Source organism: Aquisalimonas lutea (assembly GCF_030409225.1).
Lineage (GTDB): Bacteria > Pseudomonadota > Gammaproteobacteria > Nitrococcales > Aquisalimonadaceae > Aquisalimonas > Aquisalimonas lutea.
This window is the reverse complement of record NZ_JAUFPK010000001.1, coordinates 151772-205628: the sequence shown is the minus strand read 5'-3', so window position 1 is coordinate 205628 and position 53857 is coordinate 151772. Positions and strand designations below refer to the sequence as shown.

60 protein-coding genes and 1 tRNA gene (2 of these 61 cut by a window edge) are annotated in these 53857 nt (G+C 69.6%); 32 read left to right on the top strand and 29 right to left on the bottom strand.

Annotated features, from left to right (window positions below; translation table 11 throughout):
* Together QWY84_RS01005 and QWY84_RS01000 are read right to left on the bottom strand one after the other, a co-directional pair.
* Positions 1–475 carry the 5' end (the start) of an HDOD domain-containing protein gene (locus QWY84_RS01005; RefSeq protein ID WP_290200562.1) on the bottom strand. The gene continues 1676 nt to the left of window position 1, outside the view, so 475 of the gene's 2151 nt are visible here — the first part of the coding sequence; the start codon lies at positions 473–475; its stop codon lies off the left edge, out of view.
* 26 nt (positions 476–501) lie between these two features.
* Positions 502–1008, bottom strand: a complete 507-nt coding sequence (locus tag QWY84_RS01000) for a shikimate kinase (RefSeq protein WP_290200561.1) — start codon at positions 1006–1008, stop codon at positions 502–504.
* Positions 1009–1149: 141 nt separating this feature from the next.
* Here QWY84_RS01000 and QWY84_RS00995 point away from each other — a divergent pair, with 141 nt between their 5' ends.
* Positions 1150–1737: a YajG family lipoprotein gene (locus QWY84_RS00995; protein WP_290200560.1), complete on the top strand. Its 588-nt coding sequence runs from the start codon at positions 1150–1152 to the stop codon at positions 1735–1737.
* A complete protein-coding gene (locus QWY84_RS00990) occupies positions 1737–2552 on the top strand; it encodes a DUF3108 domain-containing protein (RefSeq protein ID WP_290200559.1) in 816 nt (271 codons plus the stop codon). The genes QWY84_RS00995 and QWY84_RS00990 overlap by 1 nt, the downstream gene beginning before the upstream one ends.
* A 38-nt stretch (positions 2553–2590) precedes the next feature.
* Here QWY84_RS00990 and QWY84_RS00985 read toward each other — a convergent pair whose 3' ends face one another.
* Complete coding sequence (locus QWY84_RS00985; protein WP_290200558.1) at positions 2591–3388, bottom strand: metallophosphoesterase; 798 nt, start codon at positions 3386–3388, stop codon at positions 2591–2593.
* A gap of 162 nt (positions 3389–3550) precedes the next feature.
* On the opposite strand from QWY84_RS00985, the gene QWY84_RS00980 reads away from it, so the two are divergent.
* The gene (locus QWY84_RS00980; protein ID WP_290200557.1) at positions 3551–4135 is read left to right on the top strand and encodes a chalcone isomerase family protein; all 585 of its coding nucleotides are present in this window, start codon (positions 3551–3553) and stop codon (positions 4133–4135) included.
* 73 nt (positions 4136–4208) lie between these two features.
* Entirely contained in the window at positions 4209–5603 is a 1395-nt protein-coding gene (locus QWY84_RS00975; RefSeq protein WP_290200556.1) for a PhoH family protein, read from the top strand.
* Positions 5604–5879: 276 nt separating this feature from the next.
* On the opposite strand, the gene lipA is transcribed toward QWY84_RS00975, so the two are convergent.
* The 3 genes from lipA to QWY84_RS00960 form a co-directional block, all read right to left on the bottom strand.
* On the bottom strand, positions 5880–6887 hold the full coding sequence (gene lipA / locus QWY84_RS00970; RefSeq protein WP_290200555.1) for a lipoyl synthase: 1008 nt from the start codon (positions 6885–6887) through the stop codon (positions 5880–5882).
* Between the two features lie 147 nt (positions 6888–7034).
* Positions 7035–7364 (bottom strand): hypothetical protein, encoded by a 330-nt coding sequence (locus QWY84_RS00965; RefSeq protein ID WP_290200553.1) that lies wholly within the window; start codon positions 7362–7364, stop codon positions 7035–7037.
* Positions 7361–8047 carry a J domain-containing protein gene (locus tag QWY84_RS00960; RefSeq protein ID WP_290200552.1) on the bottom strand — a complete coding sequence of 229 codons (687 nt, stop codon included), beginning with the start codon at positions 8045–8047 and terminating at the stop codon, positions 7361–7363. The genes QWY84_RS00965 and QWY84_RS00960 overlap by 4 nt, the downstream gene beginning before the upstream one ends.
* A gap of 144 nt (positions 8048–8191) precedes the next feature.
* On the opposite strand from QWY84_RS00960, the gene QWY84_RS00955 reads away from it, so the two are divergent.
* On the top strand, positions 8192–9088 hold the full coding sequence (locus tag QWY84_RS00955; protein WP_290200551.1) for a DMT family transporter: 897 nt from the start codon (positions 8192–8194) through the stop codon (positions 9086–9088).
* Positions 9089–9122: 34 nt separating this feature from the next.
* On the opposite strand, the gene QWY84_RS00950 is transcribed toward QWY84_RS00955, so the two are convergent.
* Entirely contained in the window at positions 9123–9491 is a 369-nt protein-coding gene (locus QWY84_RS00950; protein WP_290200550.1) for a DnaJ domain-containing protein, read from the bottom strand.
* Complete coding sequence (gene dusB / locus QWY84_RS00945; RefSeq protein ID WP_290200547.1) at positions 9488–10468, bottom strand: tRNA dihydrouridine synthase DusB; 981 nt, start codon at positions 10466–10468, stop codon at positions 9488–9490. Before dusB ends, QWY84_RS00950 begins: the two co-directional genes overlap by 4 nt.
* A gap of 110 nt (positions 10469–10578) precedes the next feature.
* Here dusB and QWY84_RS00940 point away from each other — a divergent pair, with 110 nt between their 5' ends.
* The gene (locus QWY84_RS00940) at positions 10579–11532 is read left to right on the top strand and encodes a 2-hydroxyacid dehydrogenase (RefSeq protein WP_290200546.1); all 954 of its coding nucleotides are present in this window, start codon (positions 10579–10581) and stop codon (positions 11530–11532) included.
* Between the two features lie 12 nt (positions 11533–11544).
* Here the strand turns inward: QWY84_RS00940 and QWY84_RS00935 are convergent, their stop codons facing one another.
* The 4 genes from QWY84_RS00935 to QWY84_RS00920 all read right to left on the bottom strand — a co-directional run bounded on the left by QWY84_RS00935 (position 11545) and on the right by QWY84_RS00920 (position 18609).
* On the bottom strand, positions 11545–12114 hold the full coding sequence (locus QWY84_RS00935; protein WP_290200544.1) for a DUF2726 domain-containing protein: 570 nt from the start codon (positions 12112–12114) through the stop codon (positions 11545–11547).
* Between the two features lie 149 nt (positions 12115–12263).
* On the bottom strand, positions 12264–13817 hold the full coding sequence (locus QWY84_RS00930) for a methyl-accepting chemotaxis protein (protein ID WP_290200542.1): 1554 nt from the start codon (positions 13815–13817) through the stop codon (positions 12264–12266).
* A gap of 125 nt (positions 13818–13942) precedes the next feature.
* Positions 13943–16606: a bifunctional acetate--CoA ligase family protein/GNAT family N-acetyltransferase gene (locus QWY84_RS00925; RefSeq protein WP_290200541.1), complete on the bottom strand. Its 2664-nt coding sequence runs from the start codon at positions 16604–16606 to the stop codon at positions 13943–13945.
* Positions 16607–16707: 101 nt separating this feature from the next.
* Positions 16708–18609 (bottom strand): propionyl-CoA synthetase, encoded by a 1902-nt coding sequence (locus QWY84_RS00920; protein WP_290200540.1) that lies wholly within the window; start codon positions 18607–18609, stop codon positions 16708–16710.
* A 242-nt stretch (positions 18610–18851) separates the two neighbouring features.
* Between QWY84_RS00920 and QWY84_RS00915 the strand changes: the two genes are divergently transcribed.
* Together QWY84_RS00915 and QWY84_RS00910 are read left to right on the top strand one after the other, a co-directional pair.
* The gene (locus QWY84_RS00915; RefSeq protein ID WP_290200539.1) at positions 18852–19598 is read left to right on the top strand and encodes an SDR family NAD(P)-dependent oxidoreductase; all 747 of its coding nucleotides are present in this window, start codon (positions 18852–18854) and stop codon (positions 19596–19598) included.
* Positions 19591–20475 (top strand): alpha/beta fold hydrolase, encoded by an 885-nt coding sequence (locus QWY84_RS00910; protein ID WP_290200538.1) that lies wholly within the window; start codon positions 19591–19593, stop codon positions 20473–20475. Before QWY84_RS00915 ends, QWY84_RS00910 begins: the two co-directional genes overlap by 8 nt.
* A 16-nt stretch (positions 20476–20491) precedes the next feature.
* On the opposite strand, the gene QWY84_RS00905 is transcribed toward QWY84_RS00910, so the two are convergent.
* On the bottom strand, positions 20492–20662 hold the full coding sequence (locus tag QWY84_RS00905; RefSeq protein WP_290200537.1) for a hypothetical protein: 171 nt from the start codon (positions 20660–20662) through the stop codon (positions 20492–20494).
* 98 nt (positions 20663–20760) lie between these two features.
* Here QWY84_RS00905 and QWY84_RS00900 point away from each other — a divergent pair, with 98 nt between their 5' ends.
* Positions 20761–20991, top strand: a complete 231-nt coding sequence (locus tag QWY84_RS00900) for a sulfurtransferase TusA family protein (RefSeq protein ID WP_290200536.1) — start codon at positions 20761–20763, stop codon at positions 20989–20991.
* Between the two features lie 486 nt (positions 20992–21477).
* On the opposite strand, the gene sohB is transcribed toward QWY84_RS00900, so the two are convergent.
* Genes sohB through QWY84_RS00875 form a run of 5 tightly spaced genes read right to left on the bottom strand, consistent with a single transcriptional unit; the run spans position 21478 to position 27195 of the window.
* The gene (gene sohB, locus QWY84_RS00895; protein ID WP_290200535.1) at positions 21478–22482 is read right to left on the bottom strand and encodes a protease SohB; all 1005 of its coding nucleotides are present in this window, start codon (positions 22480–22482) and stop codon (positions 21478–21480) included.
* 57 nt (positions 22483–22539) lie between these two features.
* Positions 22540–23859: an MFS transporter gene (locus QWY84_RS00890; protein ID WP_290200534.1), complete on the bottom strand. Its 1320-nt coding sequence runs from the start codon at positions 23857–23859 to the stop codon at positions 22540–22542.
* Entirely contained in the window at positions 23856–25094 is a 1239-nt protein-coding gene (locus QWY84_RS00885; RefSeq protein ID WP_290200533.1) for an SAM-dependent methyltransferase, read from the bottom strand. The genes QWY84_RS00890 and QWY84_RS00885 overlap by 4 nt, the downstream gene beginning before the upstream one ends.
* Positions 25094–25867 (bottom strand): DUF1365 domain-containing protein, encoded by a 774-nt coding sequence (locus QWY84_RS00880; protein WP_290200532.1) that lies wholly within the window; start codon positions 25865–25867, stop codon positions 25094–25096. The genes QWY84_RS00885 and QWY84_RS00880 overlap by 1 nt, the downstream gene beginning before the upstream one ends.
* A complete protein-coding gene (locus QWY84_RS00875) occupies positions 25864–27195 on the bottom strand; it encodes an NAD(P)/FAD-dependent oxidoreductase (RefSeq protein ID WP_290200531.1) in 1332 nt (443 codons plus the stop codon). Before QWY84_RS00875 ends, QWY84_RS00880 begins: the two co-directional genes overlap by 4 nt.
* 206 nt (positions 27196–27401) lie before the next feature.
* Here QWY84_RS00875 and QWY84_RS00870 point away from each other — a divergent pair, with 206 nt between their 5' ends.
* From QWY84_RS00870 to djlA, 3 genes are read left to right on the top strand one after another with little or no spacing between them, the layout of a single operon-like run.
* Entirely contained in the window at positions 27402–28010 is a 609-nt protein-coding gene (locus QWY84_RS00870; protein ID WP_290200530.1) for a TetR/AcrR family transcriptional regulator, read from the top strand.
* 20 nt (positions 28011–28030) lie between these two features.
* A complete protein-coding gene (locus QWY84_RS00865) occupies positions 28031–28780 on the top strand; it encodes a LuxR family transcriptional regulator (RefSeq protein ID WP_290200529.1) in 750 nt (249 codons plus the stop codon).
* Positions 28780–29589: a co-chaperone DjlA gene (gene djlA / locus QWY84_RS00860; protein WP_290200527.1), complete on the top strand. Its 810-nt coding sequence runs from the start codon at positions 28780–28782 to the stop codon at positions 29587–29589. Before QWY84_RS00865 ends, djlA begins: the two co-directional genes overlap by 1 nt.
* A gap of 283 nt (positions 29590–29872) precedes the next feature.
* Here the strand turns inward: djlA and QWY84_RS00855 are convergent, their stop codons facing one another.
* Positions 29873–30340: a CopD family protein gene (locus QWY84_RS00855; RefSeq protein ID WP_290200525.1), complete on the bottom strand. Its 468-nt coding sequence runs from the start codon at positions 30338–30340 to the stop codon at positions 29873–29875.
* Between the two features lie 132 nt (positions 30341–30472).
* Here QWY84_RS00855 and rpe point away from each other — a divergent pair, with 132 nt between their 5' ends.
* From rpe to trpC, 6 genes are all read left to right on the top strand, one after another.
* Positions 30473–31162 carry a ribulose-phosphate 3-epimerase gene (gene rpe, locus QWY84_RS00850; RefSeq protein WP_290202658.1) on the top strand — a complete coding sequence of 230 codons (690 nt, stop codon included), beginning with the start codon at positions 30473–30475 and terminating at the stop codon, positions 31160–31162.
* Entirely contained in the window at positions 31159–31848 is a 690-nt protein-coding gene (locus tag QWY84_RS00845) for a phosphoglycolate phosphatase (protein WP_435372969.1), read from the top strand. The genes rpe and QWY84_RS00845 overlap by 4 nt, the downstream gene beginning before the upstream one ends.
* Before the next feature lie 161 nt (positions 31849–32009).
* Positions 32010–33497 (top strand): anthranilate synthase component I, encoded by a 1488-nt coding sequence (trpE, locus tag QWY84_RS00840; protein ID WP_290200524.1) that lies wholly within the window; start codon positions 32010–32012, stop codon positions 33495–33497.
* A gap of 11 nt (positions 33498–33508) precedes the next feature.
* On the top strand, positions 33509–34111 hold the full coding sequence (locus QWY84_RS00835) for an anthranilate synthase component II (RefSeq protein ID WP_290200506.1): 603 nt from the start codon (positions 33509–33511) through the stop codon (positions 34109–34111).
* Between the two features lie 19 nt (positions 34112–34130).
* Positions 34131–35159, top strand: coding sequence for an anthranilate phosphoribosyltransferase (gene trpD, locus QWY84_RS00830; RefSeq protein WP_290200504.1), 1029 nt, complete (start codon positions 34131–34133; stop codon positions 35157–35159).
* Positions 35156–35953 carry an indole-3-glycerol phosphate synthase TrpC gene (gene trpC, locus QWY84_RS00825; protein ID WP_290200503.1) on the top strand — a complete coding sequence of 266 codons (798 nt, stop codon included), beginning with the start codon at positions 35156–35158 and terminating at the stop codon, positions 35951–35953. Before trpD ends, trpC begins: the two co-directional genes overlap by 4 nt.
* On the opposite strand, the gene crp is transcribed toward trpC, so the two are convergent.
* Positions 35950–36588 carry a cAMP-activated global transcriptional regulator CRP gene (crp, locus tag QWY84_RS00820; RefSeq protein ID WP_290200502.1) on the bottom strand — a complete coding sequence of 213 codons (639 nt, stop codon included), beginning with the start codon at positions 36586–36588 and terminating at the stop codon, positions 35950–35952. The genes trpC and crp overlap by 4 nt on opposite strands.
* A 255-nt stretch (positions 36589–36843) precedes the next feature.
* On the opposite strand from crp, the gene QWY84_RS00815 reads away from it, so the two are divergent.
* The 7 genes from QWY84_RS00815 (at position 36844) to QWY84_RS00785 (ending at position 40250) form a co-directional block, all read left to right on the top strand.
* Positions 36844–37260 carry an OsmC family protein gene (locus QWY84_RS00815; protein ID WP_290200501.1) on the top strand — a complete coding sequence of 139 codons (417 nt, stop codon included), beginning with the start codon at positions 36844–36846 and terminating at the stop codon, positions 37258–37260.
* Between the two features lie 63 nt (positions 37261–37323).
* Entirely contained in the window at positions 37324–38157 is an 834-nt protein-coding gene (gene speD, locus QWY84_RS00810; RefSeq protein ID WP_435372968.1) for an adenosylmethionine decarboxylase, read from the top strand.
* 13 nt (positions 38158–38170) lie between these two features.
* Entirely contained in the window at positions 38171–38488 is a 318-nt protein-coding gene (locus tag QWY84_RS00805; protein WP_290200497.1) for a (2Fe-2S) ferredoxin domain-containing protein, read from the top strand.
* Positions 38489–38603: 115 nt separating this feature from the next.
* Positions 38604–39032: a 50S ribosomal protein L13 gene (gene rplM / locus QWY84_RS00800; RefSeq protein ID WP_290200495.1), complete on the top strand. Its 429-nt coding sequence runs from the start codon at positions 38604–38606 to the stop codon at positions 39030–39032.
* Between the two features lie 35 nt (positions 39033–39067).
* A complete protein-coding gene (gene rpsI, locus QWY84_RS00795) occupies positions 39068–39460 on the top strand; it encodes a 30S ribosomal protein S9 (protein ID WP_290200493.1) in 393 nt (130 codons plus the stop codon).
* Between the two features lie 16 nt (positions 39461–39476).
* Positions 39477–39550 (top strand) — tRNA-Gln (locus QWY84_RS00790).
* A 433-nt stretch (positions 39551–39983) separates the two neighbouring features.
* Positions 39984–40250, top strand: coding sequence for an ORF6N domain-containing protein (locus QWY84_RS00785; protein WP_290200492.1), 267 nt, complete (start codon positions 39984–39986; stop codon positions 40248–40250).
* A 9-nt stretch (positions 40251–40259) separates the two neighbouring features.
* Here the strand turns inward: QWY84_RS00785 and ilvD are convergent, their stop codons facing one another.
* A complete protein-coding gene (gene ilvD, locus QWY84_RS00780; RefSeq protein WP_290200491.1) occupies positions 40260–41948 on the bottom strand; it encodes a dihydroxy-acid dehydratase in 1689 nt (562 codons plus the stop codon).
* A gap of 171 nt (positions 41949–42119) precedes the next feature.
* On the opposite strand from ilvD, the gene QWY84_RS00775 reads away from it, so the two are divergent.
* The 3 genes from QWY84_RS00775 to QWY84_RS00765 are packed head-to-tail and all read left to right on the top strand — an operon-like array spanning position 42120 to position 44547.
* Positions 42120–42632: a putative metalloprotease CJM1_0395 family protein gene (locus QWY84_RS00775; protein WP_290200489.1), complete on the top strand. Its 513-nt coding sequence runs from the start codon at positions 42120–42122 to the stop codon at positions 42630–42632.
* 56 nt (positions 42633–42688) lie between these two features.
* Positions 42689–43795, top strand: a complete 1107-nt coding sequence (gene zapE / locus QWY84_RS00770) for a cell division protein ZapE (protein ID WP_290200487.1) — start codon at positions 42689–42691, stop codon at positions 43793–43795.
* Between the two features lie 23 nt (positions 43796–43818).
* Positions 43819–44547, top strand: coding sequence for a hypothetical protein (locus QWY84_RS00765; RefSeq protein ID WP_290200486.1), 729 nt, complete (start codon positions 43819–43821; stop codon positions 44545–44547).
* A 357-nt stretch (positions 44548–44904) separates the two neighbouring features.
* On the opposite strand, the gene QWY84_RS00760 is transcribed toward QWY84_RS00765, so the two are convergent.
* Positions 44905–45831 carry a histone deacetylase family protein gene (locus QWY84_RS00760; RefSeq protein WP_290200485.1) on the bottom strand — a complete coding sequence of 309 codons (927 nt, stop codon included), beginning with the start codon at positions 45829–45831 and terminating at the stop codon, positions 44905–44907.
* Positions 45832–45953: 122 nt separating this feature from the next.
* Here QWY84_RS00760 and hspQ point away from each other — a divergent pair, with 122 nt between their 5' ends.
* Positions 45954–46283, top strand: coding sequence for a heat shock protein HspQ (gene hspQ / locus QWY84_RS00755; RefSeq protein ID WP_290200484.1), 330 nt, complete (start codon positions 45954–45956; stop codon positions 46281–46283).
* Positions 46284–46310: 27 nt separating this feature from the next.
* Here hspQ and QWY84_RS00750 read toward each other — a convergent pair whose 3' ends face one another.
* The 6 genes from QWY84_RS00750 to QWY84_RS00725 form a co-directional block, all read right to left on the bottom strand.
* Positions 46311–46754 carry a DUF4426 domain-containing protein gene (locus QWY84_RS00750; protein WP_290200483.1) on the bottom strand — a complete coding sequence of 148 codons (444 nt, stop codon included), beginning with the start codon at positions 46752–46754 and terminating at the stop codon, positions 46311–46313.
* A gap of 11 nt (positions 46755–46765) precedes the next feature.
* Complete coding sequence (gene metW, locus QWY84_RS00745; RefSeq protein WP_290200482.1) at positions 46766–47365, bottom strand: methionine biosynthesis protein MetW; 600 nt, start codon at positions 47363–47365, stop codon at positions 46766–46768.
* On the bottom strand, positions 47362–48510 hold the full coding sequence (gene metX, locus QWY84_RS00740; protein ID WP_290200481.1) for a homoserine O-succinyltransferase MetX: 1149 nt from the start codon (positions 48508–48510) through the stop codon (positions 47362–47364). Before metX ends, metW begins: the two co-directional genes overlap by 4 nt.
* A gap of 103 nt (positions 48511–48613) precedes the next feature.
* The gene (locus QWY84_RS00735) at positions 48614–49189 is read right to left on the bottom strand and encodes a YggT family protein (RefSeq protein ID WP_290200480.1); all 576 of its coding nucleotides are present in this window, start codon (positions 49187–49189) and stop codon (positions 48614–48616) included.
* Positions 49190–49282: 93 nt separating this feature from the next.
* Positions 49283–50110 (bottom strand): pyrroline-5-carboxylate reductase, encoded by an 828-nt coding sequence (gene proC, locus QWY84_RS00730; protein WP_290200479.1) that lies wholly within the window; start codon positions 50108–50110, stop codon positions 49283–49285.
* A complete protein-coding gene (locus QWY84_RS00725) occupies positions 50103–50822 on the bottom strand; it encodes a YggS family pyridoxal phosphate-dependent enzyme (protein WP_290200477.1) in 720 nt (239 codons plus the stop codon). Before QWY84_RS00725 ends, proC begins: the two co-directional genes overlap by 8 nt.
* Before the next feature lie 104 nt (positions 50823–50926).
* On the opposite strand from QWY84_RS00725, the gene QWY84_RS00720 reads away from it, so the two are divergent.
* The 3 genes from QWY84_RS00720 to QWY84_RS00710 are packed head-to-tail and all read left to right on the top strand — an operon-like array spanning position 50927 to position 53588.
* Complete coding sequence (locus QWY84_RS00720; RefSeq protein ID WP_290200476.1) at positions 50927–51964, top strand: type IV pilus twitching motility protein PilT; 1038 nt, start codon at positions 50927–50929, stop codon at positions 51962–51964.
* 36 nt (positions 51965–52000) lie between these two features.
* Positions 52001–53128: a PilT/PilU family type 4a pilus ATPase gene (locus tag QWY84_RS00715; RefSeq protein WP_290200475.1), complete on the top strand. Its 1128-nt coding sequence runs from the start codon at positions 52001–52003 to the stop codon at positions 53126–53128.
* Positions 53129–53150: 22 nt separating this feature from the next.
* Positions 53151–53588, top strand: coding sequence for an acyl-CoA thioesterase (locus QWY84_RS00710; RefSeq protein ID WP_290200474.1), 438 nt, complete (start codon positions 53151–53153; stop codon positions 53586–53588).
* Positions 53589–53617: 29 nt separating this feature from the next.
* Here QWY84_RS00710 and QWY84_RS00705 read toward each other — a convergent pair whose 3' ends face one another.
* On the bottom strand, positions 53618–53857 hold the 3' portion of the coding sequence (locus tag QWY84_RS00705; protein WP_290200473.1) for an HPF/RaiA family ribosome-associated protein. 78 nt of this gene lie beyond the right edge of the window; 240 of the gene's 318 nt are visible here — the last part of the coding sequence; its start codon lies off the right edge, out of view; the stop codon is at positions 53618–53620.

Here is a 53857-nt window from a genome sequence, read left to right as displayed (position 1 = left end):
TGTGCAGCAGCCCGGCCAGGTAGGCCTCCTCCGGCCGGGCACTGCCGGTATGCCGGGCGATCTGTCGCGCCAGCGTGGCGCAGTCCAGGGACTGCTCCCACAGCATGGGCAGCCAGTTCCGGTTCTGGCCGGCGATGGAGCTGAAGAACTGCTGGACGGTGGCCGCCAGTGCCAGGCTGCGCACGGTATCCATGCCCAGTGTGTAGACGGCGCCTTCCAGGGTGGTGATCGGGTGGCTGCGGGCGAAAACCGGCGCCGACGCCGCGGCCAGGACGCGCGTGCTGATGGCCGCGTCCCGGCTGATGATCCGGCGCGCATCGGCGGGCACGGCCTCCTCGTCGCCACAGAGCCGGAGCAGCGGCGTCAGCAGTTCCGGGGGGCTCGGCAGCTCGTTGAGACGGGCGCGTCGCAGGGCGTCGACGGAGACATTGACCATGATGCTACTGTTGAGCAATCGTTCAGTGGCGTCAACCATTTGCTGCCGGTTCCGGCAGTGTTTTCCTAACGAAGCAGCTGGGTCGCGATGCGGGCGGCGACCTGCTCCGGGGGGACATCGCCGCAGTCGATGCGCAGGTCGGCATGCCGTGCGTACAGGGGCAGGCGCTCCGCCGCCAGGTCCGAGAGGTCCTGATCCGGACGCATGGCCAGTCCGCGGTTCTCGCCGTCGCCGACCCGGCGCTCGAGCTCGGCCAGGGGAACGTTGAGCCAGACGACGGTGCCCAGCCGGGCCAGGGCCTCCATGGCGGGCTCACTGTAGACCATGGAGCCGCCGGTGGCGATGACGGTATCGTCACAGTCCAGGTTCTGCGCTTCCCGGGCCTCGGCGGAGAGAACTCCGCCGGGGCCCTTGCTGTCTACAATGGCCTGAAGCGAGCAGCCTTCCTGCTCTTCCACAAGGGTATCGGTGTCCAGGAAGCGTTTGCCGAGCCGTTCGGCGAGTGCGCGGCCCACGGTGCTCTTGCCGCTGCCGGGCATGCCGATGAGGACGAGGTTGCCGGAGCCTGCCATGTGTTCCTGCCCGATGCGGGGTGCCTGGCCTCCATGATACCTGCCGTCACGGCGACAATGTTATCCGTCGCAACGCTGTGCGAGAGTATCCGGGACACGCGGAGGGTTGCCACGAACCGTTTCACCAGGAGGACGATGACCATGACGACGGGACGACGCATGATCGGCTTGTGCCTGGCGGCGCTCGCGGTACTTGCGCTGGGCGCATGCGCGCAGACCAGCCAGCAGGTGCGCCTGGCGCCGGAAGCGCAGGTGCAGGGAAGCGGCATCAGCGAGGGCCGCGAGGTGGCGGTGCGGATCGTCGATACCCGGGATGATCCCACCCTGGGCACCCTGGAGAACCGCGACCAGGAGGACGGCACGCTGACCAGCGCCACGGATCTGCGCCACGTGCTGGAAGGCACCGTGGAGGAGGCCCTGGAGGCGAACGGCTTCACCGTCATCGGGTGGGACGACAACGCCCGGCGTCGCCTGCAGGTGGAGATCGTGGACGTCAGCCACCAGGTCTCGTCCGCCGTGCCCCGCGAGGTCGATACCCGGGTCGAGCTCCGCTCCGAGGCCTATCGCGGCGACCACCGCCTGACCGGACGGGCCGTGGCCAGCGACTCGGACAAGGTGATGACCCGGCCGGATGCCCGGGAGAACGCCGAATACCTGGATGCCGTCTTCGGTCGCGGCGTCGGGCGGCTGCTGAACGTGGATCTTCTCGATTTCCTGGCGGCTGACTGATGCGGACAGCGAGCGCCTGCAACGGCGCCGTCGGGTATGCACTCCGGGCCTTCCGGGGCTGGCTCGGGCCGCCGCTGTGCCTGCTGGTGCTGGCGGTGGTCCCGCCGCTGCCGGCGTCGTCCGGGGCGGATACGACGGCGAGTGGAGGAATCCCGGAGTTCCGCGCCGAGTACGAGCTGGAGCGCAACAGCATGCGCGCCGCCCGGCTGACCCGCACCCTGCGCTGTGACGACGGCATGTGCCGGTTCACCTCCGAGGGCCGCACGGTGGGGTTCATCGATCTGCTGTTGCGGGGCCGGATCGAGGAGTCCACGCAGTTCCGGTTCGACGGCGACGGCATCGAGCCGCGGGACTATACCTATCGCCAGTCCGCCCGGGGCGACAACGACGAGTACGTGCGCCTGTTCTTCGACCCCCGGACCGGCCGGGTGAGCAGCCGCGGCGACGACCAGTGGCAGGATCACCTGGACGGCGAGGTCATGGACGAGCTGCTCTCGCAGCTCCGGCTCATGCTGGCCGTGCGCGCGGGCGAGACGGAGATGGAGTTCACCGTCGTCGAAGGCGACGGCGACCGGGATGTCTACCGCTTTGCCGTAGTGGGCGAGGAGCCGGTGGAGACCGGGGCCGGCACCTACGACGCCGTCAAGGTCGAGCGCGTCGGCGGCTCGGACAAGCGCACCACGGTCATGTGGTTCGCCCCGGCGCTGGAGTTCATCCCCCTGGTGGTGCGCCAGGAACAGGAAGGCGGGGAGAACTACACCGCCACGCTGTCGAGCATCGAGCGCGAGCCGCGGATCTATACCCCCGGGGACTGAGGCGGTACTGCCGGCGCGGGAATGGTTCGGCGTTTCTTTTACGGCGTGAAGCGGTGCAGCGCCTGCTCCCGGTTGCCCGCCCGGACCGCCACGGTGAGTGCGAGATCGCCATACCCCGCCCCCAGATAGCCGAACACCGCACCGGTGTCCAGGCACACGTGGGACAGGCGCCGGCGCACTTCGGGGTCCGGCGTATGCCCGCAGTACGTGGGCGATAGCCCGGGCTGGCGTTCCGGCAGATCGCTGCCGGCCGGGCGCGCCATGAGGTCGCGCGTCCACACGAGGGTCTGCGGCTCGACTCCGGGCAGGCCGGCGTCGATGTCCGCATCGGTCATCACGGCGGTGCGCTGCCCCGGCGGCAACTCCGCGTGCACCAGCTGATAGCGCCCTTCGCCGCTGCCCACCACGAGCACGTGGGGCAGCCGTGCGGCGGCCTCCACCGCGGCGGTGAAGGTCTCGTCGCCGGCCAGCCGCCCGGTACCCGGGAACCAGTCGCCGCCGTTGAGCAGGTGCAGCTGCCTGGCCTGGGAGAAGTCCTGATCGCCGTCGGCCAGGCGCTGCGCCAGCATGTCCTCGTGGTTGCCCATCACCGAGTGGAACCAGGGTTCCTGCAGTAGTGCCAGGCAGCCCGGGGAGTCCGGGCCGCGGTCGATGAGATCGCCTACCACCAGCACCCGGTCGGCGGCCGGATCGAAATGCAGTGCCTCCAGTGCCCGGTCGAAGACGGCGCGGCAACCGTGGAGGTCGCCGAACACCAGGTCCCGCCCGTGGGTATTGGCCTCCAGGTACTGTTGCCGTATCGCGCTTGATTGCTCCGGTGATGCCGAATCGCTCATGGCGGCAGTCTGCCTCGCCTGGGTGGCTCGTGTCTCCCCGGGCGACCGCAGGGAATGGGGCCGGGTTCCCCGGAACCGGAACGGGCTCACTTCGTACTATTATTGTATAATAAATGTATAGATTAGACGCAGTACCCGCTTACCGACAAGGAGCATACCGGCATGACACGAGCAATCACCGGCTGGGTCCTGGGATTGGCGCTACTGGTCGGCGCCGGACCCGCGCAGGCGGAGGCGGTGACCAGCCAGGGCGTGGAGATCCCGGCGACGGCGACGGTCGCCGACACGGAGCTGGTCCGGTTCGGCCACGGCGTTGCCCGCTATGCCGGGATCTTCCGGGTCTACGTGGCCGCGTTGTACGGCCCCGGCGATGTTCCCCCGGATGATCTCCTGGACCGCAATGTCCCCCGGCGCCTGGAGATTACCTACCTGCGCTCGGTGGCGGCGGTGGATATCCGCGAGGCGACGGACGTCGTACTGGCCGAGCAGTACTCCGCGGCCGAGCGCGCGGCCTTCGCCGATCGCTTCGAGGCGTTCAACGCCCTGTACGAGGATGTCGGCGAAGGCGACCGCTATGCCTACGAGTACCACCCGGACGGCGAGGCGTCCCGCCTGTACCGCAACGGCGAGCTGCAGGGAACCGTCAGCGGTGCGGACTTCGCCCGGGCGTACCTGGGCATCTGGCTGGGGGAGATGCCGCTGTCGGACAGCCTCAAGGCCGACCTGCTCGGGGGGAGCGGCACCTAGCCGATGGTCATCGCGCCGTCATTGCCGCGGCGTTATGCTGGACGTAGACGGACGCGGAACTGCGGAGGGAAGAATGGGCAGCACCGAGACCGACGGCCTGCGCGCCTACGTGCTGGATACCAACGTGCTCATTCACGATCCCGGCGCGCCGTACAAGTTCAAGGAGCACAGCGTCATCATCCCCATGACGGTGCTCGAGGAGCTGGATCGGCTCAAGAGCGGAAGCACGGATGTCTCCCGCAGCGCACGCCAGGCGACCCGGACGCTCGGCACGCTTCTCGACCGCATGGACCAGGGCGCGGTGGCGCAGGGCATTCCGGTCGGGCAGCCGCCGGACCCGGACGTGGCGCCCGGGCGGCTGTACTTCCTCATGCGCGGGGCGGACCGGGAGATCCCGGGCCTGGAGCGGGAGTCCGCCGACAACCGGATCATCGCCGAAGTGCGCGAGGCCCAGAGCGCGCGCCCCGAAGAAGCGGTGATCCTGGTCAGCAAGGACGTGAACCTGCGCGTGAAGTGTGCGGCCCTGGGCATCCGCGTCGAGGACTACCGCAACGATCAGGTCCTGGACGACATCGCGGCCATGACCAGCGGCGTGCACGTCGGCGGGCCGACGTTCTGGGACGACCTGGGCGCCGATGTCACCTCCTGGAAGGACGGCGGCCAGACCTTCTACCGGGTGGCCGGGCCGGCCGTGTCCGAGTGGTATCCCGGCCTTCTCGTCTGCGAGAACGAGCACAGCGGCTTCGAGGCCATCGTACGCGAGCACGAGGGCGATGCCGCGGTGCTCGAGGTCTGCCGCAGCCATCGCGGCGACCGCGGCGGCATCTGGGGCGTGAACGGCCGCAACACGCGCCAGAACTTCGCGCTCAACATCCTCCTGGACCCGGCCATCGACCTGGTGACCATCGCCGGCCAGGCGGGTACCGGCAAGACCTACATGGCCCTGGCCGCGGGGCTGCACCAGCTCTACGACGACCGCCGCTTCGAGCGCATCATCGTCACCCGGGAGACAGTGCCCATGGGGGAGGACATCGGCTTCTTGCCGGGCACCGAAGAGGAGAAGATGGCGCCCTGGATGGGCGGCATCCAGGACAACCTGGAGGAGCTGCTGCGCACCGAGGACAGCTGGACCGCGGCCGCCGGCAAGGACATGCTCGCCGGCCGCATCCTGTTCCGCTCGCCGGTATTCATGCGCGGGCGCACGTTCAACGACACCTACCTGATCATCGACGAGGCCCAGAACCTCTCGCCGAAGCAGATCAAGAGCCTGGTCACCCGCGCCGGCCGGGGCACCAAGATCATCTGCCTGGGCAACGTGCGCCAGATCGACAGCCCTTATCTCACGGAGACCACCTGCGGCCTGACGTACCTGGTCCAGCGCTTCCGCCGCTGGCCCCACGCGGCCCACGTCACCCTCCAGGAGGTGGAGCGCTCCCGGCTGGCCCTGCAGGCGGAGGACGTGCTCTGAGCCGCTGAGGCGGTTCCCGGGTGCGATTCCGGCCCGTGGCCGCGCCGGGGCATTCCGGCCGGGCGACTCGTGGAGCGCCGGAGCGCAGGCCGTCCGGCCCCGCAGGGGTGGCGGCAGGGATGCCGCCACCGGCTGTCAGCACAGGGATGTGCTGTCAGCCGGCCAGGCCGGAGCGGAGGATAGGCCCCTTGCTTCGGAGGAAGCAGGGGGCCGTAAGCGGAACTCCGGAGCCCGGCCGGAATGCCCCGGCGCGGCCACGGGCCGGACCCACCGGACCTACGCCGATTCCTTCTCGTCGCCCAGGCCCACGTTGTTCTTCTCCAGCACCCGCTCGGCGCGGTAGCTGGAGCGCACCAGCGGGCCGGAGACGACTTCCAGGAAGCCCTTGGCCAGCCCCCATTCGCGGTACATGGCGAACTGGTCCGGCGTGACGTAGCGCTCCACGGGCAGGTGGTTCACCGTCGGGCGCAGGTACTGGCCGAAGGTGACGATGTCCACGTTGTGGGCGCGCAGGTCGTCCATCGTCTCGTCGATCTCCTCGTCCGTCTCGCCCAGGCCCAGCATGAGGCTGGTCTTGGTGAGCACGTCCGGCCGGTGGGCCTTGGCGTGGGCGAGCACGTCCAGCGTCTGCTGGTACGAGGCGCGCGGGTCGCGGACCGGGTGCGTGAGCCGGCGGACGGTCTCGACGTTCTGGGCGAACACGGAGATGCCGGAATCGACCACCTTCTCGATGTCGTGGGAGCGCCCGCAGAAATCCGGGGTGAGCACCTCCACCGCCGTTTCCGGATTCTCGGCGCGGATGGCGCGCACGCAGTCGGCGTAGTGACCGGCGCCGCCGTCCGGCAGGTCGTCCCGGTCCACGGAGGTCAGGACCACGTACTTCAGGCCCATGAGCCGCACGGACTCGGCCGTGTTGGCCGGCTCCTCGGGATCCAGCCAGCCGCCGGGGTTGCCGGTGTCCACGGCGCAGAAGCGGCAGGCCCGGGTGCATACCGAGCCCATGAGCATGATGGTAGCGGTGCCCGCGTTCCAGCATTCGCCGATGTTCGGGCACATGGATTCCTCGCAGACCGTGCTCAGGCGGTGCTCGCGCACGGTGCGCTTGACCTCGCTATAGCCCTTGCCCGTGGGTACCCGGGCGCGCAGCCACGGCGGCTTATCGCCCCGCGGCACCGGTGCGGCATTGCGCTGCTGCTTGACGCCGTTCTTGATGGCGCTGAAACCGTGCTCGGTGCGGAACTTGCTCCCGCTGACCACCACGGGAATGTCCTTCAATCGGCTCATTCGGGTCTCCCGCTATCGCTCGCAAATCGCGGCTCACAGTTGATACAAGTGTGACGCACAGCCGCATTGCAGACAAATGCCCCCGGCGACGGGCGCCTGTTCCCGGCGGGAAACGCGGCACGCGCGCGGCGGACCGGATGACGGGAATCAACCGCGGCGGCCCGGCGAGCGGGGCTTGAAGCCCGGGGGCTTGTCGCGGATCCAGGCCACGAAGCGCCGGATCTCCGGGTGCCCCTGCAGCGCCGCCAGCGTGTTGTACTCGCGCTCCAGCTCCTTCTCCGAGAGCACCCGGTGGATGTGGCTGTGGCAGGGGCGGCAGACGTGGATTACGGCCTTGTGCAGCGTGTCCAGGGTGTAGTGGCGCCGCACCCGCCGGTTGCGGTGGCGTGTGCGCGGGATCAGGTGATGCCGCGTCAGGCGCTCGGCGCGGCCGCACAGGGCGCATACCGGTTGGTTCGGGTCGGCTGTGTCGCTCACGGCTCCAGCAGGCGTCGCTTGGCGGCGTTGATGCGCCCCGCCAGGTAATCCGAGCCGCCGCGGTCCGGGTGCAGGCGCTGCATGAGGCGGCGGTGGGCCGCGACGATGGTCTCGCGGGCGGCGTCGGGCGGCACCGCCAGGATGGCACAGGCCTCCTCGCGGGTCATCGGGCCGGGGTCGGCTTGCGGGCCCCGGCCGTGCCAGGCGGCGCCGTGCCGGCGGTCCAGGTAGGCGCGGAGCAGGGAGGCCGAGGCCGCGTCCCGGGCTTCGCAGTAGCGCAGCAGCGCCTGCAGCTGGTCCAGGGACAGGTCCTCGAGGCGGGCGTTCTCCCACGGCGCCGCGTGGACCAGGCCGGCCAGGGTGTCGCCGTCCCCCAGGGTCAGCGTCAGCAGGCGTGCGCGGAGCTGATTGCCGGCGGCGTCCGCCGCCGCTGGTCCACGTCCCAGCCAGCGCCGCAGCCACGGCCAGGCGCGGACCAGCGGCAGCAGCCGGGCGGCGAGGGGCCAGAGGCCGGCGAGGACGGCGAACAGCCAGTGCAGCCGTCCGGTGACCAGCATCAGCACCAGGAAGCCGGCACCGCCCCAGAGCAGCGCCTTGCGCCCCCAGGCGCGCCGGCGGTCCGCCGGCAGGAAGGCATAGACCACGAGTCCGAGGACTGCGGCGGCTACGAGCAGCTGGAGCAAGGCGTCTCCGCAGGTGGCGAATCGACGAGGGTTCGTGACTCATTGTGCGGCCGGCCGCCGCGGATGCAAGACATGCCGGGAACGGGTATTCTGGCGCCCGCACCGATGTGGTGCGAAGGCACGTGGAACGGCGGGAGGTACGCAATGACGCAGGCCCCGGGGGCGGTCGACCACCGGCGCGGGACGATGCTGGCCCTGGTCGGGGTGATCGCCCTGAGCTTCGACGCCCTGCTGGTGCGGCTGGCCATGGCCGAGGGCGCGACGGTGATCTTCTGGCGCGGCCTGCTCATGGCCGTGTCCATGACCATGGTGTTGCGCCTGTGGCGCGGCGAGTGGGCGTGGCAGTGCGTCGCCCGCGCGGGCTGGGCGGGCTGGGCCACCAGCGCGGGATTCGCCGCGACCCTGCTGCTGTTCGTGCTGGCGGTGCTCAACACCCGGGTGGCCAACGTCGTGGTGATCCTGTCGGCGGCGCCCATGTTCGCGGCCCTGCTGTCGGGCATCTTCCTGCGCGAGTGGGTGCCGCCGCGCACCTGGGTCGCCATCCTCCTGTGCCTGGTGGGCATTGTCCTGGTCTTCGGCGGCTCGGTGGATTTCGGCGGCTGGGTCGGTGATCTGTTCGCCCTGGGCGCGGCGCTGGCGGCGGGGACGAACTTCACGCTGCTGCGGCGGACCCCGGGGGTGGATCGCATGGCCATCGTCGCCGGCGGCGGCGCCATCGGCTGCCTGCTGGCTCTTCCGTTCGCCAGCCCGGCTGCGGTCCCCGCCGCGGGCGTCGCGGCGCTGGCGGTCATGGGCCTGATCCAGATGCCCATGGCCCTGGGCCTCATGGGCGAGGCCACGAAATACCTGCCGTCGGCGGAGGTGTCGCTGTTCCTGCTGGTGGAGACCGTCCTGGGCACGTTCTGGGTATGGCTGTTCCTGGGCGAGGAGCCGCCGGGGGCGACGCTGCTGGGCGGCGGGCTGATCCTGCTGACGCTGGCCGCGCACGCCGGCTACGGGCTGCACCTGCAGCGGAGCTACGAGCGGCGGATGCCGGCATGACGGGGAGCGCCAACGAACGCGGGTTAACGGGACATTAGTCCCGGGAATCGCGGCTGGCGCGGATGCGCTCGTAGGCCTGGCGGATTTCCCTGGCCCTGTCGCCGGCCTCGCTGCGGGTCGCCGCGTCGCTGTCCGCCGGCAGCTTGTCCGGATGGTGGCGGTTCATGAGCCGGCGGTAGGCGGTCTTCACGGCCTCCTCGCCGGCCCGGGGCGAGACGCCCAGCGTGCGGTAGGCCGCGGCCAGGTCCGGGGGCAGGGCCTGGCGGGCCTCGCGATCCTTCTCGCGGCTGCGAGCCCACCACCAGCCGGCACCCAGGCCGGCGAAGCCCCCTACGGCCCCGAGGAACCAGTAGCCGGCCACCATGCCCGCCATGGCGGGCCACCAGCGCCTCGCCCCGCTCATGCTGCGGCACTCCCGGTCCGCCCCAGGAAGTATTCGTGGATCCGCTCCAGCTGCTCGTCGGGGCCCGTGAGACGCACCAGCTCCCTTCGGGCCGCCTCACCGTCGGGGCGGCCGGCGAGATACCAGCCGATGTGCTTGCGCGCGACCCGCACGCCCTGCTCCGGGCCGTAGAACGCGTGCAGGGCCTGCACGTGCTCCAGGAGCAGATCCCGCACCGTCCCGGCGGACGGCGGGGCAAGATGGTTGCCGGTGTCCAGGTAGTGCTGGATCTCCCGGAAGATCCACGGGCGCCCCTGGGCCGCCCGGCCGATCATGACGCCATCGGCGCCGGTGTACTCCAGCACCTGTGCGGCGGCCTCGGGGCCGTCGATGTCGCCGTTGGCGAAAAGCGGCAGGGTGGTGGCGCGCCGGATGGCGCGGATGGTGTCGTACTCGGCGCGGCCGTTGTACAGGGCCGCCCGGGTCCGCCCGTGCACTGCCAGCGCGGCGATGCCGGCGCGCTGGGCGAGCTCGGCGATGCGCACGCCGTTGCGGCGCTCCGGATCGGGGCCGGTGCGGATCTTGAGGGTCACGGGGACGTCCACGGCGTCGACCACCGCCTCGAGGATCGCCGCCACGAGCCCCTCGTCGGCCAGCAGGGCGGAGCCTGCCTGGCGGTTGCAGACCTTCTTGGCGGGGCAGCCCATGTTGATGTCGATGATCTCCGCGCCGCCGGCGACGTTGGCGCGGGCGGCATCGGCCAGCATCTCGGGCTCGCCGCCGGCGATCTGGACCACCCGCGGGGCGGGCTCGCCGCGGTGGTCGGCGCGCAGGCGGCTCTTGCGGCTGTTGCGCAAACGGGCGCTGGCGTGGACCATCTCAGAAGCAGCCAGGGCGGCCCCGTGGACCCGGCACAGCACGCGGAAGGGCCGGTCGGTAACCCCGGCCATGGGGGCCAGGACCACGTTGCCGTCGAGGGTGTAGGGGCCGATCTGCATGGGCGCATCCGCACGTCCGCCGTAAACCGGGAATCATACCAAGCCCGGGGAAGCGGCAAAACGAGCGCGACGGCGCATCGGCACGGTACGACGAAACGAGGGAGAAGCCTGTGAAGGCCGTTTTTCTGGATCGCGAGTCGCTGGATCGGGATGATCTGGACATGGGTGGCCTGGAGGCCGCAGTGGACGAGCTGGTGTACCACGAGCGTACGGCGCCCGCCGAGGTGGTGGAGCGGCTCGCCGGCGCCGAGGTCGCCGTGGTCAACAAGGTAGTGATCGACCGCGAGAGCCTGGCGCACCTGCCGGATCTCAAGCTCGTCTGCGTCGCCGCCACCGGGGTCAACAACATCGACGTGGAAGCCTGCCGCGAGGCCGGGGTCGCGGTGGCGAACTGCCAGGGGTACGGTACCGACTCGGTGGCGCAGCACGCCATCGGCCTGATGCTGGCCCTGGCGACCCACATGCTCGACTACCAGCGGGCGGTGGCCCGCGGCGACTGGGGGCGCAGCACCCAGTTCTGCCTGCTGGACTACCCTATTGTCGAGCTGTCCGGGCGCACGCTGGGGATCGTGGGCCTGGGGACGCTGGGCGGACGCGTCGCCGAGCTCGGCCGGGCGTTCGGCATGGACGTCCGGGTGGCCCAGCGTCCCGGCGGCAAGCCGGAGGCGGATCGCGTTCCGCTGGAGGAGCTGCTGCCGCAGGTGGACGTGCTGTCGCTGCACTGCCCGTTGACGGAGGCCACGCGCGGGCTCATCGGGCCGCAGGAGCTGGCGGCCATGCCCTCCCACGCGCTGCTGATCAACACCTCGCGGGGCGGCCTGGTGGATGAGCAGGCCCTGGCCGACGCATTGCGGGCCGGGCGCATCGGCGGGGCGGGGTTCGACGTGCTCACGGAGGAGCCGCCGCGCAACGGCAACGTGCTGCTGGAGCCGGATATCCCGAACCTGATCGTCACCCCGCACTCCGCCTGGGGCAGCCGCGAGGCGCGCCAGCGCATCGTCGGCCAGATGGCGGAGAACATCGGCGCCTTCCGCCGGGGCCGGGCGGTTCGCCGCGTGGACTGAGCCCGGCGGGATTCAGAGATGGGGTTCGCGGCGCCGCCCGCCGCCGGCGGCGGCGTCATCGGCATCCATCGGGTCGGCGGCGGCCGATCCCGGGCCGGGCTCCGGGTCGCCCACCTGCTCGCCCAGGGTCCGCAGTGATTCCAGGTCGCGCACCGTCTCCCGCACCTCGCTGGCATCGGGCAGGGCGTTGTCCTGCCAGCGGATCAGGGGCAGGGCCGCATCACGGAGGAGCTCGTCATGCTGGGCGCTGCGCTGCCCGGCGCCGAGCTCCACCACGGCGATGACCCTGAAGGCCTGGTCGCAGATCAGGAAGTCCGCCCACTGCCCGCTCAGCGGCACGGGCGGCTGCTGCCCCTGGCCGCGCGGCTCCAGGAACGCGGCGAACGGGACCTGGGCCAGAACGTAGTGATTGGGCAGGCCGGCGCACAGGGTCCGGTAAAGCCGCTGCTGCGCGGCGGTGAGCACTTCCCGCGGTCGCACGCTGATGCGCGGGGTACGCCGGCGACGGCGGGCGGTCCAGACGAAGAACGCCAGCAGGAGCAGGAGCGCGGTAACGGCGGCAGGGGTGTAGACCGTGTCCATGGGTACGAGGCGCGGTTCGCGTGGCGGGTTTTGGAGAGAACCCTGAGCTTGGTCATGGTACCCGCCTGCGGGGGGCCTGAATACCGTCTCCTCATGCCGACAGGGCGCGCGAGCGCAGGTGTGGTGAATTCCACGTCCTGAAAGGCGGGTCAGGCCCGGAACTGGCGCACCAGGCTGTCCAGCTCGGCGACCATCCGCGTGAGGGATTCGGCGGTCTCCCGTGCGCCGGTGGCGGTGCTGGCGGTTTCCGTGAACGCCTCGTTGATCTGGCTGACGCTGCGGTTGATCTCCTCCGCCGTGGCGGATTGCTCCTCGGCGCTGCTGGCGATCTGGGTGTTCATGTCGCTGATGTCGTTGGCGGCCGCCAGCACGCCCTGGACGGCGTCCGCGGCCCGGTCCGTGAGCTCCTGGACCCGCTGGCTGGAGGCCTGTCCGCGGTCCATGACGGTACCGGCCTCTTCGGCGCCGGTGCGCAGCTCGCCGAGCACCGACTCGATCTCGGTGGTGGCCTCGCCGGTCCGGGCGGAGAGCTTGCGCACCTCCTCGGCGACCACGGAGAATCCCCGCCCGCTGTCGCCGGCCCGTGCGGCCTCGATGGCGGCGTTGAGCGCCAGCAGGTTGGTCTGCTCCGAGATTCCGCGGATGGTGTCGAGAATGCCGTGGATTCCCTCGGTCCTGCGGATCAGGCTGCGAATGGCCTCGCCGGCGCTGTGCGTCTCATCGGCCAGGCGGCTCATGGCGCTGCCGGTTTCCTCCACCAGACGATGGCAGTCCGCGGCGCGACCGTGGGCGTCACCCGCCCGGTCCGCCGCGTGGCTCGTGTTGCGCGAGACCTCCTGGATGGTTGCCGACATCTCGTTCATGGCCGTGGCGACCTGGGCCATCTCGTCCTGCTGCGCGGCGATGGCGCTGCCGCTGCGGCCTGCGGCGTCCTCGGAGGCCCGGGCGGTGTCGTGCAGCTGACCGGTGACATCGCCCACCCGCCCCAGCAGCGTCCGCACCCGGGCCTGTTGCATCGCCAGGCTGAGATGCACCTGACCGGCCTCGTCGTCGGCGCCGCCATAGACGCGCCGGCCAACCGGGTTGTCGAACGTGGCCCGTGCGGCCTGGCTGGCGCGGCGCACCCGCGCGGTCACCGCCAGGGCCGCCGGCCAGGCGAGCACCAGGGCGAGACCGGCAACGGCGGCACCCATGCCGCCACCGATGCTCCCCGCTCCGAGCCCGGCAACGACGCCGGCACCGATTCCGGCCGCGGTCCGTCCCCGCAGCCCCGGAGACGGCAGGCGGATCCGCCGGGCACGCCACAGCTCGCGGTAGACCTTCTCGGCGCGACGGACGTCGTCCCGGTCCGGTGCGGTGCGCACCGACTGGTAGCCGACCATCCGGTCCTGCTCGTAGATGGGCGCGACGTAGGCGCTGACCCAGTAATGGTCGCCGTTCTTGCAGCGGTTCTTGACGATGCCCATCCACGGCTCGCCGGCCTTGAGGGTGTCCCAGAAATCCTGGAATACGGCGGGCGGCATGTCCGGATGCCGGATGATGTTGTGCGCCTGGCCGATGAGCTCGTCCCGGGAGAATCCCGCGACCCGGCAGAAGTCGTCGTTGACGTGCTGGATGACGCCCTTGAGGGTCGTCGTGCTGATCAGGCGGGCCTCGGTGTCGAAGACGTGTTCGCGGCCGGTGACGGGAAGGTTCCTGCGCATGGATATCCCTTGATGAAGCGGATGGATGTGTTCTTTGCCGGGGGTGCTGCCGCATCCGGGCCGATGACGTGATCGGCAGGGCAGAATACATCTTTAGGGGTAAGCGTCGCAGGAAGCGCGTCACGTTACAGGGAACGCTCCACCTGGACCACGCTGTAGTCCCCGGGGATGCGCTGGCGCCGGAAGCCCAGGCGGTCCATGAGGCCGAGCATGCCCCGGTTCTCGGCCAGGACCTGGCCTTCCATGCGATCCAGGTCGCGTTCCCGGGCCACGGTCATGAGGCGCTCCATGAGCCGCCGTCCCAGCCCGCGCCCCTGCCAGTCGTCGGCGACGGCCACGGCGAACTCGCAGCTGCGCCCGTCCGGGTTGGTGACGTAGCGGGCGACGCCCACCTGCCGCGGTGTCTCGCCGCTGTCGTCAACGGCCACCAGGGCCATCTCGCGGTCGTAGTCGATCTGGGTGAAGCGCACCAGCATGGCCAGGCCGACATGCCCCATGTGGTCCATGAAGCGGTAGTACCGGGAGCGGTCCGAGAGCCCTTCGATGAACGCCTGCTCCATTTCCGCGTCCTCCGGCCGGATCGGCCGCACGAGCACCTCGTGGCCGCCGGGCAGGGTCTCCCGGCGCGCCAGGTGGCGCGGATAGGGCATGATGGCCATGTGCCCGTAGCCGTCGCTGCGGCTGTCGCGCACGTGGATGCGGGCGTCCACGGCCACCACGCCCTGGGCGTCGGCGATGACGGGGTTGATGTCCACGTCGGTGACCCGCGGCAGGGAGCACACCAGGTCGGACAGGCGCAGCAGCGCATGCTCCAGCTCGCGGCGCAGGTGGCTGTCCTGGTCCAGCTGCAGAAAGCGGCCGACCCGGGTCCGGGCCATCAGGTCCCGGGCCAGGAAGTCGTTGAGCGGCGGCAGCGATACCGCGCGGTCGCGGATGACTTCCACCATGGAGCCGCCCGCCCCGAAACTGATCACGGGGCCGAACACCGGGTCGCGGACCACGCCGAGCATGATCTCGCTGCCGTGCCGGGGGGTATGCATGGGCTCCACGGAGACCCCGTCGACGGCCGCGTCCGGGCGCGCCTTCCGGACCGCCTCGAGGATATCCGTGTAGGCGGCTGCCACCGCCTCGCCGTCGACGAGGTTCAGGCGCACGCCGTCCACGGCGGCCTTGTGGGTGATCTCCGGCGAGTTGATCTTCATGGCCACCGGCAGCCCCAGGCGTTGCGCGGCATCGCGGGCCTCCTCCGCCGAGCGGGCGACCATCGTGGTGGTCACCGGAATCGCGAAGGCCTGCAGCATCGTCTTCGACTGCAACGGCGTGAGCCGCGTCTGTCCTGCCTCCAGGGCCCGGCTGATGACCTCCTGGGCCGTCTGCAGGTCGGGCTCGGAGCGGGCGCTGGCGGCATCCGGCAGCTGCATGAGCAGCGCCTGGCTGCGCCGGTAGCGCGACAGGGCCGAGAGCGCCTCCGTGGCGTTCTCCGGGGTGGCGAAGTTGGGAAAGCCCGCCGCGGTGAAGCGCTCGCGGGCAGTGCGGATGCGGCTGCCCCCCATCCAGCTGCCCAGCACCGGCTTGCGGCGGGTGTCGGCCTGGCACAGTTGCTCGGCCGTGCCTTCCGGGTCGGTCCGGGCCTGGGGCGCGAGGATCACCAGGGCGCCGTCGACGTTGTCGTCGTCCAGGCAGGCGTCCAGTGCGGCGGCGAACCGCTTCGGGTCGGCGTCGCCGAGGACGTCCACGGGATTGTCGCCGGGCCAGCGGGCCGGCAGGTGCCGGTTCAGGGCGGCCAGGGTCTTCTCGCCCAGGCGGGCCAGCTGGAGCTGGCGCTCGACCAGGAGGTCGGTGGCGATGATGCCGGGCCCGCCGCCGTTGGTGATCACGGCGATGCGGTCGCCGGCGAGGCGCTTGCCGCTGGCCAGCAGCTCGGCGGCGGCGAACAGCTGCCCGATGGTGGGAACGCGCACCGCGCCGGCGCGTCCCAGTGCGGCGTCGAAGGCGTCGTCGGCACCGACCAGCGCGCCGGTGTGGGAGCTGGTGGCCCGGTAGCTCTCCTGCTGCCGGCCCACCTTCATGACGATGACGGGCTTGAGCCGGGCCGCGGCCCGCAGCCCGCCCATGAAGCGCCGGGCGTCGGTGATGGTTTCCACGTACAGGAGGATGCTGCGGGTCTCCGGGTCCAGCGCCAGGTAGTCGAGGACGTCGCCGAAGTCCACGTCGGTGGTGTCGCCCAGGGAGCAGACCGTGGAGAAGCCCACCCGGCGGCTCTCGGCCCAGTCCAGGACGGCGGAGGTGAGTGCCCCGGACTGGGAGACCAGGGCCAGCTGCCCGGGGAGGGCACGGCTGCGGGAGAACGTGGCGTTCAGGCCCAGGTGCGGCCGCATCAGGCCGACCCAGTCGGGGCCGATGACGCGCACGCCGTGACGGCGCGCGGTGGCCATGACCGCCTGCTCCAGGCGCTTGACGCCGGTGCCGGACTCGCCCATGCCGGCGGCCAGGATGACCACCGCGCGGATGCCGTGGCGCCCGCATTCTTCCACGACCTGGTGGATCGCCCGGGGCGGCACGCAGATGACGGCCAGGTCCGGGGCATGCTCCAGGGCCCGGACCCGCGGGGCGCAGGCCAGGCCGTGGACCTCCCCGTGGCGCGGATTCACGGGGCTGATGGCGCCCCGGAAACCGGCGTCGAGCAGGTTGCGCATGACCTGCTCACCCACGGATCCCGGGGTCTCGCTGGCGCCCACGACGGCGATGCTCTCCGGGCGGAAGAAGTGTTCCAGGTAGTGGGTGCCCATGGCCTTCCCCCGATGCCGCTGTGCCGGTGGCGCGACGTGCGCATGCTTCCTTGCCGGGCCCGCGGTGCCGGCAGGTGCGGGCGGCCCCGGCCGACAACGGGCTAGCCCTTGTGCTGCCCGATTCCCTGCTCGTGCATGGCGTCGCGGATCTCGTCCAAGCTGGACGGATCGTCGATGGTCGGCGGCACCGGGACCTCGGCCTGGGAGGAGAGCTGCCGGATGCTCTTGCGCAGGACCTTGCCCGAGCGGGTCTTGGGCAGCTTCTGCACGATGGCCACGCTGCGCAGGCAGGCGAAGGCGCCGATGTTGCGGCGGACCATCTCCACCAGGTCCGTCTCCAGCGTGCCGTGATCCACCTCGGCGCCGTCCTTGAGCACCACGAAGCCGACGGGCATCTCGCCCTTGAGCTCGTCGGCGATGCCCACCACCGCGCATTCCGCCACCGCCTCGTGGCTGCCGATGATCTCCTCCATCTCGCCGGTGGACAGCCGGTGCCCGGCCACGTTGATGACATCATCCACCCGGCCCATGACGAACAGATAACCGTCCTCGTCGATGTAGCCGCCGTCGGAGGTGTCGTAGTACCCGGGGAAGCGCTCCAGATACGAGGAGCGGAAGCGGGCGTCGTCGTTCCACAGGGTCGGCAGGCAGCCGGGCGGCAGCGGCAGGCGGATGGCGATGTGCCCCTGCTCGCCGCGGCCCAGGCGCTCGCCGCCCGGGGCCAGGATCTCCACCTGGTAGCCCGGTGCCGGGAAGGTGGCGGAGCCGCTCTTCTCGGGCTGGGGCTCGATGCCCAGCGGGTTGGCGGCGATGGGCCAGCCGGTCTCCGTCTGCCACCAGTGGTCGATCACCGGCCGCCCGCCGGTGATGCGCTTGAGCCAGTCGTAGGTGGGCGGATCCAGGCGCTCGCCGGCCAGGAACAGCGCCTTGAGGCAGCTCAGGTCGTGATCGGCCATGTGGCGGGCGTCCGGGTCCTCCTTCTTGACGGCCCGGAAGGCCGTGGGCGCAGTGAAGAAGGTCTTCACGCCGTGCTCGGCGATGACCCGCCAGAAGGCGCCGGCGTCCGGGGTCTTCACCGGCTTGCCCTCGTACACCACGGAGGTGCAGCCGCGGATCAGCGGTGCATAGACGATGTACGAGTGGCCGACCACCCAGCCCACGTCCGAGGCGGTCCAGAACACCTCGCCCGGGTGCAGGTCGTAGACGGCGCCCATGCTGAAGTTCAGGGCCACGGCATAGCCGCCGGTGTCGCGCAGGACGCCCTTGGGCTTCCCGGTGGTGCCCGAGGTGTGGAGGATGTACAGCGGGTGGGTGGCATCCACAGGCACCGGGTCCGCCGGGCTCGCCCCCGCCATGAGCGCGTCCCAGTCGTGGTCGCGGCCGGGCTGGAGCTCGGCATCGGCCTGCGGGCGGGCCTTGACCACCACCGCTTCCGGCTTGTGCCGCGCCTGGCTGATGGCCTCGTCCACCAGGGGCTTGTACGGGATGACCCGGGTGAACTCCATGCCGCAGCCCGCGGTGAGAATGACCCGCGGCGCCGCGTCATCGATGCGCACCGCCAGCTCGTGGGGCGAGAAGCCGCCGAAGACCACCGCGTGAATGGCGCCCAGCCGGGCGCAGGCCAGCATGCCGATGACGGCCTCGGGAATCATGGGCATGTACAGCACCACGCGATCGCCCTTGGCCACGCCCAGCTCGCGCAGGGCCCCGGCGCAGGTCGCCACGGCGTCGCGCAGCTCGGTATAGGTGTAGCGCTGCTGGGTCCCGGTGGCCGGGGAGTCGTGGATGATCGCGGTCTGGCCGCCCCGGCCCTGGTTGACGTGGTGGTCCAGGGCGAGATGGGCCATGTTCAGCTCGCCTCCCTGGAACCAGCGGTGCAGACCCTGGTCGTCCCGGCCGAGGACCTGCTGCGGCGGACGGAACCAGTCCAGGGCCTGGGCCTGCTCGCCCCAGAAGCCTTCCGGGTCGTCGATGGACCGCTGGTAAAGCGCTGCGTAGTTCATGCCTGTCTCCTCCAGTACCGCAACGGTGCGCCCTTGGTGGCCGCGGAAGCGTTCCGGCGGCGCGGGCCGTGGATGCAGTATTACGTATTTCCCCGGCAAGATTAGTATGCTTGTGATTCGTCAACAGGCTGCTGAAAAAAGCCGCCTTCGGCAATCGTCGAACGGCGTACGGTGTCGGCACCGGCCCGGCAGCGAGCCGGATGCCGGTGTGGGACCGGCGCCGCGGCCAACAGGAGGAGCTCGTGTCACAACGCATGGTCGTCACCGGAGGGGGGAGTGGTCTCGGACGGGCCATCTGCCGTGAGCTCGCCGAGCGCGGCCTGCAGGTGGTCGCCGTGGGCCGCCGCAGGGACGCGCTGGAGGGCACCCGCTCGCTGGACCCGGAACGCATCACCACGGTGGCTGCCGATCTGGCCACCGCCGAAGGCCGTGCCGAGGTGGTCGAGGCCCTGGGCGACGGCTCCCTCGCGGGACTGGTGCACAACGCCGGCGCCCTCGAGCCCATCGGTCCCCTGGCGGGCGTGCGCCTGGAGGACTGGCGGCAGGCGCAGGCGGTGAACGTCGAGGCGCCGCTGTTCCTCACCCAGGGGCTGCTTGACAATCTCCAGGGCGGCCGCGTGCTGCACATGTCCTCCGGTGCCGCCCACCACGGGTATGCCGGCTGGGGCAGCTACTGCACCGGCAAGGCGGCGCTGCACATGATCTACCAGGTGCTCCGGGAAGAGCTGCGCGACCGCGGCATCGCCGTGGGCAGCCTGCGGCCGGGGGTGGTGGATACCCCCATGCAGGCGCTGATCCGCGAGCAGCCCCCGGAGCGCTTCCCCATGGTGCAGCGCTTCCTGGATCTGCACGCCACCGGGCAGCTGGAGGACCCGGCCGAGGTGGCCCGGTTCACCGCCTGGCTGCTGCTGGAGGTGGAAGCGGACGCGTTCAGCGCCGAGGAGTGGTCGTTCACGGAGCCCGCTCACCGGGAGCGCTGGGGTGGCTGACAGCGCCGCCTACCTGCCCGCCGTGCCGGCGGCCGCCGAGGACGTGAACCTGCGCGGCGTGCGCCATCGCCTCCACCGCTGGGGACCGAGGGAGGGCCGTCCGCTGGTGCTGCTGCACGGCTGGATGGATACCGGCCGGACCTGGCAGTTCGTGGTGGATGCGCTGGCGGCGCAGCGGCACGTCGTCGCCCTGGACTGGCGGGGCTTCGGCGATTCCGACTGGGTGGCCGATGGCTACTACTTCCCGGATTATCTTGCCGACCTGGAGGCCCTGCTGGACCGCGAGGTCGGCGACGACGCGGTGGACCTGGTCGGTCACAGCATGGGCGGCAACGTCGCGGGGCTGTACGCGGGCATCCGGCCGCGGCGGATCCGGCGGCTGGCTCTGGTGGAGGGGTTCGGTACCCGGGCCCGGGATCCGGCCGAGGCGCCGGACAACTATGCCCGCTGGCTGGATCAGTGGCGCAGCCCGCCGACGCTCCAGGCGCCGGAATCACCGGAAGCGTTCGCGGATCGGCTGCGCGAGCGCCACCCGCACCTGCCCGCCGACCGGGCGCTGTTCGTGGCGCAGTGCTGGCTGCGCGCGGCGGCCGGAGGGATGTGGCAGCTGCGCGGGGATCCGGCCCACAAGCGCACCAACCCCGTGCTCTATCGTCTCGAGGAGGCCGAGGCCTGCTGGCGTCGTATCCAGGCGCCGGTTCTCTGGGTCGTGGGATCGGCCTCGGGTGCCCTGTCGGCCTTCGACGGCGAGGCGGAGGTCGAGCGGCGGCGGTCGGTGATCGGCGCCGAGCGGGTGGTCATCGACGACGCCGGCCACATGATCCATCACGACCAGCCGCAGGCGCTGGCCGCGGTGCTGGAGTCGTTTCTCGGGTAGGCGTCGTTACAGGACTCTAGCTCTTGCCGTAGTCGTTCTTCATGACGTCCATCCACCGGCGGTGCTTTTCGAACGCCTCCTTGCGCCAGCGTTCCACCTGCTCGCGGGGATGTTCGTCCAGGACCTGCTTGTCGGTATAGGAGCGCGGGTCCGTGTCGGGATCGTGCTTGTCGTCACGCTTGCTCATGGCGACCTCTCGTCTGATGGATCGGCGGCCAGTATAACTGATCGCCCCGGGCGCCGTGGTATCCTGCCGCGGACAACCGCAACCGCTGTCATGGCACCGTGCACTACGATCAGGAACTGGACGTCACCGGCCTCAACTGCCCCCTGCCCATCCTGCGGACCAAGCGCGAGCTGGTGCGCATGGAAACGGGGCAGGTCCTGCGCGTGCTGGCCACCGACCCGCACTCGGTGGTGGACTTCCTCGCCTTCACGGAAAAGACCCCCAATCGCATGGTCGAGTACTGGGACGAGGAAGGCGTGTACTACTTCCTGGTGGAGAAGGGCGAATAGGTCGCCGGTACTCTGTCTTCATGCATTCCGGTCATGGCTGCCTTTGCATGGGTCGCACGGGGATGGGGTACGTTGGTGGGGGCTCCGAGCTCCGCTTACGGCTTCCTGCTTCGGTTGAAGCAGGAAGCCTACCCTCCGCTCCGGCCTGGCCGGCTGACAGCACATCCCTGTGCTGACAGCCGGTGGCGGCATCCCTGCCGCCACCCCTTCGGGGCCGGACGGCCTGCGCTCCGGCGCTGCGCAAGTCGCCCCCACCAACGCACCCCATCCCCGTGCGACGGGCACCGTCGGGTCATGGTGCACCACCCGACGCCGGATCGTGGCACGCGCCGGTGCGGGGAGTTCGGTCACGGACCGTCTGCGGCCAGGACGGCCGCAGTCGAGCCTACAGGGACGTATTTACGGCGTGTCCGTGACCGAACTCCCCGCACCGGTGCCCCGGATCAATAGGCCGGCGCGATGATGGCAGGGGACGGGCAACCGGCCCTAGCGCCCGAAGTAGCGGTGGAGAAGCGTTTCCACCCCCAGGACCAGGCGCTTGCTCATGGGTTGCTTGCGGCGGTAGGTGACCTCGAAGACGTCGGCCTCGTCCGCCTTGGCCAGGAGGAGATCGTCGCTGGTCTGCAGGGCATCCACCAGGTTCATGTCGATGGCCTGCTCGCCGTACCAGTGATCGCCGTTGGCCACCTGCTCCAGGTCCAGGGCGGGTCGGTACCGGTGGACGAACCGCTTGAACAGCCCGTGGGTTTCCTCCAGCTCCTCCTGGAACTTGCGGCGGCCCGCGTGGGTGTTCTCCCCCAGCGCCGTGAGGGTGCGCTTGTGCTCGCCGGCGGTGTGGAGCTCCACGTCGATGTCATGGCGCTTGAGCAGGCGATGGAAGTTCGGCAGCTGGGCGACCACGCCGATGGACCCCACCACCGCGAACGGCGCCGCCACGATGCGGTCGGCGACCACGGCCATGAGGTAGCCGCCGCTGGCCGCCACGCGGTCCACGCTGGCGGTGGTCTCGATGCCCCGCTCGCGCAGCCGGGCCAGCTGGGAGGCCGCCAGCCCGTAGCCGTGGACCATGCCGCCGGGGCTCTCCAGGCACACGACCACCTCGTCGTGGCCGGGGCGCGCGCGGCTGACCACGGCGGTGATCTCCTCGCGCAGGTTGTCCACCGCCGAGGCGCGCAGATCCCCCTGGAAGCGCAGCACGAACACGCGCCGGCGCTGCTGCGCATCCGCGGCGTCCCGCTTCTTCTCGCTCTTGCTTTCCGCCTTCTCCGTGCGGCGCAGCCGCCGCAGGCCCTTGCGGTCCAGCAGGGCCTGGTCCATGGTCCGCCGCATGTCGCGGTAGCGCTGATTGAGCTTGCGCACGCGCAGGGACTCGCGGCCCTGGTCCCGGTCCCGCCCGGCCAGGGCGGTGACGCCGGCGGCGACCACGAGCACGGCCACGACCAGGGTGAGTGTCTGGGCGAAGAACAGGCCGTAGTCGTAGATGAACTCCATGCATCCTCCATGCGCGGGTCGCTGGTAACCGCGCATACTGTACCGCGTCCCGGCGGTTCAGGGGGCCCGGGCGGCCTCGAGGTCCTCTACCTCGGCTGCCGTCGCCGTCTGTACCGCGCGATCCACGGGGAACCACCACACCAGCCAGACCGCGGCCAGCTTGAACGGAATGGGCGCCAGGCCGTAGAGCAGGGACAGCGCCCAGAGACCCTCCGGATTGCTGGCTTGCGCGTCGAAGCCCGCGAGGCCCAGGAGCGGGTAGGCGAGCCCGACCGCCAGGGCCAGGGCCAGCTTCGTCGCCATGCCCCAGAGGCCGAAGAACAGCCCGGTGCGCTGGCCGCCGCCGCGGGCGGTGTCCAGGTCGACGAGATCCGCCTGGATGGAGGCGGGCAGGGCCATGTCGATGCCCAGGCTCAGGCCGGACAGCACGCAGATGCCCACGAACAGCCAGGCGTCCCCCGGGCCCAGCAGCGGTACCCAGGCGAAGATGCCCGCCGCCCAGAGCATGGACAACGCCCAGGCCCGGTGCTTGCCGATGCGCCGGGCGATCCACAGCCACAGCGGAATCCCGGCCAGGCCGGCGAGGAAGTAGACCACCAGCATGATCCCGGCCTGGGCCTCGGCCTGCAGGACGTGCCGCGCGAACAGCAGGAACAGCGTGGCCGGCAGGGCGTTGGCAAGGCCGTTGAGGATGTAGGCGATCAGCAGGACGAAGAAGGGCCGGTTGCCGCGCAGCAGCTGCAGCCCCTGGCGCCACGGGACCGGCGGCAGGGGGCTGCGCGGCTCCGGTACGGCCACCAGCGTGACCAGGATGGTCAGCGGCAGGCTGAACCACAGCAGCCAGGCCAGCTGCTCCAGGGCCGTGCCGGCGGACTGTTGCGGGTCCGCCAGGGTGATGGCCGGCAGGACGATGGCGAGCAGCATGCCTGCGAGGATGAACCCCTCGCGGCTGCCGGTAATGCTGGAGCGCTGGTCGTAGTCGCGGCTGAGCTCGGCGCCCCAGGCCGTGTACGGCAGTGACACCAGTGTCCAGGCCAGGTAGGTGACGAAGCTCCAGACCAGCAGGTGGCTGCCGCCGGCACCGGCGGGAGGCCGGAACAGCTGGTCCACGCCGAACATGAGCAGGGGGACGCCGATGAGGATCAGCGTCTTGCGGCGACCGAAGCCGACGCGGAGCCGGTCGCCGATGCCGCCGACCACCGGATCCGTGACTACGTCCCACAGGCGCGCGAGCAGCAGCAGCCCGCCGACCGCCCCGACGCCGAGCTGCTCGGCATAGAACGGCGGCAGGTAGACATACAGCGGGATGCCCAGGATGGCCAGCGGCAGCCCGGGCAGGCCGTACAGCAGGATGCGGCTGCGGGCGATGGGGTTCATGCGCCGATCCCGGGACGTTCCAGGGCCAGCTGCACCAGGTTGATCCGCCCGGCGCGGAAGCCCGCCTCGCAGTAGCTCAGGTAGTAGCGCCACATGCGCAGGAACGGCTCGTCGAAGCCCAGATCCCGCAGGGCCGAGCGGCAGGCGTTGAAGCGCTCCTGCCACAGCCGCAGGGTTTCGGCGTAGTGCAGGCCGAAGTGGTCCATGCGGCGGACCCGCAGCCCCGCTTCACGGGCCAGGCCGGAGAGATGCGTGGTCGTGGGCAGCATGCCCCCGGGGAAGATGTAGAGCTGGATGAAGTCCGGGTTCTGCCGGTAGCGGGGGAACGCCTCCTCGTCGATGGTGATCACCTGCAGCGCCGCACGGCCGCCGGGCTTGAGGCAACGGCAGAGGTTGTGGAAGTAGGCGGGCCACCAGGCCTCGCCCACGGCCTCGAACATCTCGATGGAGACCACGTGGTCGTAGCGGCCGGTCTCCTCGCGGTAGTCCCGGAACGCGTACTCGACGCTGCCCGGGGTCGCCGCCACCCGGTTCGCCCGGGCCCAGTCCAGCTGCTCCCGGGAAAGGGTGAGGCCGGTGACGTTCAGGCCGCGCTCGGCCGCCGCGCGGGCGAAGCCGCCCCAGCCGCAGCCGATCTCCAGGACGCGCTCGCCGGGTCGCGCATCCAGCAGGTCCAGCATGCGCCGGTACTTGTGCTGCTGCGCCTGGGCCAGCGTGAACCGGTCGGTGGCCGGCTTTTCTGCGTCGCCGAAAAGGGCGCTGGAGTAGGTCATGCTGGGGTCGAGCCACAGGCGGTAGAAGGCGTTGCCGAGATCGTAGTGGGCGGCGATATTGCGGCGGCTGCCGCTGGGCGTGTTCCTGCGCAGGTAATGGCGCAGCCGCAGGGCCGCACGCGCCAGCAGGCCCGGCCGCGCGGCGCGCTCCAGCGCCGTCTCATTGGCGTTGAGCAGGCGCAGCAGGGTGGTGAGGTTCCGGGTCTCCCAGTCGCCCGCGATATACCCCTCCGCCAGGCCCAGGGCGCCGTGCACCAGCAGCCGGCGCAGCAGACGGGCCGGCCGCCGGAGCCGCAGATCCGCCTGCAGGCTGCCGTCCTGCCCGAACCGCTGGCTGCTGCCGTCGGCGAGCTCCAGATCCAGCGTGCCGTGCTCGAGCCGGCGCAGCACCCGGGCATAGTAGCGTCCCACCAGCCCCGGCAGGGCGGTGGTCGCGTGTTCCATGGAGCTGTCCCATGCCATCAGCTGATGTCCTCCCGCGGTCTCGTTGGCTTGCGATGAAGCTGCCCGCCGCGCAGCCAGATCTTGAGCGCCTGCCAGTGGATGGCGGCCATGACCGCCCGGCCCGCGAAGGGGTAGCGCCAGGCCGCGCGCAGAAGCTCGCGGTCGCGCAGGGGGCGCCGCCGGCCCTGCTGCACGGCGGCCAGGCGCGTGCGGCCGCCCTGGTGGTAGCCCACGGCCGTCGTGAACGAGGCCCCCGGCGGAGCCAGGCGGAAGCGGTAGTGGCCGGCGACGGGGAAGAAGGGCGAGACGTGGAACACCTTGCCGGCCTGGTCGCGCACGGGAGACGCCATGGGCCGGCCCTGCCCGTGGAGCAGGTAGCCGTGCCGCTCGCCGAAGGTGTTGCGCACCTCGCAGAGCACGGCCCGCAGGCTGCCGTCGGCGTGATAGCAGTACCACAGGCTGAGCGGGTTGAAGCCGTAGCCCAGCACCCGGGGCATGCACAGCAGCAGGACCCGGCCGCCGGCCAGCGCCACGCCGGCCTCCGCCAGCACGCCGTCGATCCACGGGCGCAGGGGTGAGCCGTCCCCGGGGCCGTGGTCGCGGTCGTGGAAGCCGAACAGGTTGAAGCGGTTGCGGGAGAGCAGGCGCAGTCCGCGGACCGCGGCATCGATGCCGTCGATGTCCAGCAGCAGGCTGGGAACCCGGTAGCTGAAGCGGTACGGCACGTCGCCGAAACGCCGGTGCGTGACGGTGCCGGTATACAGCGCCGGTGCCGGAGGGATCGCTGTCACGGTGCCTGCCACTCCGCGGCCGCGATGAAAGGGGCCGGGGCCGTCTCCCGGGCGGTTGCGCCGGCGTCGTGCCAGGGCGGGCGGATACCGAAGGCGTCCGCGACCCGCACCGCCGAGCGGAGGCCGTCCTCGTGGAAGCCGTAGCCGAGGTAGCTGCCGCAGAACCACACCCGGTCCTGGCCCTGGATCCGGTCCATCATGGCCTGGGCCCGGATCGCCGCGGTGTCGAACACCGGATGTCGGAAGACGGTATGCTCGTGGGTGGCTTCCGGTCGCGGCGGGGTCGCCGGGTTCAGGGTGACGAACTGATTGCCGGTGCCGGCCAGCCCCTGCAGGCGGTTCATCCAGTAGGTGACCGACGGCGCATGGCTGTCGTCGCCGGCCTGGTAGTTCCAGCTGGCCCAGACGCGCCGGAGCCGGGGCATCAGCCGGGGGTCGGAGTGCAGCCAGGCGTCATTGCGCTGATACGGGAACGATCCCAGCAGCCGCTGCTCCCAGTAGCCCGGCGACTCGAGCAGGCCCAGGGCCTGGTCGGCATGGGTGGCCACCACGACCTGATCGAACACGCCCGCCGGCCCGGTGTCGGCGAAGAGCTCCACGCCGCCGGCGTGGCGACGGATCCGCCGGACCGGCGTGCCAACGTGGTGGCCGCCGCTGATACCGGCGGCCAGGCGCCGCACGTATTCCCGGCCGCCGCCGGCCACGGTCCGCCACAGGGGGCGGTCGGCGAGATCGAGCAGGCCGTGGTTGCGGAAGAACTGCAGGAACTGCCGGGCCGGGAAGCGCAGCATGTCGTCCGGCGGGCAGGACCAGATGGCGGCGGCCATGGGCAGCAGATACTGGTGACGCAGCGCCCGGGAGACATGGAGCGCGTCCAGGAACTCCGCCAGCGTCGGCTCGCCGCCGTCCCCGGCCGCCAGGAATCGTTTCGCCCCACGGTTGAAGCGCACGACGTCGGCGACCATGCGCAGGAACGACGGGCGCAGGAGGTTCCGGCGCTGGGCAAAGACCTTGTCCAGGTTGTCCCCCGCCCACTCCAGCCGCCCGTCGGCGGAGCGGAACGCGAACGACATGTCGCTGGCGCGCGTAGCAACCCCGAGATGGCCGAACAGCCCCGTGAGCAGCGGATAGTTGCGCTCGTTGAAGACAATGAAGCCCGTGTCCACCGGTACCGGGCCGTCGGCCCCGGGGACGTCGCGGGTCCGGGTGTGGCCGCCCAGGTAGTCGTTGCCCTCGAACAGGGTGACGTGATGCCGGCGGCTCAGCAGCCAGGCGGCTGCCAGGCCGCTGATGCCGCCTCCGACGACCGCGATGCGTGACTGGTTCATGATGGTGTCATCCAATGATTGTATCGTTATTGTATAGGAAATTGGCGCGCATACCATCCTTGCCGTGAGCGCAACGCTCCGGTGGATTTCCCCTGTACTTCTGAATCCGTACCGTGGTGTCGTATCCTGTAGACACATCGTGGACCGGGCCGCCGGATGGTTTGCCGGCGGCGAAGGTGTGGGCGAATTCGTTCGGGAGGCTGCGAGTGAAGGCACGACAGGGCACCAGGAAGCGCATTCTCGATGCCGCCGGCGAGCTGCTCCAGCGCAACGGGTTCAGCGGCTTCAGCTACCAGCACATCGCCACCCGGCTGGGCGTGAAGAATGCCGCCATTCACTATCATTTCCCGTCCAAGACGGATCTGGGCGTGGCGCTGATCCGCAGGTACCGCGCCAACTTCGCGTGGTGGATCGATCAGCTGGAAAGCCAGGGCGTCGACCCGGTGGGGCGCCTGGAAGGGTTCTTCGACCTGGAGGAGCGGTACCTGCGCGAGGGCAAGGTCTGCCCGCTGGGCGTGGTGGGCGTCGAGCATGCCGGGATCCCGGATTCCATGCGACGCGAGACCGAGGTGTTCGTGGGCGAGCTGCTCGGCTGGCTGACGCGGACCCTGGACGAGGGTGCGCGCCGCGGCGTAATGACCTTCGACGGCACCTCCGACGGCAAGGCCCTGACCGTTCTCACGTCGCTCCAGGGCGGTCTGCAGATCGCCCGCGTGGGCGGGCCGGAAGCGTTTCAGCGGGTGGTCGACCAGCTGCGCGCGGAGCTGGGCATGCCCGTGGAGCGCGCGCTGCGCAGGGTGTCCGCGGCCGGGTGACCGTGGCCGGGAGCAGGACGGTGGACGCGCAGTGGCTGGCAGATTTTCGGCGGAAGACCGGCGCGGTCCGCGACCTGGACGAGGTGGACCTCACCTGCCGGCATGCGTGCGAGCGATTCGGCCTGCCGTATCACTGCTTCGCCCTGCGGCTGCCCACGTCGTTCCTGGATCCGGAGCTGTACGTCTACGATTCCTTCCCCGCCCCTTTCCGGGACGTCTACGTGGCCATGGACGGCCTGCACGTGGACCCGGTGCTGCTGCGCTGCTATGAGCAGTCGGCCCCGGTATTCTGGGACGAGGTCTTCGAGCAGACCAGTACCGATACGCCGTCGGGCCGCTATGTCGCGAAGATCCGGTCCATCGGCCTGCGCGTCGGCCTGACCTGCGGCTATCGCGGCGCCGGCGGCGAGTTCTCCGCGTTCTCCGTGGCCACGTCCCGGGACGACACCCGGGCCCGGCGGTATCTCCGGGATGTCGCGCCCTGGGCGACATTGGCCGGAACCCTGCTGCATGATGCAGCGACCCGCCTCATGCGCCTGGATGACGCCACCGCGCTCACGCCCCGGGAGCGGGAGTGCCTGCTGTGGTGCGCGGAAGGGCACACGGCGAGCGAGACCGCGGAGCGGCTGCAGATCAAGGCGCGCACGGTGACCTTCCACCTGCGCAACGTCAGCACGAAGCTGCGCGTGAACAGCCGCCAGCAGGCGGTCGCCCGGGCCGTGGCCATGGGCATCGTCGAGCCCCGGGCCGTAACCATGCCAAGCAATTGATGACGAAACGAGACGGCGGACAGTGGCGGCACCGCCTGGGCGGCGCCGCCGGGCGCATCGGCGCCACGGCCATCGGCGCCGCGGGCTTCGGCCTGGCCGGTGCGGCCGGCGGCCTGGTGCTCGGCACCGTGGGCGACGTGGCGCTCCGGCGCTGGCGTGTTTCCGGCCGGCGCCTCCGGCACCGGATACCCGACCCGGTGCAGCGCCAGTACCTGACCACCGCCTGCGCGGTCATGGGGCACGTGGCCAAGGCCGACGGGCGCGTCAGCGAGGCGGAGATCGCCCTGGCCAGCCGCGTCTTCGATGTCCTGGAGATGGGCGGCGAGCTGCGCCCCGAGGCCATTGCGCTGTTCTCGCGGGGAAAGCGTCCGGATTTCCCCCTGGCCTGGATGGTGCGCCGCTTTCGCCGGGTGTGCGGCGGCGAGGATGAGCTGCTGCTGGCGTTCCTCGAGTACCAGGTCGCCATCGCCCACGCGGACGGCACGCCGGAGGACGACCAGCGGCGTGTCCTGCAGCGCATCGCCCGCCGCCTGGGGTTCACCGACGGCGAGTTCCAGCGCCTGGTGCGCGGCCAGCGCCACGGCGGCGAGGTGCGCGCCATGCCCCAGAGCCCGTTCCGCGTGCTTGGCGTGGCGGAGAGCGCCACGCCCGACCAGGTACGGCTGGCCTACCGCAAGCTCGTCAGCCGCAATCACCCGGATCGTCTCCAGGCGCGGGGGTGTTCCCAGGAGGAGATCCGTGCCGGCGCCAGCCGCACCCACGCCGCCCGGCGCGCCTACGATCAGATTCGCCGTCAGCAGGGGTTCTGACCGGGGCTTGCCGGCACTAGTGTCCTGTAACCCAAGTTCGTTGGATTTTGCCTGCTCTCTGGGCCGCTGAGGCAAGGCCGTCGGCCCGACGGCGTAGCGCGTCCTACGGCGAGGGCCGGCAACGCCGCCTCAGCGGCCCAGAGGCAGGCCCTGCGGGAGCGTCTGTGCGGCGCCAGGGCTTCGTTGCGCCTTTTGCCAAGGGCGACGGCCATTGCCTGCGAGTCGCGCCTCGCCCTGGCGCCGCACAGACGCTCAAAATGCAACGAACTTGGGTTACAGGACACTAGCCCAGCAGCGCGAAGCGGCCGCCGCTGGCGATGACCACCACCAGCAGCCCCAGCACCAGGTTGACGGCGACCAGCCGGCGCACGTTGGCGAGCGCTTCCGTGCCGCGCTGCCAGTCCTGGGTGTCCACGGCGTCGCGCAGCCGGCGGAACGGCAGGAAGAATACCGCCAGGAACACGAGCACCATGATCAGGCCGAGACCGTGCATGGCGTGGACGTGGGTGGGCCAGGCGGCCATGGTGCTGAACAGCGAATACGCCAGCCAGTAGCCGGTCAGCGGCACGATCACCACGGACTTCCACACCCAGACGAAGAACTTGGCCAGCACGCGGCGCCAGAGCATGAGGCGCTCCGGGGTTTCCAGCGTACTGCCGGCGGCGGGGCGCAGGATCAGGTAGGCGAAGAACATCCCGCCGACCCAGATCACGGCGAAGAATACATGCAGCAGGCTGGCAATGCTGTTCACGCGCTGTCCTCCCCATTCATCGGGTCGCGTGCAGTGTAGCAGTAGCGCCCCGGCCGCCGGAATCGCCCGGTGGCCCGGGCCGCCGGGTTCCGGTACAGTCTCGTGGCGGAGCAGCCAGGGTAGACCGTGACCATGAGTGCCGAGAGCAAGAGCGCCGATCGCATCGCACCCTCGATTCTCGCCGCCGATTTCGCCCGGCTGGGCGCGGAAGTCGACGCCGTCCTGGCCGCCGGTGCCGACATGATCCACTTCGACGTCATGGACAACCACTACGTGCCCAATCTCACCATCGGCCCCATGGTGTGCCGGGCCCTGCGGGACTACGGCGTCACGGCGGAGATCGACGTGCACCTGATGATCAAGCCCGTGGATCGCATCATTCCGGACTTCGCCGCCGCCGGCGCCGACTGGATCACCTTCCACCCCGAGGCCAGCGAGCACGTGGACCGTAGCCTGCAGCTCATCCGCGACCACGGTTGCCGGGCCGGCCTGGTGTTTAATCCGGCCACCCCGCTGACCTACCTGGAGTACGTCATGGACAAGCTGGACATGATCCTGCTCATGTCGGTGAATCCGGGGTTCGGCGGCCAGTCGTTCCTGCCGTCCACCCTGGACAAGCTGCGCCGCGCGCGGGAGCTGATCGATGCCAGCGGCCGGGACATCCGCCTGGAGGTGGACGGCGGCATCAAGGCGGACAACATCCGCCCGGTGGCCGCCGCCGGGGCGGATACGTTCGTGGCCGGCTCGGCGATCTTCGGGCAGCCCGACTACGCTGCCGTGATCGCCGGGATGCGGCGCGAGATCGCGGAGGCGCGGTCATGATGCAGGGCATCCGGACCGTGCTGTTCGACCTCGACGGCACCCTGGTCGACAGCGCGCCGGACATGGCGGTGGCCGTGGACCGCATGCTCGCCGAGCTGGGGCGCCCTCCGGCCGGCGTCGAGCGGGTGCGCCGCTGGGTGGGCAACGGCGCCCGCCGGCTGGTGATGCGGGCGCTCACCGGCGACATGGACGGCGCGCCGCCGGATGACGAGACCGAGCGCGCCCTGGCCGCGTTCCTGGCGTATTACGGCGAGCGCCTGAGCGTGGACAGCCGCGTGTACCCGGGCGTCGTCGACGGGCTGGACCGATTGCGCGCGGACGGGTATGGTCTTGCTTGCGTGACCAACAAGCCGGAAGCCCTGGCACGGGCCCTGCTGGACGCCACGGGGCTGGGGCGATACCTGCCGGTGGTGGTCGGCGGCGACACCCTGCCGGAGCGCAAGCCGGAAGCGGCTCCCCTGCACTACGCCATGGCGGCGCTCGGGGGGCGGCCGGAGAGGACGCTGATGGTGGGCGACTCGCGCGCCGACGTGGATGCGGGGCGCAACGCCGGGACCGGTGTGGTATGCGTCCCCTACGGCTACAATGGCGGCGAGGATGTCCGGGCCATGGGGCCGGACGCCGTGGTCGGCAGTATCGAGGAACTTCACGACCGGCTGAGCACCAGCGTCGTGCCCCACGGGTGACCCCGCCTGTCGAGGCGCGAGCCGGGCTCGCCGGGAGCCAGGATCATGATGATGACATCACCGGAATCGCGGGCAATGACGTGCAGTGCACGATGGCGGTGGCGGGCCTGAGCCGCGCCAGATCCGCTTTCGTCCTTGCCTGCAACCGGTGGTGAACGTCCATGAACAGGGAACAATTCCGGGAACTCGTTGATCGGGGCTACAACCGCATTCCGGTCATCCGCGAGGTGCTCGCGGACCTCGACACCCCCCTGAGTACCTATCTGAAGCTGGCCGACGGCCCCTATTCCTTCCTGCTGGAGTCCGTCCAAGGCGGCGAGAAGTGGGGGCGCTATTCCATTATCGGGCTGCCCTGCCGCACAGTCCTGCGCGTTCGCCAGGGGCACGTAACCGTCGAGCACGACGGCGCCATCGTGGAGGAGGCCCGGCCACAGGACCCGCTGGCCTGGCTGGAGGCCTTCCACGGGCGGCACGCCGTGCCCACCCCGCCCGGGTACGGCCACCTGCCCCGGTTCACCGGCGGCCTGGTGGGCTACTTCGGCTACGACACCATCCGCTACATCGAGCCGCGGCTGGCCGTGTGCCCCAATCCGGACACCCTGGAGGTGCCGGACATCATGCTCATGGTCGCCGACGAGGTGCTGGTGTTCGACAACCTGGCCGGCCGGCTGTACCTGGTGGTGCACGCCGACGCCGGCCGGGCGGATGCCTGGGAGCAGGCGCAGCAGCGCCTGGAGACCCTTGTGCGGGCCCTGCGCACGGCGTCCACGGACTACCGCCCCGAGCACGGCCGGCGCGAGGTCAGCGAGGCCGACTTCCGCTCGGAGATCTCCCGCGAGGGATTCGAGGCGGCCGTGGAGCGCATCAAGCGCTACATCATCGACGGCGATGCCATGCAGGTGGTGCCGTCCCAGCGCATGAGCACGGCGTACGGGGCCGCGCCGCTGGACCTCTACCGCGCCCTGCGGTGCACCAACCCGTCGCCGTACATGTTCTATCTCAACCTGGGCGACATGTACGTGGCCGGCTCGTCGCCGGAGATCCTGGTGCGGGTGGAGGAGGGCGAGGTCACCGTCCGGCCCCTGGCGGGCACGCGCAAGCGCGGCGCCACCGAGGCCGAGGATGCCGCCCTGGAGCGCGAGCTGCTCGCCGACCCCAAGGAGCGCGCCGAGCACCTGATGCTCATCGACCTGGGGCGCAACGACGTGGGGCGGATCGCCGAGACGGGCTCGGTGGAGGTCACCGACCGCATGGCCATCGAGCGCTACTCCCACGTGATGCACATTGTCTCCAACGTCACCGGGCGGCTGCGCCCGGACCTCAGCCCCATGGACGTGCTGCGGGCGACGTTCCCGGCGGGGACGCTGAGCGGCGCGCCCAAGATCCGCGCCATGGAGATCATCGACGAGGTGGAGCCGTCCCGCCGCGGCGTCTATTCCGGAGCCGTGGGCTACTGGTCCTGGTCCGGCAATATGGACACCGCCATCGCCATCCGCACCGCCCTGGTGAAGGACGGCCAGGTGCATGTCCAGGCCGGTGCCGGCGTGGTGGCGGACTCGGTGCCCAGCGCCGAGTGGGAGGAGACGCTGAGCAAGGGCCGGGCGCTCATCCGGGCCGTGGCCATGGCCGAGCGCGGGCTGGACGAATAGGAGAGAGCGCCATGCTGCTGATGATCGACAACTACGATTCGTTCACCTACAACCTGGTGCAGTATCTCGGCGAGCTGGGCGTCGACGTGCGTGTCGAGCGCAACGATGCCCTGGACACCGCCGCCATCGAGCGGCTGCGCCCGGAGTTCATCGTGCTCTCGCCGGGCCCGTGCACGCCCAACGAGGCGGGGATCTCCCTGGAGGTCGTGGAGCGCTTCGCCGGGCGCATCCCGCTGCTGGGGGTCTGCCTGGGGCACCAGGCCATCGGCCAGGCGTTCGGCGGCTTCGTGGTGCACGCGGGCGAGGTCATGCACGGCAAGACGTCCGAGGTCCATCATCGCGACTGCGGCGTGTTCGCCGGGTTGCCGAACCCGATGACGGCGACGCGCTACCACTCGCTGGTGGTGGACAAGGGCCGCCTGCCGGACTGCCTCGAGGTGACCGCCTGGACCGAGGCCCCGGACGGGGGCATGGACGAGATCATGGGCCTGCGGCACCGCAGCCTGGATGTCGAGGGCGTGCAGTTCCACCCGGAGTCGATTCTCACCCGGGACGGGCACGCGCTGCTACGCAATTTCCTGGAACGCCCGCGGCCCACCGGCCAGGCAGCCTGAATCCCGAGGAGGGGCGGACATGGACATGCAAGAAGCCATTCGCGCGGTGACCGAGTACCGGAACCTGACCCGCGACGAGATGACCGATGTCATGCGGCTGGTCATGACCGGCCAGGCCACGGGGGCCCAGATCGGCGGCTTCCTCATCGGGCTGCGGATGAAGGGCGAGACCGTGGACGAGATCGCCGCCGCGGCCGGCGTCATGCGCGGGCTGGCCACCATGGTGGACGTGGACACCGAGCACCTGGTGGATACCTGCGGCACCGGCGGGGACGCCTCCGGCACCTTCAACGTGTCCACGGCCACGGCCTTCGTGGTCGCGGCCGCCGGCGGCCGGGTGGCGAAGCACGGCAACCGCTCGGTGTCCAGCTCGTCCGGCAGTGCCGATCTGCTGGAGGCCGCCGGCGCCAACCTGGAGCTCACCGCCGAGCAGGTGGGCGAGTGCATCGACAAGACCGGCGTCGGGTTCCTGTTCGCGCCGGTGCACCACTCGGCCATGAAGCATGCCGTGGGGCCGCGCAAGGAAATGGGCGTGCGCACCCTGTTCAACGTGCTGGGTCCCCTGACCAACCCCGCGGGCGCGCCCCATCAGCTGCTGGGCGTCTACGCCCGGGAGTGGGTGCGGCCCCTGGCCGAGGTACTGCTGCAGCTGGGCAGCAACCGCGTCCTGGTGGTCAATGCCGAGGACGGGCTGGACGAGATCAGCATCGCCGCGCCGACCTCGGTGGCCGAGGTGGACGAGGACACGGTGACCGAGTACACCATCGTGCCGGAGGACTTCGGCATGGAGCGGGCACCGCTGGACAGCATCCGCGTGGACAGCGCCCGGGCGAGCCTCGCCCTCATCCGCGAGGTCTTCGCCGGCGACGCCAGCCCGGCCTCGGACCTGGTGGCGCTCAACGCCGGGGCCGCCATCTATGCCGCGCGCCTGGCGGACAGCGTGGCCGAGGGCGTGGAGCAGGCCCGCGCGATTCTCTCCAGCGGCGCGGCGGAAGCGAAGCTGCAGGAGTTCGTCGACTTCACCCGGCAGCTGGGAGCGCGGGCATGACCGATACCCCGGATATCCTGAAGAAGATCCTCGAGCGCAAGGCCGAGCACGTCGCCCGCAACAGCCAGGCCGTGCACCAGGAGAGCCTGCGTCACGAGGCCGGCACCGTCCCGGCGCCCCGGGGCTTTCTCGCGGCCCTGCGGGCCGAGCGGGATGCCGGGCGGGCGGCGGTCATCGCCGAGATCAAGAAGGCCTCGCCCAGCAAGGGACGCATCCGCAGCGATTTCAATCCCGAGGCCCTGGCCCGCAGCTATGCCGACGGCGGGGCGACCTGCCTGTCGGTGCTCACCGACCGCGACTTCTTCCAGGGGCACGACCTGGACCTGCGCGCCGCCCGCGGCGCCTGTGATCTGCCCGTGCTGCGCAAGGACTTCATCATCGATCCGTTCCAGATCTGGGAGTCGCGGGTGCTGGGCGCGGACTGCATCCTGCTGATCGCGGCGGCTCTCGCTGACGAGCGCATGGAAGAGCTCTACCGGCTGGCCCGCAGCCTGGGCATGGACGTGCTGGTGGAGGTCCACGACGACGCCGAGCTGGACCGGGCGCTGGCCCTGAACCCGGAGCTGATCGGCATCAACAACCGGGACCTGCACACGTTCGAGACCGATCTCCGGACCACCCTGCGCTTGCTGGAGCGCATTCCGGAAGGCGCATTCGTGGTCACGGAGAGCGGCTTCAGCACCCGGGAGGAGGTCGTGTCCATGCTGGAACAGGGGGTTCCCGGATTCCTCGTGGGCGAGGCCTTCATGCGCGCCCCGGACCCGGGAGCGGAGCTGCGGGCGCTGTTCCGCTAGCGGGTATTGAAGATCACCATGGTCTTGCCCGAGACCGAGATCAGCTCGCGCTCCTCCAGGTCCTTGAGGACGCGCCCGACCATCTCCCGGGAGCAGCCGACGATGCGCCCGAGCTCCTGGCGCGTGATGCGGATCTGCATGCCGTCCGGGTGAGTCATGGCGTCCGGCTCCTTGCACAGGTCCAGCAGGGTCCGGGCCACCCGGCCGGTGACGTCCAGGAACGCCAGATCGCCGACCTTGCGGCTGGTCTTGCGCAGGCGCTCGGCCATCTGGCCGGCCAGGTAGAAGACGATCTCCGGGTCCTCGGCCGCCACCTGGTGGAAGCGCGAGTAGCTGATCTCCGCCACCTCGCAGGAGGTACGCGTACGCACCCAGGCGCTGCGCGTGGATTCCTGGCCGAACAGGCCCAGCTCGCCGAAGAAATCCCCGGCGTTGAGGTAGGCGAGCACGATCTCGTGGCCGTTCTCGTCCTCGATGACCACGCTCACCGAGCCTTCGGTGATGTAGTACAGCGCGTCCGGCGGGTCACCCGCGTAGATGATGCCGGTCTTGCTGGGGTAGCGGCGCCGATGGCAATGGCGCAGGAGGTTGTCGATGGACCAGTTGGTTTTTCTCATCGGCTCGGCAACGGTCATGCATCCACCCTGTTCCGGTTGCTTCCGTGTCCGCCGTTGCAGTTCCCGTGTGCCCGCGCGGGAGTAAACGGCATGATGTCCCTCATGGTAGCCGAATTTGCCGGGGTTGCGACACGGATTGCACGGCGCATGTTTGCCGGTAGCGTCATCCACGGATTCTGCATCCGCCACGCAGCCGCGCCGATTTTACCCGTTTCCGCCAAGTGTCTATAATGCCGCGGTTACGCGTGCGGGACCCAAAACGAGGAGCTGGCCATGCAGGCGACGGTGAAATGGGTCGGTGAGGCCGCCTTCGAGGGAACCGCAGCGAGCGGTCATACCGTGCGTATGGACGGTCCCCCGGAGTTCGGGGGGCAGGACAGCGGCGTGCGTCCCATGGAGATGCTGCTCCTGGGCCTCGGGGGCTGCACGGCATTCGACGTGGTCCATATCCTGCGGCGCGGGCGCCATCCCGTTACGGACTGTACGGTCCACGTGGAGGCCGAGCGGGCGGCCAGCGACCCCAAGGTGTTCACCCGCATCCACATGCACTACCGGGTCAGCGGCGACGGGCTCCGCGACGCCCCGGTGCGCCGCGCCGTCGAGCTCTCCGCCGAGAAGTACTGCTCGGCGTCCATCATGCTTGCGCAGGTGGCGGAACTCACCCACGACTACGAGGTCGTGACTGACTGACGATGACGGTGCCGCCCGCGGCGGCAGTTAGGTATTCCCCGGCGACGAATGGAGGACGGGCGATTGGTCCAGTCAGAGGGGCTGAGGCTTCACGGGTTCAACAACCTCACGAAGTCGCTGAGCTTCAATATCTACGACATCTGCTACGCGCGCGACGCGGCGCAGCGGCAGCGCTATATTGAGTACATCGATGAAGTGTACAACGCCGAGCGGCTCACGCAGATCCTCACGCAGGTGGCCAATATCATCGGCGCGAACATCCTCAATATCGCCCGCCAGGACTACGAGCCCCAGGGGGCGAGCGTGACGCTGCTCATCTCCGAGGAAGAGGAGGTGGAGGGCGCCGAGATCGGCAGCGCCGCCCCCGGTCCGCTGCCGGATACGGTGCTGGCGCACCTGGACAAGAGCCATATCACGGTGCATACGTATCCGGAGACCCACCCGGATCACGGCATCAGCACCTTCCGCGCGGACATCGACGTGTCCACCTGCGGGGTGATCTCGCCGCTGAAGGCGCTGAACTTCCTGATCCACTCGTTCGACTCGGACATCGTCACCATGGACTACCGGGTGCGCGGGTTCACCCGGGACGTGGAGGGGCACAAGCACTTCATCGACCACGAGATCAACTCGATCCAGAACTATCTGTCGGACGACACCAAGGAGCAGTACCACCTGATCGACGTCAACGTCTATCAGGAGCACATGTTCCACACGAAGATGCTGCTCAAGGAGCCCAAGCTGTCGAACTATCTCTTCGGAGAGTCGGCGGCGGACTTCTCCGAGGAGGACAAGCAGCAGATCCGCATGCAGCTGCGCCGCGAGATGGCGGAGATCTTCTACGGCCGCAACCTGCAGCCGGGCCAGGAGGTCTCGCTCGGCCTGGAATTCCGGTAGGGGGCGCGGCAGCGTGGGATACTACCGTCGGCACGTGTTCGTGTGCACCAACCAGCGCGACGGCGGCCGCACCTGCTGCGCCGCCACCGGCGGGGACGATGCCGGTGCGTACCTCAAGGACCGGATGCGGGCGCTGGGGCTGCGCGGCCGCGGCGGCGTACGCGTCAGCACCGCCGGCTGCCTGGGCCGCTGCGGCGACGGTCCCGTGCTGGTGGTCTACCCGGAGGCGATCTGGTATACGTTCCGCAGCCACCAGGATCTCGACGAGATCGTGGAGCGCCACCTGTGCGGCGGTGATCCGGTAGCACGGCTGCAGCTGGCCGATCAGTAGCACGCGCTGCGGTCGCCGCGTTGCCGCCCGGATACGCGTGGCTTGAACCGGCGCAGGCTTTTGGTTACTATCTGCGGCCTTCTGAACAGGACGACGGCGCTCGGAGTGAGTGTGCATGAAGACCTTTAGCGCGAAACCGGCCGAAGTAGAACGCGACTGGTTCGTCGTGGACGGCGACGGCCAGACCCTCGGCCGCCTGGCCACCGAAGTGGCGCGGCGCCTGCGCGGCAAGCACAAGCCGGAATATACGCCGCACGTGGACACGGGCGACTACATCGTGGTGATCAACGCCGACAAGGTGAAGGTCACCGGCAACAAGTCGACGGACAAGATGTACTACCGGCATACCGGTTTTCCGGGGCATCTGCGGAGCACCACGTTCGCCAAGCAGCACGCCGAGAAGCCGGAGTCCGTCGTGGAGCTGGCGGTCAAGGGCATGTTGCCGCGCAACCGGCTCGGCCGTGCCATGGCAAAGAAGCTCAAGGTGTACGCCGGCGCCGAGCACCGGCACCACGCGCAGCAGCCCAAGCCGCTGGAGCTCTGAGGAGCCCGCGGACCAACGATCGGACGGAAGCAGCAATGGCACAAGAGCAGTACTACGGTACCGGTCGCCGCAAGACATCCCGGGCGCGCGTGTTCCTGCGCCGCGGTAACGGCGACATTCGCGTCAACGGGCGTTCGCTGGAGGACTACTTCGGGCGCGAGACGGCGCAGATGGTGGTGCGCCAGCCCCTGGAGCTGGTGGACGCCTTGGACAAGTTCGACGTCAATGTTACCGTCGCAGGCGGCGGTGGCAGCGGGCAGGCAGGCGCTGTTCGCCATGGCCTGACCCGGGCGCTGATCAACTACGACGAAGAGCTGCGCGCGCCGTTGCGCCGTGCCGGCTTCGTCACGCGTGACAGCCGCATGGTCGAGCGCAAGAAGATCGGCCTGCACAAGGCGCGTCGCGCCACGCAGTACAGCAAGCGCTAAACTGCAACCCGTTTATTGGGGGATCGTCTAGCGGTAGGACTACGGACTCTGACTCCGTCAACCCAGGTTCGAATCCTGGTCCCCCAGCCAACAGGAAAAGGGCCCCGTCAGGGGCCCTTTTTTTGTTGGTGGATACCGACGGCTCGCTGGTTGGTCTGGCAGGGTCGCCTGGGGTGGCGGAGAGGAACATCGGTATGGGCTCCGGAGCTCCGCTTACGGCCCCCGCTTCGGTGGAAGCAGGGGCCTATCCTCCGCTCCGGCCTGGCCGGCTGACAGCACATCCCTGTGCTGACAGCCGGTGGCGGCATCCCTGCCGCTGCCCCCCTTCGGGGCCGGACGGCCTGCGCTCCGGCGCTGCGCAAAGTCGCCCATACCGATGTTCCTCTCCGCCACCCCAGGCGACCCGGCCACCTCCCGTCGTGACCGAACATCCCAATCCGGGACCCGGGATTCGTATCACGTATCCTGTCGATGGTAGGGCATCATCGGGCGGGCGCTTTCGTCGGCCCACAAGGGAGCGGCAATGCGGTTCATCGAGTACCAGGGCCACAACACCCTGAGCTTCCGGCAGCTGGACGAGCTCAACGGGCTGGCCAAGGGCACCACGTTCCGGCTGTTCAAGCGTTGCGTGGACCTGGAGGAAGGCGTCGACTTCTTCTATCTGCCCGCGGAGGAGCATGCGGACGCCATCGCCGCGTGGCGGGAACAGGGGCTGATCTACCCGGCCTCGGTGAACGTGGTTCTGGTCACCGAGGCCGGCTATCGCAAGCTCCAGCAGGCCGGCGGCTGAGGGCTCGGCCTAGAGGTCGAGATCGCGGTCGGTGACCGCACCGTAGCTGGCGGAGGAGACCAGCTTGGCGTACTTGGCCAGGACGCCCCGGCGGTAGCGCGGCTCCGGCTTCTGCCAGCGCTTGCGGCGCTTCGCGATCTCCTCGTCGGAGACGTTGAGCTGGAGAAGATTGTGCTCGGCATCGATGGTGATGCTGTCGCCTTCCTCCACCAGCCCGATAGTGCCGCCGACGTACGCCTCCGGCGCCACGTGCCCGACCACCATGCCGTAGGTGCCGCCGGAGAAGCGGCCGTCGGTGATCAGGCCCACGTCGTCGCCGAGGCCGGCGCCGATGATGGCGGAGGTGGGCGAGAGCATCTCGCGCATGCCCGGGCCGCCCTTGGGGCCCTCGTAGCGGATCACCAGCACGTCGCCCGGCTTGATCCGGTTGTTCACGATGGCGTCCATGGACTCTTCTTCGGAGTCGAACACGCGGGCCGGCCCGGTGATGCTGGTCTTCTTGAGGCCGGTGATCTTGGCCACGCCGCCCTCCTCGGCGAGGTTGCCCTTGAGCACGGCCAGGTGGCCTTCCCTGTACAGCGGCTCCTCCATGGAGCGGATGATGTCCTGGTCGGCCGGCGCCGTCGCGGGAATGTCCGCCAGGACCTCGCGGATGGTCTGCCCGGTGATGGTCAGGCAGTCGCCGTGGATCAGCCCCGCCTCCAGGAGCATCTTCATGACCACCGGCGTGCCGCCGACCGCGTGGAACTGGCTGGTGACGTAGGTCCCCGAGGGCTTGAGGTCGCACAGCACCGGCACCCTGCGGCGGATGGCCTCGACGTCGTCGATGGAGAACTCCACCTCGGCGGCGTTGGCGATGGCCAGCAGGTGCAGCACGGCATTGGTGGAGCCGCCCAGGGCCATCACCACCGCGAAGGCGTTCTCGAAGGCGTGGCGGGTCATGATCTGCCGCGGCCGCCGATCCGCCTTGACGGCTTCCAGCAGGACCTCGGCGGAGCGGGCGGCGGAATCGCCCTTTTCCTTGTCCTCGGCGGACTGGGTGGAGGAGCCCATGAGGCTCATGCCCATGGCCTCGAAAGCGCTGGACATGGTGTTGGCGGTGAACATGCCCCCGCAGGAGCCGGCCCCGGGGCAGGCGTTCTTCTCCACGCCGGCCAGGTCCTCGTCGCTGAGGTTGCCGGCGGAGTACTGGCCCACCGCCTCGAAGGCGCTGACGATGGTGAGGTCCTGGCCCTTGTAGTGGCCGGGCTTGATGGTGCCGCCGTAGACGAAGATGCCGGGCACGTCGAGGCGCGCCAGCGCGATCATGGCGCCGGGCATGTTCTTGTCGCAGCCGCCGGTGGCCAGGATGCCGTCCATGCTCTGCCCCTGGACCACCGTCTCGATGGAGTCGGCGATGACCTCCCGGGAGACCAGGGAGTACTTCATGCCCTCGGTGCCCATGGAGATGCCGTCGGAGATGGTGATGGTGCCGAACTTCTGGGGCATGGCGCCGGCGTTGCGCAGCGCCTCCTCGGCGCGCTCGGCCAGGGCGCCGATGCCGACATTGCAGGGCGTGATGGTGCTGTGCGCATTGCCTACACCGACGATGGGCTTGTCGAAGTCCCCGTCCCGGAAGCCGACCGCCCGCAGCATGGCCCGGTTGGGTGCCCGCTGGAACCCCTGGGTGACCGCCTTGCTCCGCCTGTTATCCGCCATCTCCGCTTCTCCGTCGTATTGTTGCGCTCGTTGCGAGACAGGGGCGTATTGTAGCAGCGCTGCCGGGTCGCATGGGGTGATTGCACGCGCCGCGAGGATCTGGTAACTACCATGTACAGCGGGCTCCGTCCCTGGATGCCCTTTCCCCGCAGTCCGTGCCCGAGGTGCGTCGTGGAGACCGGACCGGTCCGGAATGATGGTTCCAGCTGGCCGTCGGCGAAGGCGGCGAATCCGCGTCGTGCCCGGGCCGCGGATGCTGACAACGGCTCGGTCGTCCGCGAGCTCCGCGCGCGGGACCGGGAAGTGCGGGCCCATGAGCAGGCGCATGCCAGCGTCGGTGGGCCCCATGCCGGCACGCCGGCCTATACCCTGACGTTCGGCCCGGACGGTCGCGCCTATGCGGTGGGCGGCCGGGTGCAGATCGATACGTCGCCGGTGGAGGGCGATCCGGCCGCCACCGTCGACAAGATGGAGCAGGTGGCGCGGGCCGCCCTGGCACCGGCCGAGCCGTCCGCGGCGGATCTGGCCGTGGCCCGGGAAGCCCGCGCCAACGCCACCCGGGCGCGTTCGGACATGGCGGGCGGCGACGACGGCAATGCGGCTACCCGGGCGTTCTCGGACGTTGCCGCCATGGGTGATGAAGAGCTGCTGCGCCGGGGCGGGCGACTGGATCTGTTTGTCTAGATCAACGTGACGGGTGCTTTTGATTCGGGGTGCCGTCGGCCGGCATACTACGCTCCATGACCCCATGGCAGCGCTACGAGGCTGATCGCGCCCACCCCGACTTCGTTCGTGATCCCGCCCAGGAGAAAACGGTACGGGCCCTGCAGGACCTGTACGACCGGCTGCTCCGGAATCCGCCGTCGACATCCGCGCCGGGCCTTCTGCAACGGCTGGGGCTGCGCCCGAGCCGGGAGCCGCGCTGGCCGCAGGTCGACGGGCTGTATCTCTGGGGCGATGTCGGGCGGGGCAAGACCTACCTGATGGACCTGTTCTACGAGACATTGCCGTTACCGGAAAAGCAGCGGCTGCATTTCCACCGGTTCATGCAGATGGTGCATCACCGGCTCGGCGAGCTCACCGACGTGCAGGACCCGCTGGCCCTGGTGGCGCGGGAGTTCGCCCGGCACACCCGGGTCCTGTGCTTCGACGAGTTCCACGTCTCGGACATCACCGACGCCATGCTCCTGGGCGGGCTGCTGCGCGGGCTGTTCCGCCAGGGGGTGACGCTGGTGGCGACCTCCAACATCCCGCCGCGGGAGCTCTACCGCGACGGCCTGCAGCGGGAGCAGTTCGTTCCCGCCATCGACCTGCTGGAGGCGCATGCGCGCGTTCTGGAGCTCGATGGTGATACCGATTTCCGCTTGCGCTTCCTGGCCCAGGCCGAGCTCTATCACTGGCCGCTGGACGCCGCCGGAGATCAGCGGCTGCGGCAGGAGTTCGAGCGCCTGGCGCCGGAGAAACCGGTGTTCGACACCGAGATCACCGTGGAGGGGCGCACCATCCCCGTGCGGGGCCTGGCCGACGACACCGCCTGGTTCGAGTTTGCCGCCGTGTGCGACGGCCCGCGCGGCCAGGCGGACTATATCGAGCTTGCCAGGAGCTTCCACAGCGTCCTGGTGGGGAACGTGCCGGTGCTCGACGAGACCCGGGAGAATCAGGCGCGGCGGTTTATCGCCCTGGTTGACGAGTTCTATGATCACGGCGTGAAGCTGATCCTTTCGGCCGATGCCTCGCCGGAAGCGTTGTACCAGGGCAACCGGCTGCGGTTCGAGTTCGAGCGGACGCTCAGCCGCTTGCACGAGATGCAGTCCCACGAGTATCTGGCCGGCGCGCACAGGGCGTGATCCCGGTCCCGGAGGGCGGTGACATGGAACTCCTCGAGCGGACCCTGGAGGCCCACGGCGGGGCACGCCGCTGGCAGGACGTGCACGCCATCATGGCGCGGGTCTCCCTGGGGGGGTTCGGGCTGGCGACGCGGCTGCAGCCGAGTCCCGTGCAGGGGGTCGAGGTGTCCGCCCTGGCGGCCTGGCCCAGCGTCACCCTCACGGGCTGGCCCGAGCCGGACCGGGTGGCCCACTGCCAGCCCAACCGGGCCTGGATCACGTACCGGGATGGACGCCTGGTGACCGAGCGTACCGCACCGGGCGCCAAGCTGCGCTCGTACGCGCACTGGCTGTGGTGGGACTACCTGGACGTGCTCTACTATGCCGGCAACGTGCTCTGGCAGAGCCTGTGTCTGCCCTTCGCGCTCCTGCGCGAGGGCTGTCACGTCACGGAACTGCCCCCGCTGCAGGTCGGCGGCGAACGGCTGCACCGCCTGGCGTTCACCTATCCGGCGGATATTCCCTGCCTGCGGCGCAGCCACGTCCTGTGCGTGGATGCGGCAGGCACCATGCGCCGGCTCGATTTCAGCCCCCGGGCCGGATTGCCGTTGCTGCGGGTGGCGCAACGGTTTACCGGGCACGAGAGCGTTTCCGGGTTCACGGTTCCGGCGTATCACCGGATGTATCCCTGCCTGCCGGGGGCGCGCGTGATGCCGCTTGGCCCGCTGGCCTGGATCGACGTGGACGACATCTCGGTAACCTGGGTCTCGTGAACGTACGGCAAGGCAGGCAAGGGCCCGGGCAGTAGCCGCCGCTATTGAGGCTGAGTCGCGAAAGTGGCGCTAACATTCTGGCCGGTCTGGCGATTCGCGACTATCCACAGAACCTGTGGATAACTTTGTGGACGAACCGTGCAAACACGCCGCTTATCCCCGGAATCAGGCCCTGTTTCAAGGCCCGTTCATTTTTTCGTCATGTTCCCCGTTTTCTTTTAAATCAATGGATTACGCTTATTCCCGCGTAACCCTCTGATGTGTGGGGCGCTTTATTGGACAGCTGCGGTGCAGCACCTCCCGGTTGTGTATAACTGTCCGGCGCAGCGTCCTTCGATGCCGTGTGTCAACCCTCGATTACTCTTCTGACAACGCTCTCACGTGTGCCTCGACGCAGTCCCCGAGCGCCCGGAGGTTGTATCCCCCTTCCAGTGTCGAGATCAGCCAGCCGTTGCCGAACCGCGCCGCCACAGCGGCGATCTCGCGGGTGGCCCAGGCGAGGTCTTCCTCGGTCAGCTCCATGTTGGCCAGCGGGTCGGAGCCGTGGGCGTCGAATCCCGCGGAAATCAGGGTCAGCTCGGGGCCGAACCGGCGCAGGGCCGGGATGACGTGCTCGCGGAAGGCGTCGCGGAAGTGGGCGGAGTCCGTCATGGGCGGCAGCGGCACGTTGACCACGTTCGGCGCACCGGGCACCGGGCCGCCGCCGGTGCCGGGGAAAAGCGGGTGCTCATGGGTGGACGCGTAGAACAGCCCGCGCTTGCCGCCGAACATCGCCTGCGTGCCGTTGCCGTGGTGCACGTCGAAATCCACCACGGCGACGCGCTCCAGGTGATGGGCCGCCCGGGCATGGGCTGCGGCCACGGCGACGTTGTTGAACAGGCAGAACCCCATGGCCCGGTCCGGCTCGGCGTGGTGCCCCGGCGGCCGCACGGCGCAGAATACGCGCCGCGTCTCGCCCGCGAGTACGGCGTCGACCGCCGCGCATGCGGCTCCCGCGGCGCGCAGCGCTGCCTCGCCGGAGGCGGGGCAGACCACCGTGTCGCCGTCCAGGAAGCGGCTGCCGTGCTCCGGGATCGAGCCCAGCACCTGATCGACGTATCCCGGGTTGTGCACCCGGATCAACTGCTCCCGCTCGGCCCGGGGCGCTTCCTGCCAGTGCAGCTCGCCGAAGTCCGGCCCGCGCAGCCGATCCAGCACGGTCTCCAGCCGCTGGGCGGACTCCGGGTGGCCCGGACCGGTGTCGTGCCGCAGGCAGCTTTCATGGGTGATGATCCAGGTCGACATGAGGCTCCCCCGGTTGCGCCGCTGGTTGACTTGCCCATTGTGTCATCCCCGCTTCGCCCGCATATCAGGAAATAAGCAGGGTGGCCCTGCAGGGCCGCCGCGACAGGACGAAGGAGATGACGATGACCGAATCCATTGTAACCGCCCGGTTCAGCCCCGGGCAGATCGTCTACCATCGACCCTACGGCTATCGCGCCGTGATCGTCGACGTGGATGCACGCTACAACGGCTCGCGGGAATGGTACGACGCCCAGATGCAGCATCGGCCCGATCGCGCGCAACCGTGGTATCACCTGCTGGTGGACGGCGCGGACTTCGCCGCCTATGCCGCCGAGGCCGATCTGGAATCGGATCGCTCGGCGAGCCCGGTCGAGCATCCGTGGCTGGAGAACTTCTTCCAGGACTTCCGGTCCGGAGAGGGTCAGTACGTGGACCGTTACCAGCGCATGTAGCCAGCCCCCGACCGCGCCGGGACGCGGTCAGTCACTGAACAGCCGCTGGCTGAACTCCAGCAGGTACTCCTCGTCGTGGTCCTGCGGGCGCACGCGCACCTCGAAGCGCATGCGCTCGCCGTCCTCCATGCGGAAGGTGCCCACGGAGTAGATGCTGTCGCCGCCGGCGTGCTCCCGCATGCGGATGGTCTGCAGCTGATTCCGCGGATTGAGCACCCGGGCGTCAATGCGGGCGTTCACCGGTTCCCCGTTCCGCTGCACGGCGATGGTGAGAAGACCGCTCACGCGGCTTCGCTGCAGCTCGTAGTCGCTGGCCACGTCCGGTGCCAGGCGGGTTGTGGGCATGGCGTTGTAGTAGATGCTGATGTCGTCGTAGCGCTCGACGCGCTCCGGGCTGCTCGCCTGCGCCGTGGCGACGGCGAGCCCCCAGGCCACCACCATGCCCGCAATGAGCCGGATCGCGCGTTTCATGGCCGAGCTCCTCATGTCCGCTGGAACCGGTAGAGTGCCACCTCTCCCAGGAGGTTCGGAAGCAGTCGTGCCGCGACGTGGCGCCGATGGGCGTTATCGATGAACGTGCGCTCCACGATGCCGATGCCCGCCGTATCACAGAGGGCCTCGAAGTCGTGGACGGTGCACAGGTGGATGTTGGGGCTGTCGTACCACTCCCAGCCCGGGTCGCCGCTCACCGGCATGCGCCCGGACAGGGCCAGCTTGAGCCGGCACCGCCAGTGGCCGAGGTTGGAGAACGTGACAATCCCTTCCCGGCCGACGCGCAGCATCTCGTTGAGCAGGTGCTCCGGGTAGCGTACCGCCTGCAGGGTCTGCGTCATGACCACGTAGTCGAACGACGCCGGGTCGAAATCCTGGAGTCCCTGGTCCAGGTTGGTCTGGATTACCGGGATGCCCTTTTCCACGCAGCTGCGGATGTTGTCCGGGTCGATCTCCAGGCCGTAGCCGATGACGTCGCGGGTGTCGCGCAGGTGGCGCAGGAGCAGTCCCTCGCCGCAGCCGAGGTCCAGCACCCGGGACCCCGGGCGGATCCATTCGCTGATCAGCGCCAGCTCGGAACGTACGCTCATGACTGCGTCTCCCCCGCGACCCGCTGCATGTATGCGCGCAGCAGGTCCCGGTACACCGGAATGGGCATCAGGAACGAGTCGTGCCCCTGGGGGGCCTCGATCTCCGAGTAGGTGACGCGCTTGTTGCCGTCCTGCAGCGCCCGCACGATCTCCCGGGACCGGCTCGACGGGAACCGCCAGTCGCTGGTGAACGACAGGATCAGGAACGACGCGGTGACGTGCTGCAGCGCCGCGGCCAGGTTGTCGTCGTGCACGGACGCCGGGTCGAAGTAGTCCAGGGCCCGGGTCATGAGCAGGTAGGTGTTGGCATCGAAGTGGTCGACGAAGTTCTCCGCCTGGTACCGGAGATAGCTCTCCACCTCGAACTCGACATCGTAGTTGAAGTTGATCTTGCCTTCCCGGAGCTCGCGACCGAACTTGGCGCGCATGGCGTCCTCGGAGAGGTAGGTGATGTGGCCCAGCATGCGCGCCAGGCCCAGCCCGCGACGGGGTATGACGCCGTGCTCGGCGTAGCGCCCGTCGTGGAACTCCGGGTCCTGCAGGATGGCCTGCCGCGCGACCTCGTTGAACGCGATGTTCTGGGCGGACAGCTTGGGCGCCGCGGCGATGACCACCGCGTGGCGGATGCGGTCCGGGAAGTCGATGGCCCATTGCAGCGCCTGCATGCCCCCCAGGCTGCCGCCGACCACGGCCGCCCACTGGCGGATGCCGAGCCCGTCCGCCAGGCGTGCCTGGCTGCGCACCCAGTCGGGGACGGTGACCATGGGGAAGTCGGCGCCGTAGAGCGCCCCCGTCTTCGGGTTGGTGCTCAGCGGCCCGGTGGAGCCGCTGCATCCGCCGAGGTTGTTGCTGCAGACGATGAAGAAGCGGTCGGTATCCAGCGGCTTGCCCGGCCCGATGCAGGCATTCCACCAGCCCGGCTTGCGCTCGTCCGGGCTGTGGTAGCCGGCGGCATGGTGATCGCCGGACAGCGCGTGGGCGACCAGGACGGCGTTGGAGGCATCGGCATTGAGCTCGCCGTAGGTTTCGTAGACCAGGTCGTACTCCGGCAGCGCACGCCCGCAATCCAGCTCCAGGGGCTGATCGAAGTGCATGCTCTGCGGGGTGACGAGACCGACGGAGTCGGCAGGAAACTGTTCAGACATCCGATCCGTTGCGGCTTTCCGGCAAAGATTCCCGAGTCTACTGGTGCACCCCCGGGGTGACAACTACGGCCAGGGGTACAGGACACTCGCGTCCTGCAGGAGACTACAGCCACACCATGGCGAAGTCCTGGATCGGCCGCACGAGCAGCATCTTGGCCAGCTGGATGGCGATCAGCACGGCGATGGGCGACAGGTCCAGGCCGGCGATGGCCGGGATCAGGCGCCGGGCCGGGGCCAGGACCGGCTCGGCCAGGCTGTCGATCAGGCCGATGGCCGGGTTGTACTGGCCCGGGCTCACCCAGCTGAGGATCACGCGGATGATGATCACCACCAGGAACACGTTGAGCAGCAGGTTCAGCAGCTCGGCTACGGAGCGCACCGCCAGGAACCCGACGCCGACATGGGTGCCGTTGATCCAGTACACCAGTGCCAGGGTGCAGAACTGCAGCAGCACCATGAGTACGAGAATGGCGGTATCGGCGCGGCCCACCGGGGGCAGGAACCGCTTCAGCGGCTGCAGCGGCGGCTGCGTGACACGGATCAGGAACTGCGATACCGGGTTGCGGTGGTCGGCGCGGACCCACTGCAGCAGGAACCGGAGCATCAGGGTGAGGATGTAGAGGCCGAACAGCGTGTTGACAAGAAAGGCCAGAGGATCCGCGAGATATTGTCCGGTCATGCATGACTCCCGGTGTTGATGGTTGGTCCGTCAGTACGATCGACGCGCCAAGGCCGGCAGGGCCCGCACAAGCTGCCCGTCGCCCCTGGCCGCTCAGCTGCGGCCGAGCTCGTCTCCCAGCTCCCCGGCGCGCTCCGCCGCGGCCCGTAGGGCGCGGTCGACCAGGTCCCGCATGCCGCCGTCCTCCAGGCACTGCAGGGCCTGTTCCGTGGTGCCCCCCGGCGACGTGACCCGCTGGCGCAGCCGGGCGGGGTCGTCCTCGCTCTCCAGGGCCATCTTGGCGGCGCCCAGGGCCGTCTGCAGCGTCAGCAGGCGGGCGGTCTGCCGGGGCAGGCCCAGGCGCTCGCCGGCGTCCTCCATGAGCTCCATGAGCAGGAAGAAATACGCCGGGCCGCTGCCGGAGACGGCCGTGACGGCGTCCATCAGCGACTCGTCGTCCAGCCAGCAGGTCAGCCCGACGGCGCGCATGAGCGACTCCGCCAGGCTGCGCTGCTGCTCCGAGACGCGGGCATTGGCGTACAGCGCCGTGGCGCCGCTCTGCACCAGCGACGGCGTGTTCGGCATGACCCGCACCACCGGCAGCCCTTCGCCCAGCCACCGGGAGAGGTCCGCCTCGCGGATGCCCGCGGCGATGGAAATGACCACCGCGCCGTCGGCCGCCGCCTGGGGGCCGATCTCGGCGGCGACATCGCGGATGACCTGGGGCTTCACGGCCAGCACCACGCCGTCCGCGCCCCGGGCGGCTTCCAGGTTGTCGCCGGTGACGTGAACGCCGAAGGCGCCGGCGAGCTCGCCGCGCTGGTCGGCGTCCGGTTCCGCCACGCGGATGCGCTGCGGCGGAAAGCCGTCGGCGATCAGGCCGCCGATGAGGCTGCGCGCCATGTTTCCGCCGCCGATGAAGGCAATGGTCTGGTTATTCATGGTCACCTTCCCTGCTTGCTGAAGGTTGGTCTTGCCGCGGCCCGAAGATATCGGTGCCCACGCGGACCAGGGTGCTGCCCTCGGCGACGGCGGCCTCCAGGTCCGCAGACATGCCCATGGACAGAGTATCCAGATCGAGGCCCTGTTGTACCAGGCTCTCCCGGAGCTCGTGCAACTGGCGGAACGGCACGCGCTGGGCGTCGAAATCGGCGGCTGGGGCCGGGATGCACATCAGGCCGCGCAGGCGCACCCCCGGCAGCCCGGCGATACGCGCGGCCAGCTCCGGCACGGCCTCCGGCTGGAGCCCGGACTTGGTGGCCTCGCCGCTGACGTTGACCTGCAGGCAGATGTTCAACGGCGGCAGATGCTCCGGGCGCTGCTCGGAAAGACGCTTCGCGATCTTCTCCCGCTCCACACTGTGAACCCAGTCAAAGTGCGCGGCGACGGGTTTTGTTTTATTGGACTGCAGTGGTCCGATGAAATGCCAGCGCGCCTCGCCCGGGTCGAGGGCCTGCTGCTTGTCCCGGGCATCCTGGAGATAGTTCTCGCCGAAGTCGGCCTGCCCGGCGGCCAGGGCCTCCCGGATGGCGGCAACCGGCTTGGTCTTGCTGACGGCGAGCAGCGAGACGCTGCCCTCCGGGCGGCCGAAACGCGCCTCCGCAGTACGAATGCGGGTGCGCACGCGGGCGAGGCGTTCGGCGATCTGGGTCATGTTGCCTGGTTCCGGTGATCACTGTACGGTTGAGCGGCCCGCGCCATGCCGGGCCTCGCCGGACGCATCGAACAACAATCATCCGACAGCGCAGAGGATGCCCGATGGACATTGCCGACCTGCTTGCCTTTGGCGTCAAGAACAACGCCTCCGACCTGCACCTGTCGGCGGGACTGCCGCCAATGATACGTGTGGATGGCGACGTGCGTCGAATCAACCTCCCGGCCATGGAGCACCAGGAGGTCCACGGCCTCATCTACGACATCATGAACGACAAGCAGCGCCGGGATTACGAGGAGTTCCTGGAGACGGACTTCTCCTTCGAGATTCCCAACCTGGCGCGCTTCCGCGTCAACGTCTACAACCAGAACCGCGGCGCGGCGGCGGTGTTCCGGACCATCCCGTCCAACGTGCTGACCCTGGAGGATCTGGCGGCCCCGGATGTCTTCCGGGAGATCTCTGACAACCCCCGCGGCCTGGTGCTGGTCACGGGCCCCACCGGCTCGGGCAAGTCCACGACGCTGGCGGCGATGCTCAACTACAAGAACGAGAACTACCACGAGCACATCCTCACCATCGAGGATCCCATCGAGTTCGTGCACGAATCCAAGAAGTCGCTGATCAACCAGCGCGAGGTGCACCGGGACACGCTGGGCTTCTCCGAGGCCCTGCGCTCGGCGCTGCGCGAGGACCCGGACGTGGTCCTGGTGGGCGAGCTGCGCGACCTGGAGACCATCCGCCTGGCGCTGACCGCCGCCGAGACCGGGCACCTGGTCTTCGGCACCCTGCACACCAGCTCCGCGGCCAAGACCATCGACCGCATCATCGACGTCTTCCCCGCCGCGGAGAAATCCATGGTGCGGTCCATGCTGTCGGAGTCGCTGCGCGCGGTGATCTCCCAGAGCCTGCTCAAGAAGGTCGGGGGCGGCCGGGTGGCGGCCCACGAGATCATGATCGGCACCGCCGCTATCCGCAACCTCATCCGCGAGGACAAGGTGGCGCAGATGTACTCGTCCATTCAGACGGGGCAGGCCCTGGGCATGCAGACGCTGGACCAGTGCCTCCAGCAGTTGCTGCGCAAGGGGCTGATCAGCAAGCAGGATGCCCGCATCAAGGCGGTCAACAGGGACCTGTTCAACTGACCGGCGGGGAAGGCCCCGCGGTCCACGGAGGACACGATGGATTTCAACGCGCTGCTCGAGTTCATGGTCAACAAGAAGGCCTCGGACCTGTTCATTACCGCGGGCATGCCGCCGAGCATGAAGGTGGCCGGGCGCGTGACGCCCGTGACCAAGAGCAAGCTGTCGCCGGAGCAGACGCGGCAGGTGGTGCTGTCGATCATGAGCGAGGCCCAGCGCAAGGAGTTCGAGGAGAGCCGGGAGTGCAACTTCGCCATCAGCGCCTCGGGCCTGGGGCGCTTCCGCGTGAGCGCCTTCTACCAGCGCAACCAGCCGGGCATGGTGCTGCGGCGCATCGAGACGGTGATCCCGTCCCTGGATGAGCTCGGCCTGCCCGAGGTGCTGCGCGAGCTGGCCATGACCAAGCGCGGCCTGGTGATCTTCGTGGGCGCTACCGGCACCGGCAAGTCGACCTCGCTGGCGTCGATGATCGGGCACCGCAACCACAACAGCACGGGCCATATCATTACCATCGAGGACCCCATCGAGTTCATCCACCAGCACCAGGGCTGCATCGTGACCCAGCGCGAGGTGGGCATCGACACCCAGTCCTTCGAGGTGGCGCTGAAGAACACGCTGCGCCAGGCGCCGGACGTGATCCTCATCGGCGAGATCCGGACCCGGGAGACCATGGACTACGCCATCTCCTTCGCCGAGACCGGCCACCTGTGCCTCGCCACGCTGCACGCCAACAACGCCAACCAGGCCATGGACCGGATCGTCAACTTCTTCCCGCCGGAGCGGCAGAACCAGCTGTTCATGGACCTGTCGTTGAACCTCAAGGGCGTGGTCGCCCAGCAGCTGGTGCCGACGCCGGACGGCAGCGGCCGCGTGCCGGCCATCGAGGTTCTCCTGGGGACGCCGCTGGTGCAGGACAAGCTCCGCAACGGCGAGGTGCACGAGCTCAAGGACATCATGAAGCGCTCCGGCGAGCACGGCATGCGCACCTTCGACCAGCACCTCTACCAGCTCTACCAGGAAGGGCGGATCACCTACGACGACGCCATCCGCTACGCCGATTCCGCCAACGAGGTGCGGCTGCAGGCCAAGCTCGGCTCCGAGAGCCGCGAGCAGGACTATACCTCGGCCGCCGACGACATGAGCCTGGCGGACGATCCGCAACGCTGACGGGCGCAGCCACGGAGTGCCGATGAATACCGCAAGCGCGCCCGCCCGGGCCGACTACCGGGTGTTCTATCCCATCACCACGCGGTGGATGGACAACGACCTGTACGGGCACGTGAACAACGTCACCTACTACGCGTACTTTGACACCGCGGTGAACCAGTACCTGGTGGAGGAAGGCGGGCTGGACATCCACAACGGCCCGGTGGTGGGTTTCGTGGTCCGCTCCAGCTGCAGCTACCTGCGGCCGGTGGCGTTCCCGGAGCGCATCGAGGCCGGGGTGCGTGTCGAGCACCTGGGCAACAGCTCGGTCCAGTACGGCGTCGGCATCTTCCGCGAGGGCGACCCGGCCGTGTGCGCCCACGGTGAGTTCGTGCACGTGTTCGTGGACCGCGCCGCCAATCGCTCCGTGCCGATCCCCGACACCATCCGCGCGGCACTGGAGCGGCTGCGCACGGACTGAACGCCGCGTATCGCCGGCGGCGCCGCGGGTCAGTGGCGGTCCTCCAGCTTGCCGAAGCGCTTGTCGAGCACCTTCTCCAGGCGCTCCACCGCGGTGTTCACGGCATCGTAGGCGCTCTCGTCCAGCGCTTCGGCGGCCACCGGGTCAAGCCCGCGGGGGCGCGCCTCCAGCTTGCACTGCTTGTTCTCCTCGCCGCCCTTGGGGCCGTTGACGTCGGCGAAGTACGCCTCGATCCGGGTGAGCCGATCGCCGAAGCGCTCATCGATGGT

What these genes read in the sequence shown, in the direction of transcription:
- QWY84_RS01000 (WP_290200561.1), bottom strand. Translation starts at nt 1,008, where the DNA reads ATGGCAGGCTCCGGCAACCTCGTCCTCATCGGCATGCCCGGCAGCGGC.
- QWY84_RS00995 (WP_290200560.1), top strand. Translation starts at nt 1,150, where the DNA reads ATGACGACGGGACGACGCATGATCGGCTTGTGCCTGGCGGCGCTCGCG.
- QWY84_RS00990 (WP_290200559.1), top strand. Translation starts at nt 1,737, where the DNA reads ATGCGGACAGCGAGCGCCTGCAACGGCGCCGTCGGGTATGCACTCCGG.
- QWY84_RS00985 (WP_290200558.1), bottom strand. Translation starts at nt 3,388, where the DNA reads ATGAGCGATTCGGCATCACCGGAGCAATCAAGCGCGATACGGCAACAG.
- QWY84_RS00980 (WP_290200557.1), top strand. Translation starts at nt 3,551, where the DNA reads ATGACACGAGCAATCACCGGCTGGGTCCTGGGATTGGCGCTACTGGTC.
- QWY84_RS00975 (WP_290200556.1), top strand. Translation starts at nt 4,209, where the DNA reads ATGGGCAGCACCGAGACCGACGGCCTGCGCGCCTACGTGCTGGATACC.
- lipA (WP_290200555.1), bottom strand. Translation starts at nt 6,887, where the DNA reads ATGAGCCGATTGAAGGACATTCCCGTGGTGGTCAGCGGGAGCAAGTTC.
- QWY84_RS00955 (WP_290200551.1), top strand. Translation starts at nt 8,192, where the DNA reads ATGACGCAGGCCCCGGGGGCGGTCGACCACCGGCGCGGGACGATGCTG.
- QWY84_RS00950 (WP_290200550.1), bottom strand. Translation starts at nt 9,491, where the DNA reads ATGAGCGGGGCGAGGCGCTGGTGGCCCGCCATGGCGGGCATGGTGGCC.
- dusB (WP_290200547.1), bottom strand. Translation starts at nt 10,468, where the DNA reads ATGCAGATCGGCCCCTACACCCTCGACGGCAACGTGGTCCTGGCCCCC.
- QWY84_RS00935 (WP_290200544.1), bottom strand. Translation starts at nt 12,114, where the DNA reads ATGGACACGGTCTACACCCCTGCCGCCGTTACCGCGCTCCTGCTCCTG.
- QWY84_RS00930 (WP_290200542.1), bottom strand. Translation starts at nt 13,817, where the DNA reads ATGCGCAGGAACCTTCCCGTCACCGGCCGCGAACACGTCTTCGACACC.
- QWY84_RS00925 (WP_290200541.1), bottom strand. Translation starts at nt 16,606, where the DNA reads ATGGGCACCCACTACCTGGAACACTTCTTCCGCCCGGAGAGCATCGCC.
- QWY84_RS00920 (WP_290200540.1), bottom strand. Translation starts at nt 18,609, where the DNA reads ATGAACTACGCAGCGCTTTACCAGCGGTCCATCGACGACCCGGAAGGC.
- QWY84_RS00905 (WP_290200537.1), bottom strand. Translation starts at nt 20,662, where the DNA reads ATGAGCAAGCGTGACGACAAGCACGATCCCGACACGGACCCGCGCTCC.
- sohB (WP_290200535.1), bottom strand. Translation starts at nt 22,482, where the DNA reads ATGGAGTTCATCTACGACTACGGCCTGTTCTTCGCCCAGACACTCACC.
- QWY84_RS00890 (WP_290200534.1), bottom strand. Translation starts at nt 23,859, where the DNA reads ATGAACCCCATCGCCCGCAGCCGCATCCTGCTGTACGGCCTGCCCGGG.
- QWY84_RS00885 (WP_290200533.1), bottom strand. Translation starts at nt 25,094, where the DNA reads ATGGCATGGGACAGCTCCATGGAACACGCGACCACCGCCCTGCCGGGG.
- QWY84_RS00875 (WP_290200531.1), bottom strand. Translation starts at nt 27,195, where the DNA reads ATGAACCAGTCACGCATCGCGGTCGTCGGAGGCGGCATCAGCGGCCTG.
- djlA (WP_290200527.1), top strand. Translation starts at nt 28,780, where the DNA reads ATGACGAAACGAGACGGCGGACAGTGGCGGCACCGCCTGGGCGGCGCC.
- rpe (WP_290202658.1), top strand. Translation starts at nt 30,473, where the DNA reads ATGAGTGCCGAGAGCAAGAGCGCCGATCGCATCGCACCCTCGATTCTC.
- QWY84_RS00845 (WP_435372969.1), top strand. Translation starts at nt 31,159, where the DNA reads ATGATGCAGGGCATCCGGACCGTGCTGTTCGACCTCGACGGCACCCTG.
- trpE (WP_290200524.1), top strand. Translation starts at nt 32,010, where the DNA reads ATGAACAGGGAACAATTCCGGGAACTCGTTGATCGGGGCTACAACCGC.
- QWY84_RS00835 (WP_290200506.1), top strand. Translation starts at nt 33,509, where the DNA reads ATGCTGCTGATGATCGACAACTACGATTCGTTCACCTACAACCTGGTG.
- trpD (WP_290200504.1), top strand. Translation starts at nt 34,131, where the DNA reads ATGGACATGCAAGAAGCCATTCGCGCGGTGACCGAGTACCGGAACCTG.
- trpC (WP_290200503.1), top strand. Translation starts at nt 35,156, where the DNA reads ATGACCGATACCCCGGATATCCTGAAGAAGATCCTCGAGCGCAAGGCC.
- crp (WP_290200502.1), bottom strand. Translation starts at nt 36,588, where the DNA reads ATGACCGTTGCCGAGCCGATGAGAAAAACCAACTGGTCCATCGACAAC.
- QWY84_RS00815 (WP_290200501.1), top strand. Translation starts at nt 36,844, where the DNA reads ATGCAGGCGACGGTGAAATGGGTCGGTGAGGCCGCCTTCGAGGGAACC.
- rplM (WP_290200495.1), top strand. Translation starts at nt 38,604, where the DNA reads ATGAAGACCTTTAGCGCGAAACCGGCCGAAGTAGAACGCGACTGGTTC.
- rpsI (WP_290200493.1), top strand. Translation starts at nt 39,068, where the DNA reads ATGGCACAAGAGCAGTACTACGGTACCGGTCGCCGCAAGACATCCCGG.
- QWY84_RS00785 (WP_290200492.1), top strand. Translation starts at nt 39,984, where the DNA reads ATGCGGTTCATCGAGTACCAGGGCCACAACACCCTGAGCTTCCGGCAG.
- ilvD (WP_290200491.1), bottom strand. Translation starts at nt 41,948, where the DNA reads ATGGCGGATAACAGGCGGAGCAAGGCGGTCACCCAGGGGTTCCAGCGG.
- zapE (WP_290200487.1), top strand. Translation starts at nt 42,689, where the DNA reads ATGACCCCATGGCAGCGCTACGAGGCTGATCGCGCCCACCCCGACTTC.
- QWY84_RS00765 (WP_290200486.1), top strand. Translation starts at nt 43,819, where the DNA reads ATGGAACTCCTCGAGCGGACCCTGGAGGCCCACGGCGGGGCACGCCGC.
- QWY84_RS00760 (WP_290200485.1), bottom strand. Translation starts at nt 45,831, where the DNA reads ATGTCGACCTGGATCATCACCCATGAAAGCTGCCTGCGGCACGACACC.
- hspQ (WP_290200484.1), top strand. Translation starts at nt 45,954, where the DNA reads ATGACCGAATCCATTGTAACCGCCCGGTTCAGCCCCGGGCAGATCGTC.
- QWY84_RS00750 (WP_290200483.1), bottom strand. Translation starts at nt 46,754, where the DNA reads ATGAAACGCGCGATCCGGCTCATTGCGGGCATGGTGGTGGCCTGGGGG.
- metW (WP_290200482.1), bottom strand. Translation starts at nt 47,365, where the DNA reads ATGAGCGTACGTTCCGAGCTGGCGCTGATCAGCGAATGGATCCGCCCG.
- metX (WP_290200481.1), bottom strand. Translation starts at nt 48,510, where the DNA reads ATGTCTGAACAGTTTCCTGCCGACTCCGTCGGTCTCGTCACCCCGCAG.
- QWY84_RS00735 (WP_290200480.1), bottom strand. Translation starts at nt 49,189, where the DNA reads ATGACCGGACAATATCTCGCGGATCCTCTGGCCTTTCTTGTCAACACG.
- proC (WP_290200479.1), bottom strand. Translation starts at nt 50,110, where the DNA reads ATGAATAACCAGACCATTGCCTTCATCGGCGGCGGAAACATGGCGCGC.
- QWY84_RS00725 (WP_290200477.1), bottom strand. Translation starts at nt 50,822, where the DNA reads ATGACCCAGATCGCCGAACGCCTCGCCCGCGTGCGCACCCGCATTCGT.
- QWY84_RS00720 (WP_290200476.1), top strand. Translation starts at nt 50,927, where the DNA reads ATGGACATTGCCGACCTGCTTGCCTTTGGCGTCAAGAACAACGCCTCC.
- QWY84_RS00715 (WP_290200475.1), top strand. Translation starts at nt 52,001, where the DNA reads ATGGATTTCAACGCGCTGCTCGAGTTCATGGTCAACAAGAAGGCCTCG.
- QWY84_RS00710 (WP_290200474.1), top strand. Translation starts at nt 53,151, where the DNA reads ATGAATACCGCAAGCGCGCCCGCCCGGGCCGACTACCGGGTGTTCTAT.